This window comes from Cellvibrio japonicus Ueda107 (assembly GCF_000019225.1).
In the GTDB taxonomy this organism is placed as follows: domain Bacteria; phylum Pseudomonadota; class Gammaproteobacteria; order Pseudomonadales; family Cellvibrionaceae; genus Cellvibrio; species Cellvibrio japonicus.
In genome coordinates, this window is the sequence record NC_010995.1 from 2,504,287 (window position 1) to 2,561,957 (window position 57,671).

Sequence of the window (57,671 nt, forward strand, 5' to 3'; positions counted from 1 at the left end):
GGATGCAATTGTAGATAAAGACAGCAACACCCATGATGAATACACATCTGTTCCACTGAATACCGAATTGAACCTATCCGCTAACCATCAAACCAAAGCCTCTCTACCCATCTGGGTTTATGTGTTGCTTGCCGCAAGTCTGTTAGCCAATGTGTGCTTATTCTGGCTATATCGGCAAGCACGCCTCGGCAAAAACACCCGATCAACCGATCAGCAACAAGATGGAAAAGAACAACACAGCAATGAAAAAGCGGCATGGCAACAAGTTAGAGAAGCGATAGGCAACAAGGCTACGCCAGAAAAACTGCGTGAAGTGTTGTTGCACTGGGGAAGGATTTTCTGGCAAGACGCGCAATTAAATAGCCTTGATAGGCTTGGCCGTCAATTTGGCTCCGCCGAACTGATAGAACACCTCAAACAATTGGACCGTTGTATTTATAGCCAGAAACATAGCGAATTGGACCTGGACGCATTGAAACAACTCCTGGCCAGCCTGCGCCAGGCCACCCAGCGCAAGCAGGAGCAAACCCTCAAGGCACTTTATCCCCACTAAATCAACATCCTTGCAGACAAAAAATACCAGGCTTGGCCTGGTATTTTTTTATTGAAAAACTGCTTTTCAATAAACAGGATTTAATAAGCTGCACAGTTTTTTACCCGTTCAAACCATGGCTCACCTCAAATTGGCTGGCGCCCGTTAACCTTCATATCGGTAGAACTGTAGGTTCTCAATCTGTCGGTCAAACTGCTCAAGAATATGATCGATACAGCGCGTTGCCAATGCAAAATAATCACCTGGTGCAATGGTGGGTTTATCTACAACCAATTGGGTCTCTATACATTGCATCAAGCTTTTGATTTCCTGGCGCAATTTTTCCGACCAAGCCTCCTCTACCGACCCTGAGATTTTATTGCGCAAATGATTTAACTGGATACGCATCACACTGGAACATTCACCGCGTGCAGCTACACCTGTACCCAATGCACGCGCCTGGCCAATATACTCTGCAATGGATAACAAATAACGCCAATCTGTATCCAATGAACCACCGCCCATCTTGGCTAAATGATGGGAGTCAGCCACATCCTCTATCAGATACAGTAGATTGGCGATCAAAATATTATGTTGCTTGAAGTTGTTATCAGCATCGCCCTGCAAATAGGACTGGGCCAAACGCTGCCAGTGATCCAGCAAACTCTTCCATTTGATATTATCGCGAACCCATAATCCCGAATCCTGGATGTCTTGCGCAATACGTTTTACATGGAGATTAACCTTATCAATTTCCGCTTGGACACTGGTATTGCCATTGATATACCCTGTAGTCAAGCCACGGTGTTGCTGGATATAGGTCAATAGGTTGCGCATCAGTTTTATGTATTCAATCCCCCGCGCCAGCATACGTTCGGCGATCCTGCGTTTGCGCTTAAGCGATAGCGCGAGAAACAGCAGGAACAACAGCGAAAATAACACAAAGAAAATCAACAGAGAAAAAGGCGTTTCCATAGTTTTATCCCGCCCGATGGGTTAAACGATGCACGTGTTGCGCAATTTCAGCTGCCTGCCCTGCACGAAAACTGTTTTTATTAGCCAAATCTGCCGTGCTTCAATATCCCGGAAAAATGTCAACCACTGCCAGCGACAATCCTCCAGACATTACGGATGGCAGGACCCATAATTTCACCGCTGCTACAAACTGACCCAAAGTCCGCAAGACCAACTTCACTCGATACTCAACAAAGCTCCACCTCATGCACCAAACACAAGCAGGCAAATTCAATACCATTTTTTTTGCCCCAAAACACAGCAACGCTAACAGACCAACAACGTGTTTTTGTGTATCCATTACTGCTTTAAAGTGGGATGGCCGCTGACTCAATATTCATGCTTCAACATTCGTGCCAGCTAATTCGATAGTGGAGGGTCTGGAAACGTGATGATTGTTGCGAACCTATAAAAAACCCAGGCCGAACTAGGCTTCCAGCGAAATAGGTGATAAAAATAACCGCCTATTTATCGCAACATTCACTTGCTAATACGAATGGAAAAATACGTTCAGGCCGGGAAACTCCCGGCCATAAGAAGAGAGGAAAACCAGGTAAAAAGATCAGGCCAAACTTTTACTAACGACCTCAAATACATCCTTGGACAATTCAGGCTCTGCCCGGATACGTTCCAATTGGGCCTTCATCAATTGTTGACGTACATGGTCGTACTTTTTCCACTTGGTCAAAGGCGTTAACAAACGCGAGGCAATCTGTGGATTCTGGCGATTGAGCTGGATAATCTGGTCAGCCAGGAAAGCATACCCCTCGCCATTCCCACTATGGAAATTAATGGCGTTGCCGTTGCAAAACGCTCCGATTAATGAGCGGATCTTGTTAGGGTTTTTACCATCATATGCAGAATGTTGCAGCAGGGCCCTTACACGACTGAGGGTATCCGGCAGCTGACATCCAGCCTGAACACTCAGCCATTGGTTTACCACCAGCGATTCATGTTGCCAGCGCCCAAAGAAATCTGCCAATGCTGCCAGGGAATACTCTTGCGCTAGCGGCGCCTCACTGTTAACCAACTGGGTGAGCGCAGCCATAACATCTGTCATGTTATTCCCATGGCGATATTGCTGCTCACACGCGCGAATCGAGCCTTCATCATGAATCAACATCAGATAAGCCAATGCCACGTTTTTGAGGCTACGCGTCGCAATTGCATCGGCTGTTGCTGCATAGGGCTGCCGATGGTCATAAGACTGGTAAATACGCGTGAAATCATCTGCCAAGGCATTGGCCAATGCCTTGCGCACAGCCTGGCGACTGTAATGAATGGCTTCCACATCGATTACATCCGCCAACTCACTGATATAGGCTTCCGATGGCAATGTCAGCATGTATGCCACCATTGCCTGATCCAGGCTGGCATCTTGCAATACGCGGCGATAGGCATCGACCAATTGCGCACTGAGGCTAAACCCATCCAGGGACCGCTCTTGCTGATAAGCAGCCATAGCCGCAGAAATGGCCTGTAACCCCAACTGTTGGCTCGCTTCCCAGCGACTGAATCCATCGCTGTCACGGCTCATCAGCAGGATTAAATCCCGGGTCGAATAGGCGTAGTTCAATTTCACTGGTGCAGAGAAACCGCGCAATAAGCTGGGTACCGGTTTTTCCTGTACCCGCTCAAACACAAATGTCTGCTCTGCGTCCGTAAGTTCAAGAACCCGATGGGTGTTATCACTGGTTTCAAAATCCGGCTGGGAACCTTGCAGATACAAAGGTAAGTCCCCTGCACTGCCCAACAACCCCATGGCAATCGGGATATGGAACGGCAATTTATTCTGGCACTCTGGCGTTGGCGGACAAGATTGCTTGATAGTTAATGAATAGGTCTGCGCATCTTCATCATAATAGTCTGTGACGTCCAGGCGCGGCGTACCTGCCTGGGAATACCAGCGTTTAAACTGCGACAGGTCACGACCGGATGCATCAGCCAGGGCAGTGACGAAATCTTCTGTGGTTACTGCCTGGCCATCATGTCGATCAAAGTATAAATCCGTGCCTTTGCGGAAGTTTTCCTTACCCAGCAGGTTAGCCAGCATACGGATCACTTCCGCACCTTTTTCATACACCGTCATGGTGTAGAAGTTGGAGATTTCAATGTAGGATTCCGGACGGATAGGATGAGCCATGGGGCCTGCATCCTCTGCAAATTGCAGGGTGCGCAGCAGGGTGACATCTTCTACCCGCTTGACGGTGCGCGATCCCATGTCGGCGGAAAACTCAGAGTCGCGGTAAACGGTAAAACCTTCCTTCAAACTTAACTGGAACCAATCGCGACAGGTAACCCGGTTACCACTCCAATTGTGGAAATACTCATGGGCCACAACACCTTCAACACGCTGGAAGCCCACATCGGTGGTCGTTTCCGGTTTGGCCAGCACACAAGAGGTATTAAAAATATTTAACCCCTTGTTTTCCATCGCTCCCATATTGAAATCGTCTACCGCGACAATCATAAAAATATCCAGATCGTATTCGCGCCCATAGACTTCTTCGTCCCAGCGCATGGCATGTTTGAGTGAAGCCATGGCATGGTCGCACTTATCCAGATCCTTGGGCTCCACAAAGATGCGGAGTGTCACCGCTCGCCCCGAGCTGGTGGAAAAACTATCTTCGATATGGGCCAGGTCACCAGCAACCAGTGCAAACAAATACGCCGGTTTTTTAAAGGGGTCATGCCAAATGGCATAGTGACGCTCCTCACCGGCATCACCCTGTTCGATCAGGTTACCGTTAGATAACAATACCGGGTATTTTTTATCCGCAATAACCTTGGTGGTGAATTCACTCATCACATCCGGGCGATCCAGATAGTAGGTAATTTTGCGAAAGCCCTCAGCCTCGCACTGCGTGCAATACATAGTGCGCGAGCGATACAAACCTTCCAGTGATGTATTGGACTCCGGTTTTATTTTAGTGATAGTTATCAGGGTAAATGTTTCTGGTGTGTTAAAGATCGTCAGGCTTTCTTCACCAAATGTGTAATCGCCCTCTTCCAACAAGCGCCCATCCAGCGATAGAGAAACAAGCTCAAGGTCTGCACCCTGTAAGGTTAATTCGGTTGCTGCCTGTTTGGCAGCCGGATTGCGGCGCAAGGCCAACATGCAACTCACCAGGGTATAACCATCGTGAATATCGACATTAAGGTCTGTAGTATCGATCAAATAATCCGGAACCTGATAATCCTTCAGATAAATGGTTTTCGGTGCTGGCGCGTTCATAGACTGGTCCCCGGTCATTTATTCAACCCACTTGATAGGTTTGTCGTGGTCTTCATGTTCATGGTCACTGCCACAAAAGCTGTGAGGCTCGGGCGGTATGTAACCTGTATGTGTATCTTGCGGCAAGTTTTTGTGCTCATAGGCGATCACCGCTTGCATGCATAATTCACGCTGCGCTTGTGTCAGTCGATTGCCATCCGGCCATTTTCCCAATTCAACAGCACGCTTAAGGCTGTGATAGATATCCGGTGTCAAACTGGCCAACAATTGTTGCAAATTCATAATCGTGAGTTCAGGTAATGGATTAACGTCGGGATTTAACAATATAAAGCAGGAGTGCAAAAGCGGCGCCAGCAATCAATCCTGTCGCATGATTGGCATTGGCGATACCACCATCCATAAAAAGATCCACTACACCGGTCATTCCCACCACCAGCCAAACAAGCATAAACCAGAGCATACTGGCAGGCACATCAATTAATGGGTGAGGCATAAGGCGCCGCAACACCAGGATAACGCCAATAAAACTATAAATAACGCCGGATATTCCCCCAAAATTGGGCATACCCGTCCAATAGTATTGCCCGAGGTTGGCAAGCACACCCGCCACCGCGACCAACAATAAAAAACACCAATGCCCCAGCAGTAACTCCAAGCGCTGGCCAAACCACCACAACAGGATCATATTAAACGCAAGGTGAACCATGCCGAAGTGAAGAAAGATCGGCGTCAGCAGGCGCCAGATCTCACCGCACGCGAGTGATTCATCTAACGGGACAAAACGGTTGTGGGTGTAATCCTGAAAGGTAAACCAGTGCTCCCAATGACTGCCAATCACTGTACTGCTGATAAACCACCCCAGGATGGATAATCCAATCAGTACAAATACAATCGGTGTAGCCTGAAGCTGTCGGAGAAATTCCTGGCTATCGGCCTCCAGGCTGGATGCCTGGTGCCCGGATGTCGCTTGCAGCTGGATTCGCCCCTGGAGGTATTGCTCAAGAAATTCGTTAAGTGCCGGAATGATATCCGAATCTTGCACAGCCAGAAGTTGCTGGCCGCGATCCTCCGTAATCCGATGGATAACACCACGCTCCTGAAGAAATTGCACCAGGGCGGTCAAATCCTGGTCAAGGGGAAAATGTCTAACCGCAATCCAATCGTTCAAAGGAAAGTCTCAATCATCAAATCAATCTATTTCTATCAAGGGTCAACATAGACCCAGGAAAACTTATTGGCATCCAATTGTGCCTCACCGTCCATACGATATGCCACCAATCGGCCATATTTAACTGCGCTATAGTCGAGACAAGCAAGGTTTGGGGTCAAGGGTTCAGGACGCCCCTTAAGCCAATAATGGCCGACAAACAAAGGCGGCAAATCGCTGGCGTAGTACAGCATCTGGGCACGATGCTCCGGGCTAATCGGGGCATCGGCAACCGCATCAGGCAGCGGATCCGGCTGGAATAACAGCTCGCCATAGGTGTGTGCTGCCGTTGCCCAGAACTTGGTGCGGAATGCGCGCCGGGTATAACCATCCGGGGAGGTCATCACCATGCCTTCAGGCAAGGATAAATCAATCCCCCCCGTTAATCGCTGCTTGGTCAAGGCCGCCTCACTACCGGGAATCACCGAGGCGCGCAGGAATTCCATATCGATATGCGCGCTGCCATATGCCAGGCGATGCCGATCGATAAGCACCTGGTCCCAACAGGCGTGCACAGCCCGGAATACCTGACCGGTCAAGGGATGGCTGAGTTCCGCAAATAGCGGTAATTCAACAAACCAATTGAGGAAATCCGCCCACTCCTGAGGGTAGCGGGCAAATTGTTCCAGGGTTTCGGCAATCTGCCGGGTATTGGCAGGGATATGAGGGCGGAGATATTCGCATACCCCCGGAAGTACCGGTGTGCAATAGGTGATGGCATTGACCTCGTGGTTACCCAGGATCATCAGGGCATTCCCCCTCTCCACCATATCGCGCACCAGGTGCAAGGCTTCGCGAATCCTGGGTCCACGGTCAACCACATCCCCAAGGAAAATTGCCTGGCGCTTCGGATGAAAATAGGTACCGCGCTGTTTTTTGTAGCCCAGTTGCTGCAGCAGGCGCTCCAGCGTCTGCGCACAGCCGTGGACATCGCCAATCAGGTCGTAACCATAGGCTGCACCGGGCGTCACCCAACGGCTTGATTCCGTAGTAGATACCTGATTACCCATATTATTCAGGTTTTAGCAGATGACCACCCCAGCCCAGTTTGGAACGGCAACGCTCGTAAAAGTTGTAATCCAGCGGATGCAAAAGCTCAAGCAATTGCGGTTTTTTGCGAATGATAATTTCATCGCCGGTTTGCACTTCGGCATGGGAGTGACCATCGCAGGTTACCATTGGCAAGGCGCGATTATGCTCCCCCACCATCAGCAAGATTTCACTATCTCCCGACACCACAATGGGTCGGCTGCTGAGCGTATGCGGGTTCATAGGCACTATGACAATAGCATCCAGCTTGGGGTGTAAAATCGGACCGCCACCACTGAGTGAATAGGCGGTAGACCCTGTAGGCGTAGAAACAATCAAACCATCGGAACGCTGGCTGGTAACGAAGGAGCCATCGACATGGATTTCAAATTCCAGCATATGGATAAATTGCCCGGTGTGTAACACCACATCATTCAGTGCATCTGCCAAGGCTATAACCTGGCCGTCACGGCGCACTTCCATATCCAGCAAAAAACGCTTTTCAGATGCAAATTGCCCGGTCAGAACCTCTGCCATCTTTTGCTCAATTTGCTCGGGCGTAATATCTGTTAAAAACCCGAGTCGCCCCCGGTTAACCCCCAGCAAAGGTACTTGATATTTGGCCAGGGCCCGGGCACCGCTTAACAAACTGCCATCTCCCCCCACAACAATGACCAGATCGCAAATTTGCCCGAGGGCGTCCATATCCATAATCTGGCGCGCAGCCTGGGTCAGGGCTATATCGCTGATACGGGCCGCAGTTTCAACCTCAAGTACAAAGTCCTTGCCGCGTTGTTGCAAAAAGCGAATCAAGCGCTCGATTGAATAAACCGCACGCTCATTATTAAGGTGCCCAATCAGGCCGATGGTGGAAAAATGGGTCATACAGGCACGTCATCCTGGCAGGCGCCCTGCCCCTTGATGCCAAAAGCGAATCATGGGAATAAGGCAATCTTAAGTGTGGGGCACGACGATGAAAAAAGCCCCATGGATCAATACCTTGCTATTATAGCCCGGCAACCCTGGCTAGCCAGGGTCAATTTTTCACAGGGTACACCTATGGTATTGCCAGTTTATGATACCCCCTGGCTGAAGCAACAATTGCGCAGCCTGCGTCATCAGGCAGTGCGCGACCTCGCCTGGTGTTGCCTGGGCCAGCCTTTACTGCAAACACTGCCAGACAGCCCCCACACCCAACTACTATCAGGTCTGGCGCCAGTCTCCAGGCTACAAACCTGGCTGCAAGTACTGGACGCTGATCCAACGCCCCTCCTAAACCATTTAGCCTTATTTAAAAGCACTCGCCTGGGCGTTTATTACGAAGCCCTCTGGCATTTTTACTTCACGCAACAGGGCGATTGGGAATTGCTCGGCTACAACCAGCAGGTTAATTACCGGGGACAAACCCTGGGAGCCTTTGATTTCTTGTGTCGCCGACAAAACACCTATTGGCATATCGAGAGCGCCATAAAGTTTTATCTGGGTAATAGCAGTGGCGGGGATCTGTCCGAGTGGCAACACTGGATTGGTCCAAACAACAGTGATCGGTTGGACATCAAACTCAACCATCTACAGCAACACCAGCTTCGCTTGTCTGCTAACGATGAAAAAAACCCTGCCCGGCATTGGTTACAGCAACACTTTACCGAGGCGCCGTTTTGGCACAGCGGCTTGTTATTACAAGGCTATTTCTTTTATCCCTATCAAGAAGCGCATACCGGACAAGCAGCAGGAGCACACCCCGACCATCAGGGTGGCTATTGGATGCGCTGGCAAGACTGCGAAGGTTTTTTGTCACAGAGCCCTGCAAAACGCTGGGTCGTTATCGAGCGCACACATTGGGTATCTCCCGCACAAGGAGACGAACTGGATAGCCTCATGACAAGCGGGCAATTGGCGATCTGGTTAAGTGATTGGACACAAGCCTCCCACAAACCCATCATGATTGCTGAGGTGGAGTTATTCACACACCAGGCACCCTTACCTGTCTGGCAGGAACAAGAGCGTTATTTTGTCGTACCGGACAATTGGCCAGCAACCCACAATACATGATGGCCATCCCCGTTTAGTCACTGGGCACGGCAACACCATCTCGCAATAAATAGTTATTGGAGTCCAGCCAATAAGAAGCATATTTTGACTGTTCCAGCAAGTCTGCACAGTCTGCCAAAGCCCAGGCTTTGTATCCCTGTTGGGAGAGCAGATGGGCCGCTGCACGACTGCGACGACCGGTATCACAATAAAAAATAGTGGGCTGTGTCTTGGATAATAATCTCGATTTGATAGCGAGAATATTCAAAGGCACATTCACCGCCCTGGGCAAATGCGCCTGCGTATATTCTTCTTCACTGCGCACATCGACACATACATGTGTCGCCAATGCCGCCTCCAACTCTGCAAGTGCCAGGGTAGCAACCTGAGGCTCTTTCAGCAGCTTGTAAAAATCCTGCTTTTCCAGGCGCATTAACACGCCATCGGTACGCATCATTACCGTGGCATTGCGCACAGTTTCATTGACCAATGCATCTTCACCAAAACAACGCCCGACACTAATCGTCGCCAGGTGTTCCCTGTTGCCATCGACATGGCGTGTAACATCTGCCTCCCCTTCTTTGATGAAATAACACTGCTCACCCAACTCACCCTGACGAATGACAACATCGCCGGCATAGACCACCTGAGGGGTTAAACACGAAAAGATTTCTTCAACATTGAGCGGGGGAACTTTAAAAAATAAATTGGATTTAAGTACTGTCATCATCCAATCCACGTCTTCATCCAGATCGCGCTGGCGAGAGATAAGCAATTGCAGATAATCGGCCACCTGGCTCCAGGCCAACATTTTGTCGAGACGCTCGCTATTAATACGCAACAGGCTGCAATCAGAATCGGCGATAGCCGTAACACGACGCGGCTGATGATGGGCGATAGGAAACAGGCTTTCACGGCCTTTAATCGCCTGACGCTGTCCATCGGGAGCTACCAGGCTGACATTACCATGGAGGAGATATACATGCTGGTCGTCGTAACTGCCCTCACTAAACAAAGTCTGCCCGGCGCAAGCAACCTCAGGTACGACATCATCCAGAAGCGCGAGCAAATGCGCCTCACTCATATCTTTCAGCGGGACCAAAGAGCGTGTCAGGTTTATATCAAAATCGACCACCGCCGGTTGGTCCTGTATCTGCATCTGCGCTTGCATACACCATCCCCTCCATCAAAACAGCCAATTGATAGTCAAGGCTGAGGATATATTCATTATTATTCAATCGAGCCAAGGTAACTGTTTATCACTTGGCAACTTATCACTAACAATATGAAAAACAGTATGAATAAACCATCACGAATTCGTTAACGGACCTTCCGGACACACAAACCCTCGCCGCCCTTGCAAACCACCTGTGTGTATAGCCACCAGGCGTGTACCGCGGGGCCAATAACCCTGTTGAGCCAGGCAGTAAATCCCCCAAAACAGCTTGAGGGTGTAAACCGGGTCGAGGAGCATACCCGTTTCCTGTTCAAAATCTTGCCAAAACTGATAAAGCCCAACACCGGGAGCCCGACCATAGCCGCCGCCATGGAATCCTGAGATCAATGCCCAACCAGCCGCGGGAGCACCCTTGGTGGAGTCTGGCAAAATTCCTTCCAATGACATAACACTGTCATGTATCTGTACACCCAGGCTGCCTGCGCCCTTAAGGACAGAAAAGCCCAATACCCGTTGTCCGGCGCCAAGCCCAGTCGCAACCCCAGCCAGGCTTGTGCCGGTGCCACACGCGATACAGGTCTGGAAATCACCGTCTATTTGTTGTCGCAACGCCCATCCAACAGCCATCATCCCTGCAGCCCCCAAAAGGTTGGCACCGCCCTCGGGGATGCTGTAAATACTGTTATCCACCCCCTGCACGTTGGTGCCTCCATGGGTGTAGTGACGATAGTCACTGCGCGACACAAACTGCAACTGCATCCCCAGAGACTGGACATCATTCAGCATTAAGCTAAGACTCAAGGGCTGTTCGCCACGAACAATCCCTCTGGCTGGAATCCCACACTCCCTGGCCGCTGCTGCCAGTGCATATAAATGATTGGACCAGGGACCACCGTAACTCACCAACTCGGAAGCACCGGCAAGCCGGGCTGCTTTCAGGTTGTAAAATAATTTATAAAACTTGTTACCACTCTGGGCTGGATCAATCAGATCGTCCCGCCTGACCCACAGAGACAATCCCGCTTTTCTTACCCAGCCACAGACCACAGGCTCAAGCTTGACCCCCAGGGCCACGTCATGGAGTTCTGCCTGAAAACGGGTCACCAGGCTTTTATCGTCAATCAAACACCAGCCTCACAGAACCAAATTTATCACGCGGAGCGATGGAGATTACCACGGCAACCTGGCGTTCGATATAACCATGTGTTACACAACAAACCACCTAGCGACGTTCAGCCACCCGCTGCAATGCAAATGCCTGGTGCTGGGAACAGCGATCAGACTCTCCCGGTAAAAACTCCAGCGGTGACTCAATGCGCGTAACAGCCGTTCCACAAGCATGTCCGCGGGCATCCAGGGCATTGCAGCAAGGTTTTTGGTAATGCTCCCACCAGGCCAGATAAATCGGCTCGCTCACCCCGGATTTTTGCGCGAGGTAAGTCGCGGTATTTTCCAGATAGGCAGCCACATCATCCAGGGGAATACTGAGCTGTCCAATGCCAGGCTGGAAGGTCACAAAACTGATACCTGACTTGACCAAACGGCTCAATAATTGGTCGCCGCCATTTTTAACCATGGCCTGGGCCTCACGCTTCAGGCTGACAATCTCCTCCTTTAGCGCCGTTTCATTTTGATGGCGATAGAACAACTCAACCTCGCGCATTTCCAACATCTCGCGCAACTCTGCTGTAGCCGCTTGCACACGCACATCCAGCTCCATATCGAAATTGGCTTGCAACGCTTGTAACTGGCTAGCCTCATCGGCCTGGGCGGATTTAAGCTTGTGCGCAAAATATTCACGGACCCCATCAATCTTTTTAACCTGGGTATCAAGGCTCTCCTTCAAGACCCGATTGCGCTCTTCCAACTCCTGGTTAGCAGTTTCCAGCTCAGCCATTCGCTGCTGGTAGGATGTCAAACGCTGTTGGTGCTCGTGCTGTGCCGCCTGTAAGCGGGACTGGAGTTCGGAATTGAGCGTCGCCAGGCGCAAACGCTGCTCCTTGGCCAACTGGGCCACCTTGTCGCGCAGTTCCCCGGTGTAATACTCGTGAAGCTGTTGCTGCAACACCTGTTGCTCACGCTCAAAGTCTTCAACACTTAAAGGCTTGAGCACAGGAATATGCTCATCATCAACCACAGGTAAGGAGGGTTCAGGTGACTCCTTACTGCGTGGATTCACAATAAACCCAAGTCGGTTAGCCCTGATGGATTTGGCCAGGGCCACAAAGGTATTTTGGCCAGGCTCCATGCGTGGGTCCCACAAGTTCTTTTGATGCCAGGCCACAGGACATTGACTGTAACAAACCAGGCGAATAGCCCCGGCTCCCAAATCCGGCCCAGGGCCGGCAGAAGCCAATAATTGCTGCAAAGGCACATTCCAGCGATGGTCCACTATCCCTTTGGCATCAAAACCTATCAGGAAGAAAACCGCTCCGGTGATGCAGAGCTGGTGGTTGGCCTGCACGTAAATGGCCCTGGCTGATGTGGATGCATAATCAGGAAGGGGAATAAAACCATCGAGAATTGCCTCAAACTCCGGATAGAGGAGCTCGCGCAATATCTGATTGTCCTGCAGGAGGAACACGGCCTCCAGAGGTCCGGATGGAGAATGTGGCATAGTTACCTGACCCTATCTAGTCACCTGCCCTCAATAAAGGGACAAGTAGCCAACACCAGCCCAAACCGGTGCAAAGCTGGACTTAGTATAGGAGAGAGGTATCTATCAAAACGTGAAAGCCCGCCCAAGAGGCCAGGTTTTGTACAGAATTGCGAGCTACTCCATAGATTTGAGCAGCTATCGGTCGGTTAACACAGGCGCCAACAGGCAAAATCAGAGCTCTGAATAGTCCTCGGCAATCTCGTCATCAAACTCATCCCAGGTGATATCCAGTAAATCTTCAACATAGTCTTGCATAGTGGTAACTCCATTCATTGGCAGGAACATCCTGCAATCTCGGTTAAGGCAATCGACTCCCGAAACCGCTATTGGTTCTGAATCTATCCCATAAACAGCAAGTTACCAACCCAAGATGACATTATTGTGTATATGATTTTTTCATTAAGGGCGAGCTATGCCCTAACTTTAGGGCTCCCCGCCCAGGCAAGGCTGGATGCGAACAGAATCCGGAAGAAAGTAACCAGAACAAGGACGGAGATAAAAAGCGGGAAGTATGACGTACAGATAGCAAAAAGCCCGCAAGTAAGCGGGCTTTTATAAAGTGGCGGACCGGACGGGGCTCGAACCCGCGACCTCCGGCGTGACAGGCCGGCATTCTAACCGACTGAACTACCGGTCCGCATGCTGTCTCAACTTACCAGCTCGTTTTAACTTGCATTACAACCAGCAAGCTTGTCACTGAAACGATTGGTGGGCGGTACAAGACTCGAACTTGTGACCCATGCCTTGTAAGGGCATTGCTCTACCAACTGAGCTAACCGCCCCCGTCGAGAGCTGCGCATTCTACTGATTTTGCTTTTCGTGTCAAACACTTTTATATAATTCCTGTAAAAAGCCAAAAGCTTGGCTATTTTGGCAACAACAGGGAATAAGAAAAGAACAAATGCCCGGTCAAGCATGGGCAAGCAACCGGAAAGCGCGTAGATTGTCGCACTTTCCAAAGCCGAAGATACGCCAGTGCCCTCTCAAATACCGGAGGATTTATTGTCATGCCCTATGGCCAGTGCTTCTCCTACTCTCGTGCACAATGCATGACAGCCCTATGGCGGCGGCCCAGCGTGATGCTGGCCCAGGTTAGCTGGATGCTGGCTGCACCTGCCGCCATGGCTAATCAGAGCGGGAGAATTACCGACAATGGTATTGCTGTGGTGATCCTTATCCTGCTGGTACTGCAAACCCTGTTGATTATCGGGCTCCAGCGCAGCCGTTTACATAACAAACGCGCCCGAAAATCGCTCAAGGAATCCCAAAAAGCCTTAGAGCAGCGAATCCACGAGCGCACCGAAAGCCTTTATAAAATCAACAACCTGTTAATTGATGAAGTGGCTCGTCACGAAGCCACCGGCCATTTGCTGCGCGAAACCAAAGAATATTTACAGAGCATGATCAACTCTATGCCATCCATTATTATTGGTGTAGATGCTGAAGGTTATATCACGCATTGGAATGCTGCGGCCGAAAGTAACTTTGAAATTTTTTCCAGTGAGGCACTGGGTAAAAACATCACCCATGTGCTCCCCAAATTCCCGGTCAGCAGGGAGACCATTGCGCATATTATTCGCGCGGGGGAGCCTCGTTCATTGGAGCACACCCGCAATAATGAAGATGACTCCAATCAATATTACGAAATTACCATTTATCCCCTGATTGCTAATGTCAGACCCGGTGCAGTGATACGCGTTGATGATGTGACCCTGCGCGTAACCATTGAAAACCTGATGATACAGAATGAAAAAATGTATTCCCTGGGAGAGGTAGCTGCTGGCATAGCCCACGAGATTAACAACCCGCTCAGCGTGATTTTACAAAACGTACAAAACATTACGCGCCGCCTTGATCCACACTTTGCAGGCAACCAAAAAGAGGCTCAAACACTTGCATTGGATCTGCAGCAGGTGGATCAATATTTGCGCCAGCGCGACATTTATCAATTTCTACAGTACATTCGTGAAGCCGGTGAGCGATCCGCCAATATTGTAACCACCATGCTGGCATTCTCGCACCAGGGGCAGAAAGCCAACACCCTGATCGACATCTCACAGCTAATTCACCAGACATTGACCCTAAATCAAAATCTCTACGGCGGAAAACCGGATACGCAAACACCGCTTATCCATACTGATATCAGCAACAACTTGCCCCCCATCAAAGGCTCTGGCCCCGAACTGCAACAGGTCTTGTTAAACCTGCTGCGCAATGCGCGTCAGGCACTTGGCAACGCTGCCAGTGATACCCGGGCTGACCAGGCACCCTGCATATGGATCAGGGCCAGGGTCCAGGAAGGAGATCTTGTGATCGAGATTCAGGATAATGGCCCCGGAATGAGTGAAAATGTACGACGCCACATTTTTGAGCCCTTTTTCACAACCAAAGGGGTAGGCTCTGGTACAGGACTCGGATTATCGGTGTCCTACTTTATTATTAGCGAACGCCATAGGGGCAGTATTGAAGTGAAGTCGGTACCCGGTCGCGGCAGTACATTTATTATCAAACTGCCACTCAATGAGACCAGGGTACCGGCTAACGCACAATAGCATTCCGGAGATGAATCACTATGAATATATCGGTTAGCCATTCTGCACTCTTAGCTATGGTATTGATCCTGAGTGCATGTACTACACCAGTAGCTCCGCTCGACGAAACCAGGCTGCCGCAGGTTGCTGAAAAAATCTTGCAAGAAACCCTCTACTACAACAGTTTATTTACGCAATGTGCACGCCTGGGTGGCGACAATGAGCTGGAAGCCCTGGAAAAGCAACAGGACTGGCTCGCCAGTAACTGGCAATTAGCTGCCGCAGCCGACAATCTCTACAGCCAGCAACATGCCAATTATACGTTCAATTATAAGACCCAAAAGCTCGTGCCTGCCGCCCTGCTACTAAACCAAAAAACCAGGCAGCGCGCACAGGATGAATTGAGCCTGGAAAAACGTACATTAAGCAACCAGCAAAAAACCTGCAGTTTTCGCCTGAAACAAATGACGGCAGAAAACATGCGGCTCAACAGTGATCACGAAATTGCCCTCTACGAACAGGCATTGCTTAACCAAGCAACCGTTAACACCCATGAAGTCTATGATCTGCCAAGCCTGGCAGGTGGTATAGCAACAGATTTAGCGCCCGGAAGAAGTTATTTCCCTATTGCACACCAACATGAGGGTACTTGCGACCAGCCCTACACCCTCATCGTTGATAATGAATGGCCACAAGAGGCATATATCAATTTCTGCAGTGACCTTGCCGTTGAATTACTCACCTGCGAATGGGGAAATTGCCAGTCAACATCGCTATAATGGCCGCTTTTTGCCACCAGGCAGGTCACTTGGTGGCTCCCCTTGCGAGTTTCCCCATGCCACAACCTCAACAGCATACAGCAGACTACTCCAGCGCTGCCTATGAAGCCCAGCTGCAACAAAAACTGATTCGTCTGAACCAGGATTTTGCATCATTTAACCTGCCCGAGATTTCCGTATTCCGCTCACCGGAAAAACACTTTCGCATGCGCACTGAATTCCGCATTTGGCACGAGCGGGGCACGGCTATGTACGTGATGTTCTCGCAAACAGACAAACGTCCCTACCCCATCCGGGAATTTCCTATTGGCAGCGAGCGAATTAACCAATTAATGCCCGAGCTGATGGCGTTGGTAAATCGCCATGAATGCTTGCGCCATAAATTATTCCAGGTGGAGTTTCTGACCAGCCTCAGTAACCAGGCGTTAATTACGCTTGTCTATCACAAACCGCTTGATGAGGAGTGGATTAGCGCAGCAACCGATCTGCGCAAACAACTCAATGTGGAGATTATTGGCCGCAGTCGCAAACAAAAAATCCTGCTGGAGCGCGATCATATTATTGAATGCCTGAAGGTTAATGGCCGCGAATACCGCTACCAGCAGGTAGAAGGTAGCTTTACCCAGCCTAATGCCAGGGTGTGTGAACAAATGCTGTCCTGGGCTCAGGAGCAAACACGCCATACAGGAGGGGACTTACTGGAGTTGTATTGTGGCAATGGCAATTTTACCCTGCCACTGGCACAAAATTTCGACCGGGTTCTGGCCACAGAGATATCCAAGACATCCGTAGATTCTGCACTTTATAACAGCCGGTTGAATCAGGTTGAAAACCTTCAGATTGCACGCATGTCGAGTGAAGAGTTTACCCAAGCGATGGATGGGGTTCGCGAATTTAATCGTTTGAAACACATTTCGTTAAATGACTATCGTTTTTCAACTATTTTTGTTGATCCACCCCGCGCCGGGCTCGATCCCGCCACCTGCCACCTGGCACAACGCTTTGACAATATTGTCTATATTTCCTGCAACCCGGAAACGCTTAAAGACAACCTGCAAACCCTGACACAAACCCATCAAATTTGTACATTTGCGGCGTTTGACCAATTTCCCTATACCCATCACCTGGAATGTGGAGTGTTATTGCAACGCCGCTAATGTAGCGACTAGAGGTCACACTGCATATAAACCGCCGGGCCGGTATAGGTTTGCAAATGCCGCACCTGCTCAGGTGCTAATTGGTCGACAACCCTGAACCCCAGTTTTGACCAAAACCCCTGGGAATCCTGCACAGAAACCAGGGCCGCACGACGCAATCCACGCTCACGCATTTGATCAAATACCCCCGCAATCAACCAAGGCCCCATACGCAAACCCTTGGCGCGATGACTGACGGCCAAGTCATGTAAGTAAAATGTATCCGCATCAGGTTTATGGGCAAACTCGCTCCCCCACGGGGTCACGGAATTGGCCTGGGATAAATAAGCAACCAGGTAGGCGCATACCTGCCCTGCACATTCAACCACCCAGGAGGTATCCGCCACATTTGCAAGACGAGCGGCAATCACCTCTTGTGATTCCAGCATTTCATCGACATAGGCCTCTGCCTGGATCTGTATAACAGCAATCAGATCAGCCGGAGTCATTAAGCGCAGCTGTGCATGCTCCAGGCTAATCATCAGAACTGTCGCCCCAGGATTCGCTTTGCCGCATCCATTACAAAATCATAGAAGGCTGTCTCATGCTGAAAGCGCTCTTTATCAAATACACGCTGCTCTTTGGATGACAGCTTTTTCCACTCAGCCAAAATAGGAATATGCTCGGCTCGCTCACGCAATTGGTAAAATGCAGAAAACTCGTTTTTAACGCCGGCATCAACATCCAGTTGATCCAACAAATGTGAAATACGAATACTGGCTTCTGTGAGGGTCAGTTCTTCCTGATACAGGGCTTGCGCGAGAATCTGGATACTCTTGTTAATGCGCTGACGCTGCTCATACAGGGCCAACGCGTTTGCGTCCTGTTGTTCCTGCAGTTTGCGCTCACGCTCGCGCTTCAGCATATACACCCTATATACAAGCCTTGCAGCAATCGCGGACAACACCAAAACAATCAGCCCACCCACTACCACAAGTAGTGTTAACACACTCATACCTACCTCAATGACTCACGAGTTTATTCAGTATCCGACGTATCATCCAACAATAAGTCTACCGACTCCACACCGGCCTCTTCCAATACAGTACCGGAAATAACCTTTTTGGTTTTAGCACCCAAGCGACGGATATCATCAACCCGCTTAATCAGGTTGCCGCGCCCGGATGCCAAACGTTCACGCGCTTTGGCATAGGCTTCCTGGGTTTTATGCAGTTGATTACCCACACTATCCAATGCATCCAGCATCAATACAAACTGATCGTGCAAGGCACCAGCCTCCCTGGCAATTCGCTCGGCATTCTTATTTTGTTTCTCATAGCGCCATATATTCTCCACGGTGCGCAGAGTAGCCAGCAGGGTTGTAGGACTTACCAGGATAATATGGCGATCATAGGCCTCACGGTACAACCCTGGGTCTTCTTGCAAGGCGAGCATAAAAGCAGCTTCGATGGGAATAAAAATAAACACAAAGTCCAGCGACTTAATGCCATCGATCTTTTCATAATCTTTAATACTGAGCTGTTTGATATGGTTGCGTAGCGACTGTATATGTGCAGCCAGGTATTGCTTGCGCGAGGATTCATCCTCCGTCGAGCAGTACTTTTCATAATCCGACAACGAGCATTTGGCATCAATAACAATGTCCTTTTGTTCAGGCAAGTGAACAATCACATCGGGCATACGTCGACTGCCGTCTGTTGCCGTGAAGTTAACCTGGGCATCGTATTCCCGTCCTTTCTGTAATCCGGATTCCTCCAGCAACCGCTCAAGCACGACCTCGCCCCAGTTGCCCTGGGTTTTGCTGTTACCCTTAAGCGCCTGTGCCAGGCTGATGGCATCTTCACCAATTTTTTGCGCCTGTTTCTGCAACTCCAGCACTTGTCCAGCCAGGCGATTGCGCTCTGCACTTTCCTTTTCGTAGACATCTTCTACTTTTTTACGGAACTCGGTCAGTTGGCTGCGCAGGGGGTCCAGGGTCGTATCCAGCAGGCTTTTACTGTTATGTTGGAACTGTTGCTGCTTAGCCTCAAAGATTTTCCCGGCAAGGTTTTCAAATTCACGGGTTAGGTCAGTGCGTGCGCTTTGCAACAGGGCCAACTGTTCAGCGAAATTACGGCGCTCCTGCTCTGTGCGACTGACCAGTGCCGCATGGGTTTGCTCCAATTCGGATAACAGCTGCTGCTTACCTTGCAAATCGGCTTCCAGTGCTGGCAGGCGCGCGGCCTTTTCACGCTGGCCAGCCAACTCTTCGGTCAGCTGCATTAATTTGTTTTGCAACAACTGCTGCTCATGTTGGGCTTGCTGCCATTGTCCACGCAATTCAATCACCTGATTGCGCAGCTGGTTCGTTTCAGCCTCCAGTGCCGCCAGGCGCAAGCTGCCAGCCTGCTCCCGTTGGGCCGAGGACTGCAGACGCTGTTGCATCCAAAAATACACAACCAGGGCACCCAGCATGAAACCGCCAAGCGCCGCCAGTATGAACAACCAGGATTGGGTCACCAGATCATCTCCGGGAGTTTGAGCTAAAGGGTGTAGGTTTTGCCCTGATGGAAAGGTACAATCGCGCGCATTCTACCACCTCACTTGGCCGCCAGGGCATTTTGGCATTATGTCGCGCTACGCTGATCTCCCCTCCCATCTATTATGTCCGCGCATCCTGGTATTTGATTCCGGTGTTGGCGGGCTCAGTGTTGCGCAAGAAATCCAGGCATCACTGCCCGGGGTCGCACTGATTTATGCCTCTGACAATGCAGCGTTTCCCTATGGCACCAAGGAGGAGGGCGAGCTGATTGCTCGCGTTGAGCGTGTGATGGCGGCACTGTTAGCGAGTTATCCGGTCGATCTTGTGGTTGTTGCCTGCAACACCGCAAGCACGCTGACCCTACCCCATCTGCGCCAGCGATTTAACCTGCCGTTTGTGGGGGTTGTCCCGGCCATCAAGCCTGCTGCCGAAAGCTCACAAAGTGGAGTCATTGGCCTGTTGGCAACACCAGCTACCGTAGCGCGTCCCTATACCCACGACCTGATCACAACACACGCCAGTGATTGCACCGTTATTTCCTTGGGATCCAGTGAGTTGGTATTACTGGCAGAACAGAAACTGCGGGGCGAAACCATCACCGATAAGGCGATAGCGCCTATCACCCAGGCATTGTTGGATGCCGATGGCAGCCGGCAAATGGATCGCCTGGTATTGGCTTGCACCCATTTCCCCCTGTTACGCGAGGAGCTGGGTCGCAACCTGCCCCAGCGTATTCAGTTGATAGACTCCGGGGCTGCTATTGCCCGACGGGTCAAACATCTATTGGAAGCGCAACAGCGCCTTGCCCGTTTGCCGGATACCCCGGAACATATTGCTGTATTCACCCAGGAAACCCAGGAGGTACATCGACTCCAGTCCGCACTGGCGGCCTACGCCATCCACAAAACGGCTTTTATTACCCCCTGAAACCTTCCAAAAAAACGGGCCGCTAGCAGCGGCCCGTATCGATTAAATCCTTTTGATCCAACGCTCTTTAAGCAACCCACTTACTGGCAGGAGCGCACCAATTCCCAGGCATTAGCCCACGCCCAGCCGGTACCAGGAGCGTATGGACCGCCGACAGTACACCAGCCACCTACCAGGCAGCGGTATTCACTGCCGTTATTTTGCACCAGGGCATTATTGGCATAGGAAGAACCATCGACATAGACAGGCGATATGCAGTTACCGCTCACAACCGAAGAGGCAACACTGCTGGTAACTGAACTGGCAACACTGGAAGCGACGCTACTGCTAGCAACAGAGGAAGAGCCGCCGCTGGTTACACAGTTACCCAGATCCAACCAGGGACCATATTGGCCGGAGTTGGTTGAAGGATTCTGGTTTTGAGTCCAGTAATTCGCCTGGTAGCGCTTGCTATTGTGCTTAACCTGTTGTGGATTGGTGTAAACCGTTGATGCATCCCAGCTTGGCAAGGTAGCACAGGTATCGTTAGACAAGGAGCTGGCTACAGAGGAAGCCACAGATGATGAAGTGACAGAGGAAACCACAGAGCTGGCTACCGATGAGCTGCTGCCAGTGCCAGTGCCATTACCAAAGTCCACATCGATACATTGGTAAAAACCTTCTGCCGCATCCCTATCCCAATCGCGTTGCCAGATACTGTAAATAATATGGCGGCCGGTGCGATAAGGCAGGATCACATTGTGAGTAGATACCCATTCCTGGTCTGCCGGGCCTGAGTCGTGAATCAATTGCAGGTCACTCCAGCGCAGTGGTTGGCTGTGGTCATAGCCCTGGGGAGTGATGTAGTAACGGAAATATTTGGTTTTGTGTGCCGCTGTATTGGTCCACACAAACTCACGCGCCCCGGGGGTCACGCTAGTTGCCGGCCAATCGTTGCGGGCCAGGTCCATACCAAACAGGTTAGCGCGATTAGCACTACACAAACGTCCATCAGGAATGTAGTAATCATGGTTATCGCGCACACCACCGACAGCAACTTCCTGCGGAGTGTAAAGACCGCCATTGCCCGCCGCTTTAGCAGCGATACACGCTGGATGGGTGGGGTTTTCAATACCATTTTCCTTACACTGAATCACCCGGCTTTTGGGTGATGACACATATCCGTGTGCACTGGCTTCGTGGATCGCCAGGGTTGAAGCCATGGCCAGAATCATCATCGACGCCGGCTTGACCAATTGACTCACGCCTGCCAGCAAATGCCGTGTGTTGAACATTTTCACTTTTGATCTCCTGTTACTATTTTTGGTGGAGCAAGGATTTTTATTAGACAGCCACTGCAATTAAAGACTGTGGCTCCCCGAGATTTGGTTTTATCGAAAACTGCAGCGCCACCCGAATGACAACGTTGCCTTTCCAAACCCGGGATTGAGTCTAACCCGATGATTTTTGCGCTGGCGAGTTCGACTTTCGGTTTGTCGGTGCGAGTTCAGGGAATAAGGTTCGACTTTAGGGCGGCGGTGCAACAAATGAGAATTACGTCATATTTTTGATGAATATGACGACAAAACAATACCGGAGAAGCGTAGAAAAACGGCAAGCCAGTAAAGAACATGGGCAATAAAAAAGGCCGATAGCATGAAAGACTATCGGCCTTTTACGTTTACGTAACCCGGAGAAACGGGATTACAAATCAGTGATTGGCTTGTACTTGGGCACCAGCAATTTCATGACGAACCAGGCAATCAAATAAGCCACCGCACAGAAACCAAACAGGATGGCATATCCGGTTTCAATTCGCCCCACGGAATCAAAATAGTCAAACAACCAACCTGCTACCTTGGACACCACGACCCCCCCTATACCGCCAGCAAGGCCACCGATACCAACAACAGAGGCAACGCTCTTCTTGGGGAACATATCCGATACGGTGGTGAAAATGTTAGCAGACCATGCCTGGTGAGCCGAGGCACCAATGCCAATCAGAATAATCGGTACCCAGAAGCTGATATGTCCCAGAGGCTGGGCCAGCAGCACAACCAGAGGGAAGATAGCAATCAACAGCATAGCCCGCATACGGCCATCGTAGGCGTTATAACCGCGATTGATAAAGTACATGGGGAAGGCGCCGCCACCGATACTGCCTATCATGGTCAAACTGTAGAGTACAGTCAGAGGCAACATCAGGTCAGTACCCTTGATGCCGTATTGTTTGGCCAGGAAGATGGGTAACCAGAACAGGAAGAACCACCACACCCCGTCGGTCATAAATTTACCGAAAGTAAATGCCCAGGTTTGGCGGTAAGTCAGCAACTTGAACCAGGATACTTTTTGCTCGCCGGCATCGTCCAGTTGCAACTGTTCTTTTTCGCTATCACTCTCGATATAGGCTCTTTCACTTTCACTCAAACGCTTCTGTTCGGTGGGTTTTTCGTAGAAGATGTGCCAGAAAATCATCCACACAAAACCTATGGCACCAATAATAATAAAGGCAGTTTGCCAACCCCAGTGGGCTGCAATCCAGGGCACCGTCAAAGGCGCCAGGATCGCCCCTACGTTAGCACCTGAGTTAAAAATACCGGTGGCGAACGAGCGTTCTTTTTTGGGGAAATATTCAGCAGTTGCCTTAATGGCAGCGGGGAAGTTACCCGCTTCACCAATCGCCAGTACAGCACGCGACAACATAAAACCGACGATAGAAACCGGGACAGCAGCAATACCTGCCAACGCCAGCACGTTGTTGGTCAAGTCGCCCAGCGGCACGGCATAAGCATGCATAATCGCACCGATTGACCAGACAAAAATAGCGAGTTGGTAACCCCATTTGGTGCCTAATTTATCGACAATGCGACCGGCAAAAATCATGGAAATGGCATAAACAAACTGGAAAACCGCCGTGATATTGGCGTAATCAGAGTTAGTCCACCCAAATTCTTTGGACAATTCCGGAGACAAGAGGCTGAGAACTTGCCGATCCAGGTAGTTTACCGTGGTGGCGAAGAACAAGAGGGCACAGATGGTCCATCTGTAATTACCAATATTTTGCTGGTTCATAGGCTCACTTCTTTATAGTTTTCGATACAACATTTTTAGTAACCATAGCGTAGTCGATAAACAACGCTAGCTCATGTGTATTGACCTATTTTGCCAGGCACGTTCCGCTGATGCCGTAACATCAGAAGCAACTTCATGCAGGAACCTGAAGTTATCAAACCTATCAGGCTTTATTGTTTTGATTTATAGCGGCGGGAAGTTACCATGTTTCCCCCAGACAGACAACCGCAGGCTGCCCCGCTCACCAGTGGACGGACGCTCTATGACTGATACCTACTTTCCCCTGAAACCCTTACAGCCAGCGCTACTGGCACGGCAACTGATCCTCACCGCCAACAACCGTCTGCGCAACCATGTTTTACGCGCCTTTACACAGGATAAGCCTGAGTCTCCCCAATCGCGCCCCCGGGTAATGACACTCCAGCAATGGTTTGAACAACAATGGGATCGTTTGCAGTGGGCCGCCCAGCCCGAAACAGCCGTCGCTATCGCCAGTAACCTGCAACGCCAGGCAATATGGCAATCGATTATCCAAACCTCCTCCCTCGCCAACGACCTGTTACAACCGGGACCACTGGCGCAGTCTGCCGATGCAGCACTGCGCAGCCTGGAGTTATGGCAACTAACTGGGGAAGATGTACGCAAGGCTGAGCCCTGGATCAACAGCCAATCCAACAGCCAGAATTTTTTGGTATGGATGGGAGAGTTCCATGCACGCCTGGCAAGCCTGAATCTGGTTACCCAAGAGCAAGCCATGGCACGCCTGCTTAAAGCTTATCAACAGGGAGTGCTATCACCGGAACCGGCTATCTGGCTGCTGGGCTTTGATGATATTCCGCCCCTGCAACAACAACTGATTGCCACGGCCAGTCACACCTATCAGCTAATCCCCGGTGCCCGAGTGGACAAGGCCCGGCTAGCGCGCACCCAGTGCATAACCAGCGAGCAGGAAATGCTCGCCGCCGCACGCTGGAGCCAAGCCATATTGGCTGAAAATGCGCAGGCGATGATTGGCATCATTGTGCCCAACCTGGGCCAGTGTCGCGCCCAGTTGGAGCGGGCCTTTACCAGCGTGTTTGAACCCTTGAGTGTTCTCCCTGAGCACATGCGCTTTACCCTGCCCTTTAACTTTTCTGCCGGTATCCCGCTGGGCAGCACACCATTGGTTGCCGCCAGCCTGGAGCTATTGGGTCTCTACCAGAACCATTGGCCCATGGAAGATATATGCCAATTGCTGTTATCTCCCTTTTGGGGGCACGCCGATGCTGAACTGGTTCTGCGCAGCCAGTTGGTTAACCAGTTGCGCGAACTGGGCCGCTTCCATATCAGTGGCAGTGACCTGCGTTATTGGGCGCAAAAACTTGCTACCCCAAAGGCGGGTGGAAATACGGCGGAAACTGCCAACCGACTTGCAGAAGAGACCTTTTTGAATTACCTGCTCCACCTCGAAGCCCAGCGCCGGGACAGTTTTGGCAAACACCCGGCCAGCTACTGGAGTGAGCTATTCAACCGCCTGCTACAACACCTGGACTGGCCGGGGGAGCGGCGTCTCGACAGCCAGGAGCACCAGCAACTGGCGCAGTGGAATCAACTTTTGGAAGACTTTGCCCAATTGGATGCCTGCGGCTTGCAACTCAGCTATGGCGAGGCACTACAGCATCTGCGGCAGATAGCGGCAAAAACACCATTCCAGGCACAGACACCACTTTCACCGATTCAAATCCTCGGCGCCCTTGAGGGCTCCGGGTTGGTATTCAGCCACTGCTGGGTCATGGGCCTCCATCACCGCCAATGGCCGGCCGCGGCATCACCCAATCCGCTGCTTCCCATCAACCTGCAACGCCAGCAGCAGATGCCCCATGCCAGTGCCGAGCGTGAATTGGTATTTGCCCGCTCGCTCACGCAACACTACCGCCAGTGCGCAGGCCAGGTGGTATTCAGTTGCGCCAGCAGCCTGGACGATCAGGAATTAAGCCCCAGTGCGCTGATCCGCGATATTCCGCTCACCCCGCTTGAGCAGCTTGTGCCGGACGCCAATAGTTTATTGGCAGATTATTGGCAACAACTCCTGCAATCCCGCCAACTGGAAGCCATAGAAGATAATACCGGTCCCGCCGTGGGCAAGGATGAGAATATCCGTGGCGGTGCCAGTATCTTTAAAGAGCAGGCCGCCTGCCCCTTCAACGCTTTCGCACGTTTGCGCTTGGGAGCCCGTATACCCGAGGCTCCTGTTACCGGCTTTTCTGCTATAGAGCGCGGCAATATGCTACACAACGCCCTGGCCGACCTATGGCGCTGGCTCCGGGACCAAGCCAGCCTGCTGGCACTCGATGAGGAATCGCTGCAAAAACAACTGCACACCTTCGTTAACACAGCAGTCATGGACACTGCACGCTTGCGCGGTTCCTCTGTCAGTGCGTTTTATACGCAGCTGGAACAGGAGCGCTTGCAAGCCCTGCTGCGGGAATGGCTGCAACGGGAAAGGGAGCGACCCGCTTTTACCGTGGTAGCGATTGAACACCCCATAGAGGTGACCTATGCCGGCATTCCCTTGCGCCTGCGTATAGACCGTATTGATCAATTAATAGAGACAAACGAGTTGTTATTGATTGATTACAAAACCGGCCATCCAAGCATCAATAGCTGGTTCGGCGAACGCCCTGATGAACCCCAATTGCCACTCTACGCCCTGGTGTGTCCACCACAGCCTGGAGCCATCGCCTTTGCTCAAATCAATGCCCATGGCTGCGAATGGAAAGGCACAGGGCAACTCGACATTAACCATCCGGGCATAAAACCAGCTGGGGATTGGGCACAACAATTGAGCGATTGGCAACAGCACCTGTCCCGGCTTGCTGAAAGCTTCCTGGCCGGTACAGCCACCGTAGATTTTAAAGACAACAAAGCCCAAACCTACGCCGAAGCGCTATTGCCGCTCAATCGTTTACCGGAAACCGAGGCTCTGGCCCGCTATCTGGATAGCCAGCCATGACAGACACCATAACCAGTATGCCCACAGTCACTACACCGCCAGACCAGGATATTCGCCTCGCGGCCATAGACCCGGAGCGTTCGTTTGCCGTCAGCGCACCGGCGGGCTCAGGCAAAACAGGCTTACTCACCCAGCGGGTATTACAACTACTGGCACACTGCGAACAGCCGGAAGAAATCCTCGCGATCACCTTTACCCGCAAGGCGGCCGGAGAGATGCAGGACCGCATCCTGCATGCACTGTGGCAAGCCCAGGATGAGCCGGAACCCAATGATCCCCATGCGCGCCGCACCTGGCGCTTGGCACAGGCAGCCCTAAAACGCGATAGTGAATTTGGATGGCAACTCCTTCATAGCCCACAGCGCTTGCGTATCACCACGATCGACAGCCTGTGCCGCGCGATCACCCAACAGCTCCCCCTGGCCAGTGGCCTGGGAGCCCAACCGGATACCCTGGAGCAGCCCGAACAAGCCTATCGCCTAGCGGTACGGGAGCTTTTCAAACAACTGGATAAAGAATCGCCACTGCGTGAACACCTGGCTCGCCTGCTGCGCCACCTGGATAACAACCTGCAAACCGTAGAAGACCTATTGGCCAATTTGCTGGCAAAACGCGAGCAATGGTTGCATCCCCTGCTCATGGCACGCCACCAACAGGCACGCCCGTATTTTGAACAGGTCTTGCAAGACCTGATCAGCGAGCATTTACGCTTGTTACGCCGCGCACTCAGTTACCACGCATCGGATCTCTGTGCCCTTGCCGACCGCGCGGCCACCAACCTGCAAGACGAAGGCGAGCGCAAAAACCGTATCCACGAATTATTGGGCATAACCCACCTGCCCCCCACAGAACCAGAAGCCCTGCCCCACTGGCTGGCCCTGGTGGATCTGCTCCTGACCAATGGCGGAACCTACCGGGCGCGCCTGACCAAGAGCGAAGGTTTTCCCACTGGCAAAGCCGGCGCAGAACTTAAAGAGCAATTTGCAGGATTCATTGCCGTATTACGCGAACAGAACCCCGACCTGGAAACCTTGCTGGCCGACACGCGCTTATTGCCACCCGTGGCCTATGCTCCGGAGCAATGGGCATTGCTGGAAAGCCTCACCCAGCTGCTGCCGCAACTGGCAGCAGAGCTAATGCTGGTCTTTAAACAACTGGCTGCCACAGACTACAGCGCAATCAGCCAGGCGGCCTTACTTGCCCTGGGCGATGAGGACGAGCCGACAGACCTGGCCCTTAAACTGGATTACCGCATCCGCCATATCCTGGTCGATGAATTCCAGGATACCGCCAGTCCGCAGTTGGAATTGTTGCGTAAGCTCACCCAGGGTTGGCAGACAGGTGATGGGCGCACCCTGTTTATCGTGGGTGACGGTATGCAATCCTGCTACGGTTTCCGCAATGCCAATGTGGGATTATTCCTGGATGCGCGCCAACAGGGTATTGGCAATGTCGCCCTGGAAGCCGTGGATCTGTGTGTGAACTTCCGCTCACAGGCAGGGGTTGTCGACTGGGTAAACCAGGTCTTCGCAAAGGCCTTCCCGGCACAGGATGATATAGCGCGCGGCGCTGTGCATTATTCCCCCTCAACAGCGTTCAAACCGCTCCTGGCCAATCCAGCGGTGCAATTGCATATTGCCGCGTACACCAGCGGGGATGATGAAGATGACCTGCAAACCGGTAACACTGCAGGCAGCATCCAGCAGGCGCGCCAGCGTGAAGCCGCACAGGTGGTTGCCCTGGTGCGACAAGCCAAAGCAGAAAACCCGCAGGGAAGCATTGCCATTCTGGTGCGCACCCGCACTCACCTGCGGGAGATACTGCCCGCACTCACCACGGCAGGGTTAAATTACCAGGCGACCGAAATTGATCGCCTGGCCACTCGCATGGCAATCCTCGACTTGCGCACCCTCACCCGCGCCCTGCTGGATCCCAGCGACAGGATTTCCTGGCTGGCACTGCTGCGAGCCCCCTGGTGCGGATTAACCCTGAACGATATGCATGCGCTCGCGAATACTCGTTTGCCAGAGTCTCATACCGATAACGCGAATGATTGGCCTTTGCTGTGGCCACAAATCCTGCACCACCAACAGATCACCAGTATTTCCGCTGATGGCCACACACGCTTGGAAAAACTGCGCCAGGTACTCGCAAACGCGTGGGAAAACCGGTTGCGCAAGCCACTGAGGCAATGGATAGAAGGGGTCTGGTTGGCTTTGGGCGGCCCAGCGTGCCTGGTCGATGCCAATGAATGCGATAACGTCCAAAGCTACCTCACCCTGTTGGACAAGCACGAAAATGCCGGTCGCATCCTCGACTGGCAGGCCTTCAACCAGGCACTGCAACAACTGTTCGCAGCCCCCAAAGCCGATGCCGATCCCCTGTTGCAGGTAATGACTATCCACAAATCCAAAGGACTGGAGTTTGATACCGTGATCATCCCCGGCCTGGAACGGGCCAACCGCGGAGATGAAAAATCCCTGCTGCTGTGGCAGGAGCGCATTAACCGCCAGGGTGAACGTCAATTACTGCTCGGCTCCTTTGCACCGATCGGCAAAGACAAGGATCCACTCTACAGCTTTATGCGTAGCGAGGCCGACAAACAGCAGCAATTTGAAGCCACACGCCTGCTGTATGTGGGCTGTACCCGCGCGATTAAGCGGCTGTATCTGCTCGGCTGTGCCAAACAAACCGAAGATGGTTTGCAACTTAGCGGTAAACGCAGTTTACTCGCCTGTATCTGGCCACAAGTCCAGGACCAATGCCACCTGATTGAACAGGAGCATCAGCAGCAAAACCTCCGCACGCATCCCCTGCCCCTGTTGCGACTCCCCAGCCAGTGGCAAGCCCCACCGATGGATTACACCAGCCCCTTGGCCAGCTATCGAGGGCGCGACTTCCGCAGCGATCCCATCGCTAACCCGCGCAACCTGCCAGAGCTGGAGAATCGCCGCAACCGACTTGCCCGCCATACCGGAATCCTCATCCATCGCGCCTTGCAGGACTGGGTGGAGCGACGCCTGCTGCCAGGAGGTGAAGATATCCACGCTTACTGTGCCTGCTTATATCCGCTCTGGAACAGCAGTTTGCACCAGCGCGGCTGGGCTCGCGATGAGATTGACCAAAGCCTTGAGAAAATCACTCGCGCCCTTTCCACAACACTGAATGATCCCCATGGCCAGTGGTTGCTCAACCCGGACCACCTCGATAGCCAGTGTGAGCTGGCCCTAGTAGAACATGATACCCAGGGGGTGCGGGAGCACATTATCGATCGAACGTTTATCGATGGGGGAGAGCGCTGGATCCTAGACTACAAAAGCAGTGAACCGGAAGGCGGTGAGTCAGTGGCAGCCTTTGTCGCACGCGAACGCGAGCTCTATCAAGGCCAATTGGCGCGCTATCGCGAATTGATGGCAAACCTGGAATCCATCCCTACCCGCACTGCGCTGTACTTTGCCTGCCTTGGGCGATTAGAAGAGCTTTCCTAAATACCGCTGGAATAAAAAAACCGCCCCAAAAGGCGGTTTTTTCATAAGCTGCTTTATAAAAAAGATTAGGAAGCAGTTACGTTCTCAGCCTGAGGACCTTTTTGGCCTGGCTTCACATCAAATTCCACTCTCTGACCTTCAGCCAGGGTTTTGAAACCCGAACCGCTGATGGCGCTGTAATGAACAAATACGTCTTGACCTGATTCAGCCGCAATGAAACCAAAACCTTTGGATTCGTTGAACCACTTAACGGTACCAGTACTTCTGGACATAAAAACCTCGATTTGCATAGTGTTAAACATTATTTGCTGACTTGTGCTGTGTTACTTAGGCAAGCAAACGAGGTCCTAATAAAACAACTGCCAGTAGGATGTGGCGGGTTAATAGTACAACGATGCGACTTTACTTAAATAATGCTGCGGTTTGGCCAGCCCCCGCACTATAGGCCTCCCTATTGCGCAAGTAAAGCACTCTGTAACAACAGAAAATCCCTTACTGCGACAATCTGTCACTTACCTGGCTCAGCGTCCATCGCTAAGATCATCGATGATCATTCCCCAATCCCTGGTCGAATGAGCATTTTCACTCAACCGGAAGCTTCCGGTTATCTCCTGCGGGGCTGATCTTCAGCCCCTTTTTTTACCTACGCCTATGCTCTTGTCGCCCATCGGCGAACAACTGGAAGGATTATCCGACGCAAAAGGTATAGCGCCATCTTGTGTACGCCCTATAAAGCCACACAAAAAGTCTGGTATTTGACCTGTATCAACTATTTACCCATTCAGGCAAAGCTGTAACAATCACTCACCCTATGTGAGCTATCCCTCCTGCCGGACAGCTCCTTTCGTTGAGGTTGCAGCAGATGAACATGAATCAAACCATTATTAAAACCCAGGATGCCAACTGCCCTCATGACCACAAGACCAGCTGCAACAATTGTCGCCTGAGCACCATTTGCCTGCCCATCAGCCTGCACCTGGAAGATATCGACAAACTAAACAGTATCATCCAGCGTGGAAAGCCCTTACAAAGAGGTGAATACCTCTATCGAGCCAATCAACCGTTTGATGCAGTATTCGCAATACGCTCCGGAGCAGTTAAGGCTACGACGCTCAGTGATAATGGCGAGGAGCAAGTGACGGGGTTTTATCTGCCAGGGGAAGTTGTTGGTTTGGATGGTCTCGCAGACAACCGCTATACCAACTCGGTAACAGCATTGGAAACGGCATCCATTTGCGAAATCCCATTCCATCGACTGGAAGAACTTAGCTTGCAAATACCCAACCTGCAACGCCACTTCTTCCAGTTGATGAGCCGTGAAATCACCCAGGACCAACAAATCATCTCCCTGTTAAGTAAAAGCAGCGCTGAGGAGCGTATTGCTGCGTTGCTACTCAGCATCTCCAGCCGTAACAGCCGCCGCCAGCTGTCTGCACAAGCATTTCGCCTCCCCATGTCACGCACCGATATAGGTAACTACCTTGGGCTGACCATTGAAACAGTCAGCCGTATTTTTACCCGCCTGCAGAAGCAGGGAATTATCGCAGTAGATAAAAAAGAAGTCCGTATCCTGGATATGGACAAATTGCGCGAGATTGCCAACGGCGAAAACAACGCCTGACTCCTCTTTCAGCAAATCCAACCTAAAACACTATGACAAATACTGAACGACTCATTCGGACACTGTCCGCGTTTGACTCTGCCAATGCCCAGGATCCACACCATGAACCAGTGGATGGTAAATTGGTACCCAAAGAATGGATTTATGGTCAGCGCATGAGCGAACACTTATACCAACTTTGTGCTACCCCTTCCGAAGCCTTGCAGTTGGCCGTGCGCAGCCAACACATTTGCCGCTGGAAAATTCCACGCAGCGACTATCCGATGGATAAGGCAGGTTACAAAAAATGGCGTACCGATCTGGCTAAATTGCACGGTGAAATTGCCGGTGACATTATGGCCAATGAAGGCTATGACACAATCACCATTGAACGGGTTAAGGACTTGCTGCTAAAACGCGGACTCAAACGCGATGAAGAAGTACAAACCCTGGAAGATGTTGCTTGCCTGGTATTTATCCAGTATTACCTGGAGGATTTTGCCAGCAAGCATAGCGAAGAGAAGCTTATCGATATTATCCGTAAAACCTGGAATAAAATGTCAGCCCGGGGCCATGAGGCCGCCCTCAAGCTTCCCTTGCCGGAAGCCTTGCAAACATTAGTCGGTAAAGCCCTCGCCGCCTGATACCTTCACTACTCATAACATAAGGAAACCAACCGTGTACCTGCTACTAAAACATCTGCATATGACGTTCGTGGTGCTTTCATTCATCACTTTTTTACTGCGCGGCATATGGATGCTGCGCGGGTCGCGCTTGCTGGAACGCAAACTGGTTAAAATCCTTCCACATATTATTAATACCATCCTGATTCTTAGCGGTATCGTACTGGCTGTTTACCTGAATATGTCACCAGGAAGCCAACCCTGGCTACTGGCCAAAATTATCGGGCTGGTTGTTTATATCACTCTGGGTGTTTTTGCCTTCAAGGTTGCCAGTCCCACACTGCGCCTGGGGCTATGGCTGGCAGCACTGGTAGTATTTGTTCAAATCACCAGCATGGCGGTCCATAAAAACCCCCTTGGACTACTGGCAGCTTTCTGATCCATCCCCATAACCATCCACACCAGGGAAGGTGTAGCAAACCCCATAAACAACCCCTGAGCGTAAGATAGAAGTATCGCTCTTTAGTTTATTTTCATCCTTAAGCAGTAATTCTAATAGCAAACCTTGACGCCGGACGAAAAGTGATCTATATCACAGCTTGCAAGTTCTTCTTTGACATAAATCTAATAAATCGGCGAGCAATTATGACTAGATTACTAGCAGCGATACTATTGGTATTCCTCTCCCAAGCGACTCTTGCTTGCGATGAAACCTGTAAGCGCACCAAAGTCGAAACAACCAAAAACATCAAATACCCCAGTTACCTGAACCTTAAATATTGCCAAACCACTGCTACGGATTTTTTGCTGAACTCACGCAAAAGCTTACAAAACTATCGAGACAAGCAGTTAGGGACAGCACATCGGGGTGGAGCCAGGAACATTCGCAACTTTGTTTTGCAGCGCCGGGACTGGCTGCAAGAATGCGATAAGTATATGACCGATCTGGACATGGGCAGCCTATTTCGCCAAAAGGACACGGCCGACAAAATTTTCGCCGCTATGAATGAGGTGGCAGACGAACTCCATAAAATTATGATGCGCAAGAAAAACAACGCAGAAGTGCTGGAACTAGTGGTAGCCCCTGCTGCACAAAAGTTTGATCAGTTATTTAAGCTGGTTGACGACCACGTGATAGAGTTGCAAAAACGCGGATTACTCTAGTGTAGTGACCCACCCCAGGGGCGGCCTACCAATGTAAAACGGCGCCTTAAGGCGCCGTTTTACATGGTTAGCTGGAAGATTTCTTGAGCGAAAGCACTGAGCGCTGGGGTTTGTCCGGACGCTCGGCGAACTGCTTAGCCAGCGCCTCACGCTCGCGCGCTGCGGCAGATTTCAACTCTGGCTTGGGAATAATATAGCTATTGTTATCGCGCGATGTTTTTGCGAGAAACTCCAAGCCGGCACGCAGTAACCTAGCCTGATTCACAAAGCTCATTCCCTCAGGGAACTTGCCCGGATATACCTCTGAAGGATCGCGTGGATTTCCTTCGATACGCAAGCTGAAACCACTGGTGTGAGTTGCCGTTCCCGTTGCCGCATCGGCAGTCCAATCATCAAAATTCATGTCACCGGATACCTGTGAACAAAACTAGCTGCATTAAAACATAAAGCGCTTGTATGACAAAACAGTGATTGTGCAGATTTACGAAAAATTGGCGGCAAATACTGCGACAACCACGCCAATCTACCTCCTAACCAACACCTAGCCTTTCGCCTCCATAGGCTGCAATGACATGCGTCGCTGCTCCTCTCGCAGGTCTTTTTTACGCAACGAGCGAAGTTGCCGCTCAGGGGGCAGCGCTCCTATATGGACTTCGTTACGGGCTTTGGCCAGCTCAATTTGTTTTTGCCTTTCGCCAAAACGGGTCTTTTGCTCTTCGCTAAGCAGGTTATAACAGCGGGGACAACTTACCCCCAGCATGTACATTGGCGACTTTTTATCATCTTCAGTAATCGGATGACGGCAACCATGGCACTGGTCATAGATACCCTTTTCCAGCTGATGGTTAACGGCAACACGGTTATCAAAGACAAAACACTCACCCCGCCACAGGCTATCCTGCTCGGGAACCTCCTCCAAATATTTGAGGATTCCCCCCTCCAGGTGATAAACCTCATCAAATCCCTGCTCTTTCAAATAGGCTGTGGACTTTTCACAGCGAATACCCCCGGTACAGAACATCGCCACTTTTTTATGCTTGGCAGGATCCAAATGATTGGCTACATAAGCCGGAAATTCCCGGAAACTGGTTGTGCGAGGATCTATAGCACCTTCGAATGTACCTATGTCGTACTCGTAGGAGTTGCGTGTATCAATTACCATCACTTCCGGATCACTGATCAACGCATTCCAATCCTGGGGCTTAACATAGGTGCCTACAATTTTCTGCGGATCTATGCCGTTCACACCCATGGTGACAATTTCTTTCTTGAGCTTTACCTTCATCCGATAGAAGGGTTTATCTTCATGAAACGACTCTTTGTAGCTCATGCCCTTAAAACGACCGTCGGCGTCAAGAAAACGAACAAGGCCATTTATCCCTTCTCGCGAGCCAGAAACTGTGCCATTAATACCCTCTTCTGCCAGAAGCAGCGTTCCCTTGATACCCAGTTGGTCGCAACAATCCCTGAGACGAGGAGCGATTTCCTGATAATCCGGTAACTTAACGAACTTATAGAGGGCGGCAACAACAATTTGGCTCATAAACAGGATCAACTTTAAATAGGTGAAATCAGGACTAACATTAAGGCCGCAAGAGCAGCCTTTAACTGGGCGCGCATTATAGGCGTTTGTTTTTTGAACAAACAACTGGCCAGCTAACTAACCGTGCTTGCTGCCCCCCAGGCATTGGGGAGAATCCGGCACCTGGGCCTGGACCCACTCGCCGGGACTATAGGTATGGAGTGCCAATGCATGTACGCCTTGTTTCAACTCATCAGCCAGACAGGCGTAAATCGCCTGGTGGCGCTGTACCTGGCGCTTACCCTCAAACTGGTTACTGCTAATAACTACCTTAAAGTGACTTTCTGAGCCCGGTGGCACCGAATGCATATGGCTCTCGTTGAGCACCTGTAAATACAGGGGCTCAAAGGTTGCCTGGAGTTTACTGACGATAGAGGTTTCTACAGGTTTCATAACTAACGACTTATTAAGATCACAAATCCACCGGAACACAATGGGCCACAGGGCCAGGTATTAAACAGCCAATTGGCGAATCCGGCCAGAGGTGGTTCATTTCCGGGGCGATACAAGATGATATAACACGACAAGTTTTCCGAATGCGTAAAAAACGAAGGCATTTTAGCGAGAAAGCTCTAGACTTTGTTGAGCTGGAACAAGAAGTTGTCAATTATCCGGGCAACCGGCACGTCAAACCCTGTTGTTGATCCTTGAATCATGAACGAAAAACGATTTTTTATTGACCGACGCAAAGGATTTGACCGGCGTCTAGATCATGACCCATGCCGTAACCTGCCACTGGATCTCTACCATCGCAAGCGCCGCAAATCTACTGAAAGGCGAACCGCCAATCGAAGCCTTGAGCAAGACTACCTGGCATTTGTGGAGGGAGTGTCGGCTGCCACCACAGACCATACCCCCTTTCAGTAAAAACCCGGGATTACCCCGGGTTTTTATTCTCCAGATTACCTATCAGGCAAAAGCCCCTTCACTAGCCCTGGCGGGAATTAGCGTAGGTTCGCAGCCTGTCGCAGCCTGGTATTCACGCTCAACCGCTGCCATCAGGCGTGGAATCACCTGTTTGGGTGCTATGGCTACAACACAGCCACCAAAACCACCTCCCGTCATGCGCGCCCCGCCCTCACCAGCCGCTGCATTAGTAAGAATCGCAACCAGTTTGTCGATTGCCGGGGTAGTGATATTGAAATCATCACGCATGGAGGCATGGGATTCAGCCATTGCCTTAGCCAGGGAGAGCATATCAGCGCGCTTCAATGCATCGGCGGCCAGCAGGGTACGCTGGTTTTCAGTTAACACATGGCGAGCCCGGCGGAAACTTAAATCATCCAGCTGCCCTTCGGCTGCCAACAACTCTTCCAGATTAAGGTCACGCAGGCTGGTTTTACCAAAAAAGGCTGCCGCTGCCTCACATTGGTGGCGCCGCTGGTTGTATTCACTATCCACAAGGCCACGCTTGACACCACTGTGCACGATTAATAACTCCCAATCTGCAGGTATAGGTACTGCACGGGTACTCAGATCGCGGCAATCAATCAGCAATGCGCTGCTCGCCTGGCCACAAGCGGAAATTAATTGATCCATAATCCCGCAATTACAACCGACAAAGTGGTTCTCTGCTGCCTGCCCAAGCAATGCAGCCTGGGTTGGCTCAATGGATTCACCACTTAACCTCAGTAATGCACGAACCAATGCCATTTCCAGGGAAGCCGAGCTGGAAAGGCCAGCTCCCGCAGGCACATCACCAGCGATATAAAGTTTCCCACCCGCAAGCTGGAACCCCTGTTGCTGTAGCTGCTGAATGACACCGCGCACATAGTTCGGCCAACTGGTTGATGGATCTTTCACCATGGGCTGATCCAGGTCGATTTGTACACGCTCACCCTCAAAATTGTGTGCAACGATTGTGATCTGGCGATGGTCCTCCGGACTTAGGGCAATAGCGGTGTAATAGTTAATAGCCGCGGGTAATACAAAGCCCTGGTTGTAATCTGTGTGCTCGCCAATCAGGTTAACCCTGCCCGGCGCTTTCACTACTGCGAGCGGCGCATTGCCAAAAGCCTGGGTAAACCATTGGTTGATCTGGGTATCGGTTATTGCAGTCATGGTTTTACCTCAAACGAAAATGAACAGGAGATTGTGAGCGAAGGCGCTCGGCGGCCTGCTCGGGTGACAGGTCTCGCTGGGGCTCGGCCATCATTTCGTAGCCAACCATGAACTTACGGACACTGGCACTGCGCAACAGGGGGGGATAGAAATGGGCATGCAGCTGCCAATGATTTACATCATCTGTGCCAAATGGCGCACCGTGCCATCCCATGGAATAGGGAAAGGAACATTGGAACAGGTTGTCATAACGCGCTGTCAGGTCGCGCAATATCTGCCCCAGGCTGACCTGCTCAGCATCATTAAGGTCGGTGATACGGGCGCGTTGTGCCTTGGGTAGCAACAGGGTTTCAAACGGCCAGGCCGCCCAAAAAGGGACAACTACCAGCCAATGCTCATTGTCCACGACCACCCGCTCACCCGCCGCCAGTTCCTTTTGAACATAATTCACCAGCAAATTACGCTCCTGGCTTGCCAGGAATTGGCGCTGTTGATCATCTTCTTTCTTCACCAGGCTAGGCATCTGGCTCTGCGCCCAAATTTGCCCGTGAGGATGGGGATTGGAGCAGCCCATCACGGCGCCTTTGTTCTCGAAAATCTGGACAGATGGATAGCCTTGGCCCAAATCTTCGGCCTCCCGTATCCAGGTATGAATCACAGCCAGGATTTCCTCATCGCTCAACAAAGGCAGAGTTTTGCTGTGGTCCGGGGAAAAGCAAATTACCCGACTAGTCCCCTGCTCCGCCTGGATTTGAAACAGGGGGTCAGATGAAGTTGGCGCTGCTGGTACTTCCGGCATCAAAGCGGCAAAATCATTGGTAAATACATAAGTCGTCTGGTAGACAGGGTTTAGCTCACCACCAACACGGACATTACCAGGGCACAAATAGCAAGAGGGATCATGGCACGGGCTCTCCGGCCACTGATTAGCCTCCTGTTGCCCCTGCCAGGGACGCTTGTTGCGATGGGGGGATACCAGCAACCACTCCCCTGTCAGGGGGTTAAAGCGCCGGTGTGGATGATCATTGACCGAAAAAGAATTACTCATAGATACGTCTTCGTATAGCAGCAAGGCGATGGACAAACTCAGAATTTATACATATATATATGATAATTATCTTGGGTGCCAATGTATCCCAAAAATAAACCTTATTCAATCACCCGATGCAAATTCACAACATAAAAAAAGCAGGGTTCCCGGAAGGAACCCTGCTTTTAAATATAGTTGTTGACAGCTGGATCAATAACCGAGAAAACGATCGTAGGCGATGATGCCCCAAATAAGGGTCAACAATACCAGGCTGACAAACACCAGTGCCGACCCTATATCTTTAGCCCGACCAGACAACTCGTGCTTTTCGGAGCCAGTACGATCCACGACAGCTTCTACCGATGAATTGGCAAGCTCCGCCATCCAAACCCAGAAAATGCTGGCAATCAGCAAGATTAACTCTACCGGGGTTCGCGCTAACCAGAATGCGCAAGGCAACAGGATTAACCCCAAAACCACCTCCTGACGAAAAGCAGCCTCATGCCGCCAGGCAGCAGCAAACCCTTTCATTGAATACCCAAAAGCATCGATCACACGAGCGATACCTGTTTTACCCGGTTTTCCCATCGATTCTCTCCAGAACAGCGGGGCGTCACCCCATTTTCACCAAGTGTTCACAAAACAGTCATATGGCAATGATTAACTGGATATGCGAGCCCTGTGCATCTCTTTACCCGCTCGCCTGTTCCATCCACCTGTTTTGATAGAAGGCGGTGAATCATGAACACTTTTCTACGGCGAGTCCACCACTGGGACACCCTGGCATTCTTATGGGTGCATGTGACAAAAGGTTTTCAATACCGAAAATCCGTTCGCTTTATTTCACGTACTGGCGACGGCCATTTATACCTGGTTGTTGCACTGTTGTTGTTATGGCTCGACCAGGGAAATGGCAGCCACTTTTTTTGGGCGGGTATCCTTGCTTATAGCCTGGATGTAAGCTTGTACTTGTTACTCAAAAATTTGATCAAACGCGACAGACCTGCAGCCAAACTGGATTTTTATGAAGCCTGGATTACCCCATCTGACCAGTTTAGCTTTCCATCGGGCCATACCGCAGCCGCTTTCCTGTTCGCGTGCCTGGTCGCTAATTTTTATCCCGTATTTGCTGTACTCGCTTTTCTATGGGCAGCGTGCATAGGTGCGAGTCGTGTCTTATTGGGTGTCCACTACCCAACCGACATTGTAGCCGGAGCTATTTTGGGCAGCAGTTGCGCTGCACTCGGGCTTTATATGCAGGGGCAATTTTTTGTTTTTGCCTAGTCAACACAACCTATCACACTCTTGTCTTCGTTCACTTGCCTCGCATTGATTCACTCCAGTGCAGGGCAATTTTTTATTGGGGCTTTGCATGAAAATACTTTACGGCGTCCAGGGTACAGGTAATGGCCATATCACCCGTGCACGAATTATGGCTAAGGCGTTGGCGGAAGCGGGGGCACAGGTAGACTGGGTATTTTCCGGGCGCGAGCGCAGTGGCTTTTTTGATATGGATGCATTCGGCAACTACCAAAGTTATCAAGGCCTGACGTTTGTAACTCGCAGCGGTCGCGTACTTTTTTTTAAAACAGCACTGGCTGCAAACCTTGGCCAGCTGTATCAGGATATTCGCCACCTCAACGTGGACGGTTACGACCTTATCATTAATGATTTTGAGCCTGTTTCAGCCTGGGCTGCTCGACGAGCGGGAAAAAAAGTTATCGGGATTTCCCACCAAAACGCCTTTCTTTACGATATCCCCAAATATGGCAGTAATCTTGCCGTCAATTGGTTTATGCGTAACTTTGCGCCTGTCGACTTGCCAATTGGCCTGCACTGGCATCATTTCAACCAACCTATACTTCCTCCGTTGGTAGAGCATTCCCACTACACCAACATCTCCACGCCCCGCCATTATCTGGTGTATTTACCCTTTGCAGGCCTGGATGACATAGTTCCCCAGCTGCGTGCGTTTCCCGATTATCATTTTTATATATACCAACCCGTTCCAGCTGCCTATGACGAAGGTCATATCCATATTCGCCCCTTTTCACGAGAAGGTTTCCAACAGGATTTACATCGTTGCGAGGGTGTTATTTGCAGTGCCGGATTTGAATTACCCAGTGAGGCCATTCATTTGGGTAAAAAATTGTTGGTGCAACCGGTAGCCGGGCAAATGGAACAAAAATCCAATGCCATAGCACTGGATCAATTAGGCTATGGGTCAGTCGCCAACCAGTTAAATGCATCTGCAATTGGACGCTGGCTCCCCCTCAAGCCGCCCTCAACCCCACGCCATTATCCGGATGTAGCAAAAGCCTTGGTCAATTGGCTGATTAACACAGGGGGAGAAAATTTCGAACACTTGCAGAAGCAGCTATGGTCGGATTGGCAGTCATCCAACAGTGAAAACACATCGCCGCATTTTGCCAAATGATGCTTAGTCGGGCATGATCGGGCGGCGCGAAGCCTTGATCGCGCCGCGCAGATTTTTACTATCCAACCGACGTTGACGCGAAGCAAAGGTCGGCTTGGTGGCATAACGGGGCTTTAGCGGTTTTATGGCACCGGCAACCAGCTCCTGCAAGCGTTGGAGTGCATCCTCACGGTTTTGATCCTGGGTGCGATAACGCTGGGCTTTGATAATTAATACACCCTCACGGGTAATACGTTTGTCATCCAGTGCCATTAATCTAGCTTTGTGGATATCGCTAAGCGATGAACGGAGGATATCGAAACGCAAATGTATCGCACTCGACACCTTATTGACGTTTTGCCCACCCGCCCCTTGGGCGCGCATAGCCGTGAGCTCTATTTCACTGAGGGGAATGGCCACATGGGCATTGATAACCAACAACATACGCGCCCATCGTTATTGGTGCGGAGATGCCGGCTGGTAAAAATGGAGAGGCTTTCGCTCATCCACCAACACGGGCTGCAAACGGCTATCGTAACGACTACGAACAGCATGCCAACGAAGAAATAATCCCCCTAATACCAACCCACCCAGCGCACCCAAGCCACTGGCAAGATCCGACGCAAACAACACTTGCCCACCAACAGCACCCAATACAATGAGCAGCAGTGGCATCACATACGCCAACAGGGAAGCTTTAACGACAACATCTTCGGGAATACCTATCTGGATATCATCACCAATCCGATAATGGGCAGGGTCTCTCCCTTCCAGCAACACCCAAAGGTAAGAGGGGTTGGCACCCCACTTAGCCATCAAACTCTGGCCACACCCTTTTTCAGCCTTGCAAGTACCGCACACAGAGCGCTGAATAGTCTCAACCCAAACACCTTCAGGTTCAATAGACACTATTTTACCGGTTTCCAGAATCATATCCCGCCTCACAATGCTGTACCTGGAGCACTAAACCCCAATTAACGCCTGGAGATATTTTGCGCAATTTTTTGCGCTGTGACGACCGGAATCTCACCAACAACCGTGACGCGATAACGCTCACTGCCAATTTCCAACTGATCCATCGCGGCCAGAGTAGCGCCACGCTGGGCCACACCCTCAGGAGAGGCCTGGGAAGATGGCTCGATAAAGATAGAAAAGCTGGTTAACCCATCGGTGTACATCAGCATATCTATGTGATCCCTTACCTGCTTCTGGCCTACAAATACAAAACCTGGCGGTGCCCAATTCAAATGCCACCCGGAAGGCTCTTTAACATCGGACGGATTACATTCAGGTACGGCAATATCAGCATCGCGATGCAAACGTGGCTTGGGTAACTGTTTGATTTGGGTGAGATCCGGGTTTAACTCCAGTTCCACAAATTGGTAGCGTTCCAATGGGCGAGCGGATTCATCCACCAGCCAGGACTTCAGCACCAAGCCTGTCTCATTATCGATACTCAGGAAATAACTGTAGCGATAATTATCCAGGGGAATCGCCAAAAGCACCGTGGCATTGCGTCCGGCAACACGCTCTATGCCCCGAATTTCAAAACGATAGAGTTCCGTTAGCTGGGCCAATCGAGCCCCCATATTCAATATCTTGCCTTGCAACAGCTGGTCGCCAAGGGATTTACAATCCAACGCACGTCCTGAACGTGAAATTTCACGTTCAGGGCCATTCAAATGCTGCAGCCGCTCATACTGGATACCATCCTCGACCCAATGGAAAATACGAAACCCCTGCAAAGCGGGGTTATCCTTGTGCTGGTAGGTAAAGGTTCCCTGATAGTTGACTTGGTGCGATCGTGTAGCCATCTTCGCCAATAGTGATGCTACTTCTTCATTATTTGAAGACACCTGGGAGGTCTCGGCGACGGCCTTTACCGATGGCAATAACACCATCAACAGGCATAGGCAAAGCCCTATAGCATGACCATATCGGTAACCAGAGAGGATAACGTGAGGGATTAACATCTTATAGCTCTATGCCATGGACTGGATGAGCAGCATAACTGCTCACCCTGAGAGAAAAAAGCGGAAGGGAAACTGACCGAAAGGACGATACTAAAAAACTACTCCTCTTCCGTCAGAATCACCCGGGTAAACGGCAACATCCCCTGACCGGAATTAAGCGCTGCGTTTCCAGAATGCTCCTCAATCAACTGATTAACATAGACACTGACGTCTTCGTTATAAATCGGAGCAGCTTCCTGGCGCGGTACAAACATTACACGGCGACTTTCCTGTGGGCGATTTTCATAACCACTTTGAACAGCTACGGTACGCGCTGAGAGTGCCGGTGCGTTAATTCCTGAGGGAAGATCCGGAGGATTTACAGCAGGTGTATTGACCACCGGAGTCGCAGGGGTATTAGTCCCCGCAATACCTGCCTCTGGCAATTGGGTTTGCTGGTATTGCTGTACCCCAAGGATAACAGCACCAGCCACCGAAGCAGCCACAGCGACGCGCCCAAGCTGCTGCCACCAGGGCAAAGATTGGGCTGCAGCTGCTTGATTAACAGCCGAACTATGGGCTGGTTCATCGACCAATGCAGCACTGACGCGGGATGCAAAATCCATATCTGCCAAGGTTGGCAGATCCTGGCGCAAACTCGCACTGGCGAGTTGATAGCGAGCCCAGGTCGACTTAAGCTCGGCATCAGACCCTGCCGCTTTCAGCAGGCGCATCAGCTCCAGCTCAGAGGCCTGATTATCCATCAGCGCAGATAAGGATTCTGCCAGCGCTTGCGATGAGGTTTGCTCTGTCATGCTCTTGCCAATGCCTCTATAAAAATGAACCCATAAAAACAGTGCTGTGCACCACCTTCAATTTTACTGCTACCGGAATATAGCAACTTGGGGAAGCGGCTACTTACCAGATTTCGTACCGGTTATGACTCAGCCTGTTGTGATTGGTTCATGAATTTTGAAAAAAATGTGCAAATTTGTTTAGATCCGCTTTACACATCTAAACGCATGTTACCCAAAACTACAACGCCCCGAGTAACACAGGATTACAAGTCCTCTACCAGTGGCTTAATCCGCCTATCAATAGCCTCCCTGGCCCGGAAAATCCGCGAGCGAACCGTACCTACCGGGCACTCCATCACTTCGGCAATTTCCTCATAACTCAATCCCTCTAACTCCCGCAGGCTAACTGCTGTGCGCAAATCCGGCGGTAAATCCTGAAAAGCTTGTTCAATCGTTGCCTGTAACTCATCGCGCAACAAACTGCGCTCCGGTGTATTCATCTCATGGATTGCATCATTACCCGGGTAAAACTCTGCCTCATCCACCTCAAGATCACTGGAGGGAGGACGACGGTTTCGGGCAACCAGATGATTTTTAGCGGTATTAATCGCAATCCGGTATATCCAGGTATAAAAAGCACTATCACCACGAAAATTGGGTAATGCTCTATAGGCCTTGATAAAAGCCTCCTGAGCCACGTCCTGGGCTTCTGCATGGTCCCGAACCAGGCGACTAATCACCGCCAGCACCTTGTGCTGGTATTTGATTACCAATAAATCAAATGCACGCTTATCGCCTTTTTGTACACGTTCGACGAGCTGTTGATCCATATCAGGCGCTAATGGCGCTGTCATTCTTTAACCCCCAAGTACTCCGACAACCTGATCAGAGCCATTATTCGCTGGATGACGGGGAGAGGAACAAAGAGCAATATATGTTCAACACCATCTCACCCAAACGTTCAAAATGCTATTAAAAAGAACTCTTTCATAGACAGAATTTGTAAGTAAAAGTTCGCGGCGCATTATACGCAGCTAAGCGCATTTCGCCTAAGCCCCAAAGGGGGAAAGCTATGTATATGTGAAAAAGCCCTGTTGCCGACTTAGCCCTGTCGCCGGGGATTGCTATACTGCGCAGGTTTTTTTGCCTTTCTGGTTTGTGGAATACCGAGATGAACAAACACTATCTGCACGATGTACTGGTCGTAGGCTCAGGTGCTGCCGGTTTAACACTGGCTTTGAGTCTAGCCCAACATGCCAAAGTTGCGGTCCTGTGCAAAACCCTGGTTAACCATGGCTCCACCTGGTTTGCCCAGGGCGGCATAGCAGCCGTGCTGGACAACCAGGACTCCATTGATGCCCATGTGTCGGACACCCTGATCGCCGGGGCCGGCCTTTGCCATGAAGATGCAGTGCGCTTTACCGTTGAGAATAGCAAGGCTGCCATTGAATGGTTAATTCAACAGGGGGTTATGTTCACCCGGGAAAGCGGCAGTGCCGACTACCACCTCACACAGGAAGGTGGACATAGCCATCGTCGTATCATCCACAGTGCGGACGCCACTGGCCAGGCAGTTCACTCCACCCTTATTGAGCAGGTACAACAGCAGCCCAATATTGAGGTTTTCGAACATCACGTAGCCGTTAACCTGATAACCCAGGCCGATACAAACTCCCGCAAATTACGTTGTACTGGTGCCTACGTCCTGGATAGCCAGGCTGACCGGGTCGATGTTTTCCAGGCCAAGGTTGTCGTACTGGCGACTGGAGGTGCCAGCAAGGTATATCTCTATACCAGTAATCCGGACAGCGCCAGTGGCGATGGTATTGCTATGGCCTGGCGTGCAGGTTGTCGCGTAGCCAATATGGAATTTAACCAATTCCATCCAACTTGCCTGTATCACCCCAAAGCCAAAAACTTTTTGATTACCGAAGCCCTGCGCGGCGAGGGCGCCTATCTTCGACTACCCAATGGTGAGCGCTTTATGCCGCGCCTTGATGAGCGCGCTGAACTCGCTCCCCGCGATATAGTAGCCCGCGCAATAGACCACGAAATTAAGCGGCTGGGTTGCGATTGTGTATATCTCGATATCAGCCACAAATCACCAGACTTTATCAGCGAGCACTTCCCCACCGTAAAAGCCCGCTGCCTTGAGTTTGGTATCGACATTACTAAAGAGCCTATTCCTGTTGTCCCTGCTGCCCACTACACCTGTGGCGGAGTGGTTGTCGATAATGCGGGAAGAACCGACCTAAAACATCTGTATGCAATCGGCGAAACATCCTTTACCGGTTTACACGGTGCCAACCGTATGGCCAGCAACTCACTGCTGGAATGTATTGTCTATGCCCAATCTGCAGCCAGGGATATCCTCCATAAACTTGAGCAAATAGACGTGCCTGAAACATCTCCCCAATGGGACGATTCCCGGGTACGCAACTCTGATGAAGATGTTGTCATCTCTCACAACTGGGATGAGCTACGCCGTTTTATGTGGGACTATGTGGGTATAGTTCGCACCCATAAACGCCTTGAGCGCGCGACTCACCGTATTAAATTGCTGCAAAAAGAAATTGCCGAGTACTACAGTAATTACAAGGTAAGCAGCGACTTGATTGAATTGCGCAATCTGGCAACAGTAGCAGAATTGATTATTCGCTCAGCACATGAGCGCAAGGAAAGCCGTGGCCTGCATTATTCCCTGGATTACCCGGATAAATCCCCTATTGCACGCGATACCATCCTGGTTCCTACCAACTTTGCCAGCCAGGATATTATCGTATCCAAAAGCTGAGGGACTTAACCTTTTGGCCTGAGGCAAATTCGCAGCCAGCATTTCAACTGGCGAAAATCTGCCTCACTTAATGAATCACGCATCAACACCAGGGTAAATCTTCTTCCCACAGGGCCAGCAGGCCGGGTTCGCCAATACAAAATAATTACCCAAGGCCATATCACAGCTTCAACATCGCCCTGAAGCATCATGTGTACTGGTCGGGTATTTTTAGTGCCCGGAACATTTTCGAAATACTCCAGATGCCAACAGGATGATTTGAACTCCAACCACCCCATGAATCGATGGCGGCGCAACAGCGCTCTTAAAGACAGGCCCAACAGCAAAGAAACACCCAATAACAGGCTCCACCACAAGGGATGAACCAGGGCATAAGGGGTAATCGCAACCAGCAGCAACAGAACCAATCCTCCGTAAATCCCCACAAAAAACCAGGGCAATCTGTGGGAAGGTTTGATCAGTACCGCAGGTAAGGACGGTAGCGGTTTGGTGCTATCACCATACAGGTGAGCAACACTATTATCAGTTTTGTAATCCGGTATTGGCACGAATGATATCCACAATCCTTTGCAATTCTGCGGTGGGCGGGTTTTCACGACGCAAAAACCAGGCAAATAAATCCTGGTCCTGCTCCTCTAGAAGTGCCCAATAGCGCTCTTTATCAGCCTGCTCCAAACCAGGGTATACCCTCTCCAGGAAAGGCAGCAGAATTAGATCCAATTCCAACATGCCACGACGGCTACCCCAAAACAAACGATTTATATCCACCAGAAACACCTTCAAAAGAGCTATAGGCAGGTATTATATCGCCCTACGCCAGCGCTATAAACTGGCCAGGAACATTCGCGCCGGTGTTCCAAGCGCGTAAAGTTTTTACCAGGAAGACTTGCGATTATGCTGGCCAACCACATAATGGGCGCTATCTATCCCGTCAATCACCAGAGATTCCCGTCGTGACCACTGTCGCCACTCACGCCATATCAGAACCTTTTTTCTGTCACCTGCCCAATACCGGTTTACTACTGGTTGAAGGGCCGGATGCGGCCAAATTTCTGCAAGGGCAAATCACCTGCGATATTCGTGAGCTCGCTGATCAAAAAGTACTCTTGGGTGCACAATGTTCTCCCAAAGGACGAGTGCTGCTGAACTTTTATGCGGTGCAATTACAACCCGACACTATTGCCCTGCGCCTGCCTAGAAATATCCTTGAGCAGGCCCAAATATCCCTGGGAAAATATATCGTATTCTCCAAGGCTAAACTGCGTAAAGCAGATGATGCCTATGCCATCATAGGATTACACAGCTCGCGACTTGACGATTTCTCAAACATTTTGGGGACAATTCCCCATGAGCCACTCACCTGGATTGACACACCTCAGGGCATCATCTGGCGCCTGGATGAAACCCATATGGAACTATGGCTGAAAAGCCTTACAGCGCTTGCCCCTCTCGGCCAATCCCTTGCTGAAGTTGCATCATTGCGAACAGAAAACGATTGGAACCTCGCTCAAATCCAGCGAGGTATTACCTGCATAACCCCGGAAACCTATGAACAGTTCACTCCACAGGAGTTAAACCTCACCCTTGTAAACGGAGTCAACTTTCGCAAAGGCTGCTACACAGGGCAAGAGATTGTTGCGCGCTTACACTATCGCGGCCACGCCAAACGACATACCTATCGCTATCACCTGACAAGCCCTCAAGCTCCCGCACCAGGATCATTAATTGTTAATTCGGCAGGCGTAAACATAGGCCATATAATTAATATAGCCTCCAGTGGAAATAATCAGTTTGAGTTACTTGCCTGTGTCACAGATGAACATATAAATGAAGCACAACTCCGCGAAACAGGGGAAAAACTACAGCAGCTCCCCCTACCCTATGCTATACCTAGTGCTGATGACAAGACGAATGCGGAATAATCACCTTAACGAGAAAATCAATGAGTCAATTAGTTGAAAAAATTCGCCAGGAAATAATTACTGCGATTAAAAATGACCAACTGGTTTTACCCACTTTACCAGAAGTAGCCTTACGCGTACGTGAAGCTGCCGACGACCCCAATTCGGATATAGATACCCTGTGCAGCGTTATCGGCAACGACGCAGCCCTGAGTGCGCGCATTATTCGTGTTGCCAATAGTCCGCTATTACGTGCAAGCCGCGCCATTGAAGACCTGCGCGCAGCCCTGATGCGCCTTGGTATCCAATACACATGCAATATCGCAACAGGACTGGCGATGGAGCAAATGTTTCAAGCTACTTCCGACCTGGTGGACATGCGTATGCGTGAAGTCTGGAGTCGATCCAGCGAAGTAGCCGGAATAAGCCATGTACTTTGCAAACACTACACACGCCTGCGCCCAGACCAAGCCACACTCGCGGGCCTGGTACACAAAATTGGTGTGCTCCCCATACTCACTTATGCAGAAGAACATCCTGCACTGCTAAAAGATAGCCTAACCCTGGACGCTGTTATTGACCAATTACACGCCCCAATTGGCGATTTAATCCTCAAAACCTGGAATTTTCCGGAAGAGCTGGCACACATCCCCAGTCAACATATCGACTTTGGCCGAAATGCTCCCAAGGCCGACTATGCGGATATCGTGACAGTAGCCATGTTACAAAGCTATCTGGGTAGCAATTCCCCCATGGCTAAAATTGATTTTACAAAGGTGAAAGCATTCGAGCGACTGGGACTGGACCCCAATATGGATGTCAGCAACGCCAACGACTTAAGCGAGGATATGGAAGCAGCTATGTCTTTGCTGCTATAAGAGGTATAAAAAATACACCCAATCAACACATGAAACACCATAAAAAAGCGGTCAACAGACCGCTTTTTTATATTATCAACCAAGGATTGTTGATTTAGGCACTGAACAAGGCTTCACTATCCAGCCCTTGTTTTTCCATAATATCGCGCAGCCGTTTTAGGGCTTCCACCTGGATTTGACGTACACGCTCACGGGTCAAACCAATCTCATGTCCCACTTCTTCCAAGGTGCTCACTTCGTAGCCACGCAATCCGAAACGACGCGCCAGGACTTCACGCTGCTTTTCTGTCAGCTCTTCCAGCCAATGATCCAAACTGGCCGTCAAGTCACTATCCTGCAATAAAGCAGCAGGATCTGAAACATGGGTATCTGCAATCGTATCCGCAACAGTGCGATCAGAGGAGGCACCTATAGGTGCATCAATTGAAGTCACACGCTCATTAAGGCTCAGCATGTGCTCTACATCAGCAACAGGCTTCTCCAGCAAGTTGGCTATTTCCTCTGGTGTAGGCTCATGATCCAGCTTTTGAGATAACTCGCGCGCAGCGCGAAGATAGACATTCAATTCCTTAACAACATGTATCGGCAAACGAATAGTGCGCGTCTGGTTCATTATAGCGCGCTCAATCGTCTGACGAATCCACCAGGTAGCATAAGTGGAGAAGCGGAAACCACGCTCAGGATCAAACTTCTCTACGGCACGAATTAACCCCAGATTGCCCTCTTCAATCAGATCAAGTAATGCAAGACCACGATTCACATAGCGACGGGAAATTTTGACAACCAGGCGGAGGTTACTTTCGATCATGCGCTTACGCGCTGCCTCATCACCTTTTAAGGCTTTACGTGCAAAAAATACTTCTTCTGCACTCAACAACAGGGGAGAAAATCCAATTTCGTTAAGATAAATCTGTGTGGCGTCCAGATTTTTGGCAAACTTGTCGTCCAGGAATCGTTCGGTGGGTGTGATTGCAACAGGCTTGGATAATTCTGCATCCTCTTCGGCAAGCAAACTCTCTGCTTCATCCGCCTCCAAATCCTGCATCAGGAAAACATCATCGTTATCGTATGTGGTAGTTGAATCCCTATTTTGCAAAGTCATTTTCAGCCCCTTATATCAATATTGTTTTAATAACCGGCTGGCTTTGTAATTCTAAGTCACCCAGCTCACTCAAGCTGTACCAGTCTTACCCAGTTCACGACTGAAGGCCCTTCGAAGCTGTTTGCTGCGAATCGGCACTTTACCGACGAGGAAGATAGGTTAACGGATTAACCGGTGTACCCTCTCGACGTATTTCAAAGTGAAGCTTTACCCTATCGGTACCGCTCGAACCCATATCGGCAATTCGCTGCCCTACTTTAACCCAATCACCTTCCTGAACCAGAAGCTTATCGTTGTGAGCATAAGCACTGAGGAATGTTTCATTGTGTTTAATGATCAGCAATTTGCCGTATCCCCGCAGGCCACTACCGGCATACACCACCTGTCCGGAAGCCGCTGCCAGCACAGGCTCTCCCAATTTACCGCCAAGATCAATACCCTTATTCAAGCCATTATTGCCCTGAAATGATGACAAAATAGGGCCGTTGGCGGGCCAGTTCCATTGTGGTGCGCCCCCCGACGACAGGGATAATTTTGTTTCTGATGACAGTTTTGTTTTATTTTCTTTACGATCATTTACTACGGTCTTCTTATTGGAAGAGGGGGGTACAACTGAAGAAGTACGGGCGGTTGAGGCAACAACCTTATTCACTTGTTGTGTAGAACGAGCAAGATCAAGTTTGATTATTTGCGACGGCTTAATCATATAGGGTGGAGAAATACCATTATGCGCCGCCAAATCCTCGTATTTCAGCCCATACCGCCAGGCAATTGAAAATAATGTATCACCTGGTGCAACACGATGGGTCGATGGTTTCTGTTGCGGGTTAAACGATTTGTCAACAACGGGGGCAATTTGGTGCCTGGAACAAGAGAAACAGCTTATAGCGATCAAAATAACGAACATACAGATAGGAAGCTTTCTCACCCTGCATAGGGTGTCACTTCTATGATTTATCAGGCTTACTGATTCATTTTTAATCACTTTTATTCCATTATGTGCTTAATAAGCAAGTTTTATTGGAAAATTATCTAATCTATTTATATGAAAACGCACAAAAACATGACCAGATACATCCCTGAATACTGTTACATGAATGTAACAAGCACTTATTTGCAGCAACCAGGAAAACAACGATTTCAAGCACGCTTTGTTATCTGGCTGTACCTGATAAAAAAGGAACAAACTTCACGGGCTCCAGGATCTGGGTTACAAATTTTTCGGTATCTTCAGTATCGCGAATAATCAAATGAAGCTGCTGCTCACGTCCACCTACAGGAATTACCAAAACACCCCCCGGTGCCAACTGCTTTAACAATTCATCAGGGACAACCTGGGGGGCTGCAGTACTCAGGATGCCATCATAGGCTCCCATGTCCGGCCATCCAAATCCACCATCAGCATGGCGATAACGGATATTGCGCAATCCCAATTGGTGCAAACGCTCACGCGCCTTATCTTGCAAAGGCTTGATACGCTCAACGGTATAGACCTCTGGAACCAATTGTGCCAACAGGCTGGTTTGGTAACCAGAGCCCGTTCCAACCTCAAGTACTTTGTTTAATTTACCTGCTGCACCCAGCAAAAGTTCCGTCATACGTGCAACTATGTACGGCTGAGACAAGGTTTGGCCATGACCTATGGGCAATGCGGTATCCTCATAGGCGCGATGTGCGAGCGCTTCATCAAGAAACAAGTGCCGGGGAGTGTTGAGCATAATATCGAGGACACGCAGATTGGTGACGCCCTGATCGCGCAATCGCTGGATCAGGCGCTCACGAGTGCGCAAGGAGGTCATACCAACCCCCTGCAACAGTAAATTTGTCATTAAGCCCTCCTAACCACCCACCGACTCATTAAAAGCCACCAGATTTTAAACGATAAACTATACCATAACCGCTAATATCCGCCGGCGCAGATAGGTTATCAATCACTCGATTCCGTACCGGATAATCTCAGCTGTTGATTATTTAAACTTACCAATTCCCGTAGTACTGAAGTTGCAAATGCACCGGCTTCCAGCGTAAAAGCCAATTCAAGATGGTCACCGACCAACCAACGATAACTGGGAGTTTTAATAGCAAGCAGTAAGGCTCGACGCTCTTGTGACGTTCCAACATGTTCGAGTTCATTGCACCAATCACGCCAACTGGAAAGCAGCTCTGTTTCCCGCGCTAATAATTCCACCAAGGCCAGGGGACGCCCCCTCCCCCACAAAGGTCCGCTGGGATAAGCACAGGGTTCCCCTGCAACGGAAATCTGCCAATCGCCTTTTCTTACTCGATCAGCCAGTACCTGGTTAAACAGGTAAGATCTCGCTGCCGATAATATTAACCCTCGCTTTTGCCTGTCGCGATATGGTTTTTTACCGACCAGCAAAGATTCAGCTTCAATCAGGTTGCGACCAGCATTACCAAATCGCTGCTCGCCAAAATAGTTAGGTACCCCCGAACGCAATACACAATCCAACCTTTCATGAAAGGCTGTTTTATCAGCGCACTGTAACTGTCTCAGGCCAATCACAAAATGATTGGATTCATGTTCCCCTCGACGCAGCTTACGCACATGACGTGCAACCCGCAGCACCTGAATCCTGTCCGAAGAAAAACCCTGCCATTCTGGCTCCGGATGATTGCTCTTTAGTGGTAAATACACACTAAACCATTGGCGTGTTATTGCATGGCGATCCTTGCGTCCGGCATAACCAATATCGGTTGGTTTTACTCCGGCATACACGGCAAGCTGCTCGGCAACCCACGCGGTATTCTCGCCCCGTTTTTCAATCCACAAATACACATGTTCGCCTTCCCCAGCAGGTTCAAATCCAAGATTTTCAGTTACCTGAAAATCTTCAGGAACGGTACGAAAATCAGCAGAAGCCTCAAGGGTGCCATATGCTCGGGGAAAATCCAGAGAGAAATCAGCTTGTATACGCATCGACAAATTCCACCAGCCTTCACCAAAAAGTATCCGCTATTTAGATTTAGGCACTGATAAAAAAACCGCCCTCGGGCGGCTTTTTTATCACACCTAGAGTTCAACGGGATTCCAATAATACCACTGCATAACAAGCAATCCCCTCTTCCCGCCCTGTAAACCCAAGACGCTCTGACGTAGTTGCCTTTACATTAATTTGGCTGGCGGAGCTTTGGAGATCACTCGCAATCACCTCAACCATGTGAGGAATATAAGAAGCCATACGTGGCGCCTGCGCCACAATGGTCATATCTGCGTTAGCCAGTTTCCAGCCATGCTGGCTGACCTTGGCATATACCATCCTCAGCAGGGAGCGACTATCGGCATTTCTATATTGCATATCTGTGTCAGGAAAATGTTTGCCTATATCTCCCAACGCAACAGCACCTAAAAGTGCGTCACAAAGAGCATGTAAAAGAACATCGCCGTCGGAATGCGCAACCAAGCCATGATGATGGGGAATAACAACGCCACCAATGACAATTTTTTCACCCTCGCCAAAAGCATGGACATCATAACCCTGACCAATTCGCATCGACATAAACTAACCTCGTTCCAACGCCTGTTGTTGCAAAATAAAAGTGGCCAGAGGTAAATCCTCCGGGCGGGTCACCTTGATATTATCCGCACGACCTTCCACCATAAGCGGTTGATGACCTGCAAACTCCATTGCGGATGCCTCATCCGTGACCATAAGCCCCACGTCCAGCGCCTGTTGCAGAGCCCTCTTTAATAATCCCACAGAAAAAAATTGTGGTGTTTGAGCTTGCCACAGTTTGCTGCGATCCTGAGTGCCCGTAATCCTGTTGTCATTTACTACTTGCTTCAAGGTATCCGATACAGGTACCCCCAGAATCCCGCCTACCGCATCCGACCTTCTCACGCTCTCAATCAGATTTGCCACAGTATCGGAGGTAACACAAGGGCGAGCAGCATCATGAACTAGCACCCAGGCATCACTATGACCATTGTCCTCCAACCAGGTCAGCGAATTTAATACAGAGCCTGCACGCTCAACAGCGCCATCTACACAGGAAATCCGCTGATCCCTGGAAATCGGTAGCGTCGTCCAATAATCATCATCCGGGTGTAAAGCCAATACAACACCTGCCACATATGGCAATGCCAATAAGCGCTCCAGGGTATGTTCAAGAATCGTCTTGTGTTGCAGTTTCAGATACTGCTTTGGAAAACCCGCCTTCATACGAGCCCCCACACCAGCAGCGGGAACCACACACCAAACAGGCGCCAAGATAGAGGAAGATGAACTCATGGGATTTGGGCCAACTACCAAGACAGTAAACCAGCAAAACAACTTATTGGATATTAAGTATCACTGTTTTCCATCATCCATAATCATAAAAAAAGTCTCATCTTTTTTGATCAGACCTATATCGTTACGCGCACGCTCTTCAATAGTATCCAGACCCGTTTTTAATTCCTCGACTTCAACATCCAAAATTCTATTGCGTTCTCGCATGCGGTCATTTTCCGCTTTCTGCTGGGCGATTTCTGTTTCCAGACGATGTGCATGGGCGAGACTGCCCTCACCTATCCACAGGCGATATTGCAGTACTGCCAATAGCAGCAACAAAATAGCTGCAAGCCATTTCATGGTAATCACCCATAAATACATAAAGGCCGATCATTCGGCCTTTATGTACAGTTGCTACAATTAAGACTTAAACTCAGCGCGACCTTTATAGGGTGCAGCAGCGCCAAGCTCAGCTTCAATACGTAACAAACGGTTGTACTTGGACACACGGTCAGAGCGACACAGAGAGCCGGTTTTAATTTGGCCAGCCGCCGTAGCAACTGCCAAATCGGCGATAGTGGTGTCTTCTGTTTCGCCTGAGCGGTGAGAAATAACAGCGGTATAACCAGCATCTTGTGCCATCTTGATGGCATCCAGCGTTTCAGATAATGAACCGATCTGGTTAAATTTAATCAAAATAGAATTGGCGATCTTTTTCTCAATACCTTCTTTCAGAATACGGGTATTAGTTACGAATAAGTCATCACCAACCAGTTGTACTTTATTGCCAATCTTATTGGTCAAGTCAGCCCAGCCATCCCAGTCACTCTCATCCTTACCATCTTCGATAGAAATGATGGGATATTTATTCGCCAGATCTGCCAGGTAATCAGAAAACTCCGCGGAACTAAATACTTTGCCTTCGCCCGCCAAATCGTATTGGCCATCTTTATAGAACTCGGAAGATGCACAATCCAGAGCCAGGGTGACATCTTCACCTAATTTGTAACCCGCTTTTTCCACCGCCACAATAATAACTTTAAGCGCTTCTTCATTGGATGGCAGGTTAGGTGCAAAACCACCCTCATCACCTACGGCGGTATTCAAACCTTTATCATGGAGAATTTTCTTAAGGTTATGGAAAATCTCAGCGCCAATACGCAAAGCCTCTGCAAATGTTTTGGCACCTACAGGCTGAACCATGAACTCTTGAATATCAACGTTATTATCCGCATGCTCACCACCATTAATAATATTCATCATGGGAACCGGCATGGAGTATTTACCCGGGGTGCCATTCAAATCAGCAATATGAGCATAGAGCGGAACTTTTTTGGCAACAGCCGCCGCCTTGGCAGCGGCAAGAGACACGGCAAGAATAGCGTTGGCGCCCAGCACAGATTTGTTATCCGTGCCATCTGCATCAATCATTGCCTTATCCAAGGCGCGCTGATCCAGAGCATCCTTACCGACCAGCAAGTTCTTAATAGTCGTGTTGATATTATTAACAGCCGTTAAAACACCTTTACCCAAGTAGCGAGACTTATCGCCATCACGCAACTCCAAAGCCTCACGAGAGCCCGTAGATGCACCTGATGGAGCACAGGCAGAACCCACAGCACCAGATTCAAGAATCACTTCAGCCATAACAGTTGGGTTACCGCGACTGTCCAATACCTCAAAAGCTTTAATATCAACTATCTTGGTCATTCGTTTTCTCCAGAGTAGGGTTCTAAAAAATTACAGGATATCGAGCGGTGGAAATTGTTTCACCAACTCATCAATTGCTTTCATTTGATGTAAGAAAGGTTCAAGTTTATCGAGCGGCAAAGCACTCGGCCCGTCACATTTTGCATTGTTGGGATCAGGATGTGCTTCCAGAAACAAACCTGCCAAACCAACTGCCATACCTGCACGAGCCAACTCGGTAACCTGATGGCGCCTACCGCTGGACGCAGCACCCATGGGATCACGGCATTGTAGTGAATGAGTAACATCAAAGATAACCGGGGCATTACCGCTGACATCACGCATAGTGCGAAAACCAAGCATATCGACTACCAGATTGTCATAACCGAAGTTAGTACCTCGATCACACAAAATAATCTTATCGTTGCCACACTCTTCGAACTTCTCAACAATATTTTTCATTTGCCCCGGACTGAGGAATTGAGGTTTCTTGATATTTATCACTGCACCGGTTTTTGCCATAGCAATCACCAAGTCTGTTTGGCGCGCCAGAAATGCAGGCAACTGAATTACGTCGCATACTTCAGCAACAGGAGTGCACTGATATATCTCATGAATATCGGTAATGACGGGAATGGCAAAGGTTTGTTTGATTTCCTGGAAAATCTTCAGACCTTCATCCATGCCCGGCCCACGGTAAGAGTGGATCGATGAGCGATTGGCCTTATCGAATGAAGCCTTGAACACATAAGGAATATTCAGCTTTTGTGTCGCTTTCACATAGGCTTCAGCCACCTGCATAGCCATGTCGCGCGATTCAAGCACATTCATACCACCGAAAAGCACAAACGGTAAATTATTAGCAACCTGCAAACTACCAATTGAAACGATTTGCTGAGACACAGTAATTCCTTAAAAAAATTGCCACTGATAAGTGGCATAAATCATTTACTTTTTGTTCACCAATGCAGCCGTTACAAATGCCGTAAACAGCGGGTGACCATCTCGTGGGGTAGAAGTAAACTCAGGGTGGAATTGACAGGCAACAAACCAGGGATGATCAGGGATTTCCACCATCTCCACCAAAGTATCATCGGCAGACCAACCACCAATTTTCAGACCAGCCTTCTGCAATTGGTCAACATAGTTATTGTTGACTTCATAGCGATGGCGATGGCGCTCAACAATGACATCAGCACCGTAGATAGTGCGTACATTTGAGCCTGTCACAAGACGACACTCCTGCGCCCCCAAACGCATAGTACCGCCCAAATCTGATGTTTCATCACGCTTTTCAACTGCACCTTCGGCATTAATCCACTCAGTGATCAGACCAATAACGGGATGTGGAGTACTTTTATCAAATTCGGTAGAGTTGGCCCCTTTCAAACCCAGCACATTACGCGCAAACTCAATCACAACGGATTGCATGCCCAAACAAATACCCAAATAAGGCACTTTGTTTTCACGTGCATATTGCACTGCCATCAATTTGCCTTCTACACCACGCTCACCAAAAC

At 50.2% G+C, this 57,671-nt stretch carries 55 protein-coding genes and 2 tRNA genes (2 of these 57 only partly in view); 17 read left to right on the top strand and 40 right to left on the bottom strand.

Translation table 11 applies throughout. The annotated features are described in order from the left end of the window. Nucleotides 1-553, top strand: the end of a protein-coding gene (locus CJA_RS10525) for a BatD family protein (RefSeq protein WP_222862900.1). It extends 1,154 nt beyond the left edge of the window; 553 of the gene's 1,707 nt are visible here — the last part of the coding sequence; its start codon lies off the left edge, out of view; the stop codon is at nucleotides 551-553. A gap of 144 nt (nucleotides 554-697) precedes the next feature. Here CJA_RS10525 and CJA_RS10530 read toward each other — a convergent pair whose 3' ends face one another. From CJA_RS10530 to CJA_RS10555, 6 genes are all read right to left on the bottom strand, one after another. Further along, nucleotides 698-1,507: a nitrate- and nitrite sensing domain-containing protein gene (locus CJA_RS10530; RefSeq protein ID WP_012487771.1), complete on the bottom strand. Its 810-nt coding sequence runs from the start codon at nucleotides 1,505-1,507 to the stop codon at nucleotides 698-700. A 601-nt stretch (nucleotides 1,508-2,108) separates the two neighbouring features. Then, entirely contained in the window at nucleotides 2,109-4,781 is a 2,673-nt protein-coding gene (gene pepN, locus CJA_RS10535; RefSeq protein WP_012487772.1) for an aminopeptidase N, read from the bottom strand. Between the two features lie 18 nt (nucleotides 4,782-4,799). Further along, a complete protein-coding gene (locus CJA_RS10540; protein ID WP_012487773.1) occupies nucleotides 4,800-5,063 on the bottom strand; it encodes a YeaC family protein in 264 nt (87 codons plus the stop codon). A gap of 22 nt (nucleotides 5,064-5,085) precedes the next feature. Further along, on the bottom strand, nucleotides 5,086-5,949 hold the full coding sequence (locus CJA_RS10545) for a rhomboid family intramembrane serine protease (RefSeq protein ID WP_012487774.1): 864 nt from the start codon (nucleotides 5,947-5,949) through the stop codon (nucleotides 5,086-5,088). 35 nt (nucleotides 5,950-5,984) lie between these two features. Beyond that, on the bottom strand, nucleotides 5,985-6,998 hold the full coding sequence (locus tag CJA_RS10550; RefSeq protein ID WP_012487775.1) for a metallophosphoesterase: 1,014 nt from the start codon (nucleotides 6,996-6,998) through the stop codon (nucleotides 5,985-5,987). Nucleotide 6,999: 1 nt separating this feature from the next. Next, nucleotides 7,000-7,902, bottom strand: a complete 903-nt coding sequence (locus CJA_RS10555; RefSeq protein WP_012487776.1) for an NAD(+) kinase — start codon at nucleotides 7,900-7,902, stop codon at nucleotides 7,000-7,002. 174 nt (nucleotides 7,903-8,076) lie between these two features. On the opposite strand from CJA_RS10555, the gene CJA_RS10560 reads away from it, so the two are divergent. After that, nucleotides 8,077-9,069 (top strand): DUF1853 family protein, encoded by a 993-nt coding sequence (locus CJA_RS10560; protein WP_158304062.1) that lies wholly within the window; start codon nucleotides 8,077-8,079, stop codon nucleotides 9,067-9,069. Between the two features lie 13 nt (nucleotides 9,070-9,082). Here CJA_RS10560 and CJA_RS10565 read toward each other — a convergent pair whose 3' ends face one another. The 5 genes from CJA_RS10565 to CJA_RS10585 form a co-directional block, all read right to left on the bottom strand. Next, complete coding sequence (locus CJA_RS10565) at nucleotides 9,083-10,219, bottom strand: cyclic nucleotide-binding domain-containing protein (RefSeq protein ID WP_049765440.1); 1,137 nt, start codon at nucleotides 10,217-10,219, stop codon at nucleotides 9,083-9,085. Nucleotides 10,220-10,357: 138 nt separating this feature from the next. Further along, on the bottom strand, nucleotides 10,358-11,350 hold the full coding sequence (locus tag CJA_RS10570) for a 1-aminocyclopropane-1-carboxylate deaminase/D-cysteine desulfhydrase (RefSeq protein ID WP_012487780.1): 993 nt from the start codon (nucleotides 11,348-11,350) through the stop codon (nucleotides 10,358-10,360). A gap of 97 nt (nucleotides 11,351-11,447) precedes the next feature. Beyond that, nucleotides 11,448-12,842, bottom strand: a complete 1,395-nt coding sequence (locus CJA_RS10575; protein ID WP_012487782.1) for a hypothetical protein — start codon at nucleotides 12,840-12,842, stop codon at nucleotides 11,448-11,450. Between the two features lie 602 nt (nucleotides 12,843-13,444). After that, nucleotides 13,445-13,521: transfer RNA gene (locus tag CJA_RS10580), tRNA-Asp, on the bottom strand. A gap of 69 nt (nucleotides 13,522-13,590) precedes the next feature. Continuing rightward, a tRNA-Val gene (locus tag CJA_RS10585) sits at nucleotides 13,591-13,666 on the bottom strand. A 267-nt stretch (nucleotides 13,667-13,933) separates the two neighbouring features. On the opposite strand from CJA_RS10585, the gene CJA_RS10590 reads away from it, so the two are divergent. Genes CJA_RS10590 through trmA form a run of 3 tightly spaced genes read left to right on the top strand, consistent with a single transcriptional unit; the run spans nucleotide 13,934 to nucleotide 17,351 of the window. Continuing rightward, nucleotides 13,934-15,436 carry a two-component system sensor histidine kinase NtrB gene (locus CJA_RS10590; protein WP_238526753.1) on the top strand — a complete coding sequence of 501 codons (1,503 nt, stop codon included), beginning with the start codon at nucleotides 13,934-13,936 and terminating at the stop codon, nucleotides 15,434-15,436. Nucleotides 15,437-15,456: 20 nt separating this feature from the next. Beyond that, the gene (locus CJA_RS10595) at nucleotides 15,457-16,194 is read left to right on the top strand and encodes a hypothetical protein (RefSeq protein ID WP_012487785.1); all 738 of its coding nucleotides are present in this window, start codon (nucleotides 15,457-15,459) and stop codon (nucleotides 16,192-16,194) included. A 56-nt stretch (nucleotides 16,195-16,250) separates the two neighbouring features. Continuing rightward, nucleotides 16,251-17,351 (top strand): tRNA (uridine(54)-C5)-methyltransferase TrmA, encoded by a 1,101-nt coding sequence (gene trmA / locus CJA_RS10600; RefSeq protein ID WP_041551444.1) that lies wholly within the window; start codon nucleotides 16,251-16,253, stop codon nucleotides 17,349-17,351. 8 nt (nucleotides 17,352-17,359) lie between these two features. Here the strand turns inward: trmA and CJA_RS10605 are convergent, their stop codons facing one another. The 3 genes from CJA_RS10605 to CJA_RS10615 are packed head-to-tail and all read right to left on the bottom strand — an operon-like array spanning nucleotide 17,360 to nucleotide 19,850. Continuing rightward, nucleotides 17,360-17,872, bottom strand: a complete 513-nt coding sequence (locus tag CJA_RS10605; RefSeq protein ID WP_012487787.1) for a GNAT family N-acetyltransferase — start codon at nucleotides 17,870-17,872, stop codon at nucleotides 17,360-17,362. Continuing rightward, complete coding sequence (locus CJA_RS10610; RefSeq protein WP_012487788.1) at nucleotides 17,872-18,339, bottom strand: DUF2489 domain-containing protein; 468 nt, start codon at nucleotides 18,337-18,339, stop codon at nucleotides 17,872-17,874. Before CJA_RS10610 ends, CJA_RS10605 begins: the two co-directional genes overlap by 1 nt. A gap of 29 nt (nucleotides 18,340-18,368) precedes the next feature. Further along, nucleotides 18,369-19,850: a DNA recombination protein RmuC gene (locus tag CJA_RS10615; protein ID WP_012487789.1), complete on the bottom strand. Its 1,482-nt coding sequence runs from the start codon at nucleotides 19,848-19,850 to the stop codon at nucleotides 18,369-18,371. 109 nt (nucleotides 19,851-19,959) lie between these two features. Between CJA_RS10615 and murI the strand changes: the two genes are divergently transcribed. Then, on the top strand, nucleotides 19,960-20,799 hold the full coding sequence (gene murI / locus CJA_RS10620) for a glutamate racemase (protein WP_012487790.1): 840 nt from the start codon (nucleotides 19,960-19,962) through the stop codon (nucleotides 20,797-20,799). 80 nt (nucleotides 20,800-20,879) lie between these two features. Here the strand turns inward: murI and CJA_RS10625 are convergent, their stop codons facing one another. Next, entirely contained in the window at nucleotides 20,880-22,073 is a 1,194-nt protein-coding gene (locus tag CJA_RS10625; RefSeq protein ID WP_012487791.1) for a lytic polysaccharide monooxygenase, read from the bottom strand. A gap of 409 nt (nucleotides 22,074-22,482) precedes the next feature. Beyond that, nucleotides 22,483-23,850 carry an MFS transporter gene (locus CJA_RS10630; RefSeq protein ID WP_012487792.1) on the bottom strand — a complete coding sequence of 456 codons (1,368 nt, stop codon included), beginning with the start codon at nucleotides 23,848-23,850 and terminating at the stop codon, nucleotides 22,483-22,485. A gap of 262 nt (nucleotides 23,851-24,112) precedes the next feature. Here CJA_RS10630 and CJA_RS10635 point away from each other — a divergent pair, with 262 nt between their 5' ends. Both CJA_RS10635 and CJA_RS10640 read left to right on the top strand, forming a co-directional pair. Beyond that, on the top strand, nucleotides 24,113-26,842 hold the full coding sequence (locus CJA_RS10635; RefSeq protein WP_041551446.1) for a PD-(D/E)XK nuclease family protein: 2,730 nt from the start codon (nucleotides 24,113-24,115) through the stop codon (nucleotides 26,840-26,842). Beyond that, nucleotides 26,839-30,330, top strand: coding sequence for a UvrD-helicase domain-containing protein (locus tag CJA_RS10640; protein ID WP_012487794.1), 3,492 nt, complete (start codon nucleotides 26,839-26,841; stop codon nucleotides 30,328-30,330). Before CJA_RS10635 ends, CJA_RS10640 begins: the two co-directional genes overlap by 4 nt. 65 nt (nucleotides 30,331-30,395) lie before the next feature. Here CJA_RS10640 and CJA_RS10645 read toward each other — a convergent pair whose 3' ends face one another. Continuing rightward, a complete protein-coding gene (locus CJA_RS10645; RefSeq protein WP_041552257.1) occupies nucleotides 30,396-30,602 on the bottom strand; it encodes a cold-shock protein in 207 nt (68 codons plus the stop codon). A 596-nt stretch (nucleotides 30,603-31,198) separates the two neighbouring features. On the opposite strand from CJA_RS10645, the gene fnr reads away from it, so the two are divergent. The 4 genes from fnr (at nucleotide 31,199) to CJA_RS10665 (ending at nucleotide 33,717) form a co-directional block, all read left to right on the top strand. Continuing rightward, nucleotides 31,199-31,951: a fumarate/nitrate reduction transcriptional regulator Fnr gene (gene fnr / locus CJA_RS10650; protein WP_012487796.1), complete on the top strand. Its 753-nt coding sequence runs from the start codon at nucleotides 31,199-31,201 to the stop codon at nucleotides 31,949-31,951. A gap of 32 nt (nucleotides 31,952-31,983) precedes the next feature. Beyond that, nucleotides 31,984-32,574 (top strand): DUF4202 domain-containing protein, encoded by a 591-nt coding sequence (locus CJA_RS10655; RefSeq protein ID WP_012487797.1) that lies wholly within the window; start codon nucleotides 31,984-31,986, stop codon nucleotides 32,572-32,574. A gap of 34 nt (nucleotides 32,575-32,608) precedes the next feature. After that, entirely contained in the window at nucleotides 32,609-32,992 is a 384-nt protein-coding gene (locus tag CJA_RS10660) for a SirB2 family protein (protein WP_012487798.1), read from the top strand. A 206-nt stretch (nucleotides 32,993-33,198) separates the two neighbouring features. Next, nucleotides 33,199-33,717: a hypothetical protein gene (locus tag CJA_RS10665; protein ID WP_148208854.1), complete on the top strand. Its 519-nt coding sequence runs from the start codon at nucleotides 33,199-33,201 to the stop codon at nucleotides 33,715-33,717. Between the two features lie 67 nt (nucleotides 33,718-33,784). Here the strand turns inward: CJA_RS10665 and CJA_RS10670 are convergent, their stop codons facing one another. The 6 genes from CJA_RS10670 to CJA_RS10695 form a co-directional block, all read right to left on the bottom strand. Next, nucleotides 33,785-34,120 (bottom strand): hypothetical protein, encoded by a 336-nt coding sequence (locus CJA_RS10670; protein ID WP_012487800.1) that lies wholly within the window; start codon nucleotides 34,118-34,120, stop codon nucleotides 33,785-33,787. Between the two features lie 138 nt (nucleotides 34,121-34,258). After that, nucleotides 34,259-35,260, bottom strand: coding sequence for an oxygen-dependent tRNA uridine(34) hydroxylase TrhO (gene trhO, locus CJA_RS10675; RefSeq protein WP_041552258.1), 1,002 nt, complete (start codon nucleotides 35,258-35,260; stop codon nucleotides 34,259-34,261). A 117-nt stretch (nucleotides 35,261-35,377) separates the two neighbouring features. Further along, a complete protein-coding gene (locus CJA_RS10680; protein WP_041551447.1) occupies nucleotides 35,378-35,692 on the bottom strand; it encodes a BolA family protein in 315 nt (104 codons plus the stop codon). 516 nt (nucleotides 35,693-36,208) lie between these two features. Beyond that, complete coding sequence (gene galK / locus CJA_RS10685; RefSeq protein WP_012487804.1) at nucleotides 36,209-37,360, bottom strand: galactokinase; 1,152 nt, start codon at nucleotides 37,358-37,360, stop codon at nucleotides 36,209-36,211. A gap of 4 nt (nucleotides 37,361-37,364) precedes the next feature. Next, nucleotides 37,365-38,408 carry a UDP-glucose--hexose-1-phosphate uridylyltransferase gene (locus tag CJA_RS10690; RefSeq protein WP_041551448.1) on the bottom strand — a complete coding sequence of 348 codons (1,044 nt, stop codon included), beginning with the start codon at nucleotides 38,406-38,408 and terminating at the stop codon, nucleotides 37,365-37,367. A gap of 192 nt (nucleotides 38,409-38,600) precedes the next feature. Next, the gene (locus tag CJA_RS10695) at nucleotides 38,601-38,978 is read right to left on the bottom strand and encodes a diacylglycerol kinase (protein WP_012487806.1); all 378 of its coding nucleotides are present in this window, start codon (nucleotides 38,976-38,978) and stop codon (nucleotides 38,601-38,603) included. A 153-nt stretch (nucleotides 38,979-39,131) separates the two neighbouring features. Here CJA_RS10695 and CJA_RS10700 point away from each other — a divergent pair, with 153 nt between their 5' ends. Continuing rightward, a complete protein-coding gene (locus CJA_RS10700; RefSeq protein WP_012487807.1) occupies nucleotides 39,132-39,674 on the top strand; it encodes a phosphatase PAP2 family protein in 543 nt (180 codons plus the stop codon). An 88-nt stretch (nucleotides 39,675-39,762) separates the two neighbouring features. Continuing rightward, on the top strand, nucleotides 39,763-40,827 hold the full coding sequence (locus CJA_RS10705) for an MJ1255/VC2487 family glycosyltransferase (protein WP_012487808.1): 1,065 nt from the start codon (nucleotides 39,763-39,765) through the stop codon (nucleotides 40,825-40,827). A 3-nt stretch (nucleotides 40,828-40,830) separates the two neighbouring features. Here the strand turns inward: CJA_RS10705 and arfB are convergent, their stop codons facing one another. The 5 genes from arfB to rpoE all read right to left on the bottom strand — a co-directional run bounded on the left by arfB (nucleotide 40,831) and on the right by rpoE (nucleotide 44,409). Then, nucleotides 40,831-41,250, bottom strand: a complete 420-nt coding sequence (gene arfB / locus CJA_RS10710; protein ID WP_012487809.1) for an alternative ribosome rescue aminoacyl-tRNA hydrolase ArfB — start codon at nucleotides 41,248-41,250, stop codon at nucleotides 40,831-40,833. 12 nt (nucleotides 41,251-41,262) lie between these two features. Continuing rightward, nucleotides 41,263-41,739, bottom strand: a complete 477-nt coding sequence (locus CJA_RS10715) for a SoxR reducing system RseC family protein (protein WP_012487810.1) — start codon at nucleotides 41,737-41,739, stop codon at nucleotides 41,263-41,265. 41 nt (nucleotides 41,740-41,780) lie between these two features. Then, nucleotides 41,781-42,779, bottom strand: a complete 999-nt coding sequence (locus CJA_RS10720) for a MucB/RseB C-terminal domain-containing protein (protein WP_012487811.1) — start codon at nucleotides 42,777-42,779, stop codon at nucleotides 41,781-41,783. 98 nt (nucleotides 42,780-42,877) lie between these two features. After that, nucleotides 42,878-43,573 carry a sigma-E factor negative regulatory protein gene (locus CJA_RS10725; RefSeq protein ID WP_012487812.1) on the bottom strand — a complete coding sequence of 232 codons (696 nt, stop codon included), beginning with the start codon at nucleotides 43,571-43,573 and terminating at the stop codon, nucleotides 42,878-42,880. 245 nt (nucleotides 43,574-43,818) lie between these two features. Next, on the bottom strand, nucleotides 43,819-44,409 hold the full coding sequence (rpoE, locus tag CJA_RS10730; RefSeq protein WP_012487813.1) for an RNA polymerase sigma factor RpoE: 591 nt from the start codon (nucleotides 44,407-44,409) through the stop codon (nucleotides 43,819-43,821). Nucleotides 44,410-44,726: 317 nt separating this feature from the next. Here rpoE and nadB point away from each other — a divergent pair, with 317 nt between their 5' ends. Next, nucleotides 44,727-46,349 carry an L-aspartate oxidase gene (nadB, locus tag CJA_RS10735; protein WP_049765442.1) on the top strand — a complete coding sequence of 541 codons (1,623 nt, stop codon included), beginning with the start codon at nucleotides 44,727-44,729 and terminating at the stop codon, nucleotides 46,347-46,349. A gap of 5 nt (nucleotides 46,350-46,354) precedes the next feature. Here the strand turns inward: nadB and CJA_RS10740 are convergent, their stop codons facing one another. Further along, nucleotides 46,355-46,897: a protein YgfX gene (locus tag CJA_RS10740; RefSeq protein ID WP_041551449.1), complete on the bottom strand. Its 543-nt coding sequence runs from the start codon at nucleotides 46,895-46,897 to the stop codon at nucleotides 46,355-46,357. Continuing rightward, complete coding sequence (locus CJA_RS10745) at nucleotides 46,872-47,117, bottom strand: FAD assembly factor SdhE (RefSeq protein ID WP_012487815.1); 246 nt, start codon at nucleotides 47,115-47,117, stop codon at nucleotides 46,872-46,874. Before CJA_RS10745 ends, CJA_RS10740 begins: the two co-directional genes overlap by 26 nt. A 185-nt stretch (nucleotides 47,118-47,302) precedes the next feature. On the opposite strand from CJA_RS10745, the gene ygfZ reads away from it, so the two are divergent. Then, on the top strand, nucleotides 47,303-48,271 hold the full coding sequence (ygfZ, locus tag CJA_RS10750; protein WP_012487816.1) for a CAF17-like 4Fe-4S cluster assembly/insertion protein YgfZ: 969 nt from the start codon (nucleotides 47,303-47,305) through the stop codon (nucleotides 48,269-48,271). A gap of 20 nt (nucleotides 48,272-48,291) precedes the next feature. Beyond that, nucleotides 48,292-49,128, top strand: a complete 837-nt coding sequence (locus tag CJA_RS10755; protein WP_012487817.1) for an HDOD domain-containing protein — start codon at nucleotides 48,292-48,294, stop codon at nucleotides 49,126-49,128. 94 nt (nucleotides 49,129-49,222) lie between these two features. Here the strand turns inward: CJA_RS10755 and rpoS are convergent, their stop codons facing one another. The 10 genes from rpoS to CJA_RS10805 form a co-directional block, all read right to left on the bottom strand. After that, nucleotides 49,223-50,230 carry an RNA polymerase sigma factor RpoS gene (gene rpoS / locus CJA_RS10760; protein WP_012487818.1) on the bottom strand — a complete coding sequence of 336 codons (1,008 nt, stop codon included), beginning with the start codon at nucleotides 50,228-50,230 and terminating at the stop codon, nucleotides 49,223-49,225. Nucleotides 50,231-50,369: 139 nt separating this feature from the next. Continuing rightward, on the bottom strand, nucleotides 50,370-51,137 hold the full coding sequence (locus tag CJA_RS10765; RefSeq protein ID WP_041551450.1) for a peptidoglycan DD-metalloendopeptidase family protein: 768 nt from the start codon (nucleotides 51,135-51,137) through the stop codon (nucleotides 50,370-50,372). A gap of 247 nt (nucleotides 51,138-51,384) precedes the next feature. After that, nucleotides 51,385-52,059: a protein-L-isoaspartate(D-aspartate) O-methyltransferase gene (locus CJA_RS10770; RefSeq protein WP_012487820.1), complete on the bottom strand. Its 675-nt coding sequence runs from the start codon at nucleotides 52,057-52,059 to the stop codon at nucleotides 51,385-51,387. Between the two features lie 98 nt (nucleotides 52,060-52,157). Then, nucleotides 52,158-53,168, bottom strand: coding sequence for a tRNA pseudouridine(13) synthase TruD (gene truD / locus CJA_RS10775; protein WP_012487821.1), 1,011 nt, complete (start codon nucleotides 53,166-53,168; stop codon nucleotides 52,158-52,160). Nucleotides 53,169-53,268: 100 nt separating this feature from the next. Beyond that, entirely contained in the window at nucleotides 53,269-53,742 is a 474-nt protein-coding gene (ispF, locus tag CJA_RS10780) for a 2-C-methyl-D-erythritol 2,4-cyclodiphosphate synthase (protein ID WP_041551451.1), read from the bottom strand. A 9-nt stretch (nucleotides 53,743-53,751) separates the two neighbouring features. Continuing rightward, a complete protein-coding gene (gene ispD / locus CJA_RS10785; protein WP_041551452.1) occupies nucleotides 53,752-54,480 on the bottom strand; it encodes a 2-C-methyl-D-erythritol 4-phosphate cytidylyltransferase in 729 nt (242 codons plus the stop codon). A 60-nt stretch (nucleotides 54,481-54,540) separates the two neighbouring features. Next, nucleotides 54,541-54,822, bottom strand: a complete 282-nt coding sequence (gene ftsB, locus CJA_RS10790) for a cell division protein FtsB (protein ID WP_012487824.1) — start codon at nucleotides 54,820-54,822, stop codon at nucleotides 54,541-54,543. A 60-nt stretch (nucleotides 54,823-54,882) separates the two neighbouring features. Beyond that, nucleotides 54,883-56,172 carry a phosphopyruvate hydratase gene (gene eno / locus CJA_RS10795; RefSeq protein ID WP_012487825.1) on the bottom strand — a complete coding sequence of 430 codons (1,290 nt, stop codon included), beginning with the start codon at nucleotides 56,170-56,172 and terminating at the stop codon, nucleotides 54,883-54,885. Nucleotides 56,173-56,202: 30 nt separating this feature from the next. After that, nucleotides 56,203-57,054 carry a 3-deoxy-8-phosphooctulonate synthase gene (kdsA, locus tag CJA_RS10800; protein WP_012487826.1) on the bottom strand — a complete coding sequence of 284 codons (852 nt, stop codon included), beginning with the start codon at nucleotides 57,052-57,054 and terminating at the stop codon, nucleotides 56,203-56,205. Between the two features lie 45 nt (nucleotides 57,055-57,099). After that, a protein-coding gene (locus CJA_RS10805) for a CTP synthase (protein WP_012487827.1) crosses the window boundary here: on the bottom strand, nucleotides 57,100-57,671 show its 3' end. The gene runs 1,051 nt beyond the window's last position; the window shows 572 of its 1,623 coding nt (coding positions 1,052-1,623); its start codon lies beyond the right edge, outside the window; its stop codon occupies nucleotides 57,100-57,102.

Coding starts and splice junctions, on each gene's coding strand:
- CJA_RS10695 (WP_012487806.1), bottom strand. CDS start 38,978: ATGGGAAAACCGGGTAAAACAGGTATCGCTCGTGTGATCGATGCTTTT.
- ftsB (WP_012487824.1), bottom strand. CDS start 54,822: ATGAAATGGCTTGCAGCTATTTTGTTGCTGCTATTGGCAGTACTGCAA.
- ispD (WP_041551452.1), bottom strand. CDS start 54,480: ATGAGTTCATCTTCCTCTATCTTGGCGCCTGTTTGGTGTGTGGTTCCC.
- CJA_RS10565 (WP_049765440.1), bottom strand. CDS start 10,219: ATGCAAGCGCAGATGCAGATACAGGACCAACCGGCGGTGGTCGATTTT.
- CJA_RS10590 (WP_238526753.1), top strand. CDS start 13,934: ATGACAGCCCTATGGCGGCGGCCCAGCGTGATGCTGGCCCAGGTTAGC.
- CJA_RS10690 (WP_041551448.1), bottom strand. CDS start 38,408: ATGAGTAATTCTTTTTCGGTCAATGATCATCCACACCGGCGCTTTAAC.
- CJA_RS10655 (WP_012487797.1), top strand. CDS start 31,984: ATGACAAATACTGAACGACTCATTCGGACACTGTCCGCGTTTGACTCT.
- nadB (WP_049765442.1), top strand. CDS start 44,727: ATGAACAAACACTATCTGCACGATGTACTGGTCGTAGGCTCAGGTGCT.
- CJA_RS10645 (WP_041552257.1), bottom strand. CDS start 30,602: ATGTCCAGAAGTACTGGTACCGTTAAGTGGTTCAACGAATCCAAAGGT.
- trhO (WP_041552258.1), bottom strand. CDS start 35,260: ATGAGCCAAATTGTTGTTGCCGCCCTCTATAAGTTCGTTAAGTTACCG.
- arfB (WP_012487809.1), bottom strand. CDS start 41,250: ATGTTGTTGGTTATCAATGCCCATGTGGCCATTCCCCTCAGTGAAATA.
- CJA_RS10550 (WP_012487775.1), bottom strand. CDS start 6,998: ATGGGTAATCAGGTATCTACTACGGAATCAAGCCGTTGGGTGACGCCC.
- CJA_RS10765 (WP_041551450.1), bottom strand. CDS start 51,137: ATGTTCGTTATTTTGATCGCTATAAGCTGTTTCTCTTGTTCCAGGCAC.
- CJA_RS10625 (WP_012487791.1), bottom strand. CDS start 22,073: ATGTTCAACACACGGCATTTGCTGGCAGGCGTGAGTCAATTGGTCAAG.
- pepN (WP_012487772.1), bottom strand. CDS start 4,781: ATGAACGCGCCAGCACCGAAAACCATTTATCTGAAGGATTATCAGGTT.
- CJA_RS10640 (WP_012487794.1), top strand. CDS start 26,839: ATGACAGACACCATAACCAGTATGCCCACAGTCACTACACCGCCAGAC.
- CJA_RS10530 (WP_012487771.1), bottom strand. CDS start 1,507: ATGGAAACGCCTTTTTCTCTGTTGATTTTCTTTGTGTTATTTTCGCTG.
- CJA_RS10715 (WP_012487810.1), bottom strand. CDS start 41,739: ATGATTCTGGAAACCGGTAAAATAGTGTCTATTGAACCTGAAGGTGTT.
- CJA_RS10575 (WP_012487782.1), bottom strand. CDS start 12,842: ATGCCACATTCTCCATCCGGACCTCTGGAGGCCGTGTTCCTCCTGCAG.
- truD (WP_012487821.1), bottom strand. CDS start 53,168: ATGCGTATACAAGCTGATTTCTCTCTGGATTTTCCCCGAGCATATGGC.
- CJA_RS10725 (WP_012487812.1), bottom strand. CDS start 43,573: ATGACAGAGCAAACCTCATCGCAAGCGCTGGCAGAATCCTTATCTGCG.
- CJA_RS10670 (WP_012487800.1), bottom strand. CDS start 34,120: ATGAATTTTGATGATTGGACTGCCGATGCGGCAACGGGAACGGCAACT.
- CJA_RS10605 (WP_012487787.1), bottom strand. CDS start 17,872: ATGATTAGCCTGGAGCATGCACAGCTGCGCTTAATGACTCCGGCTGAT.
- CJA_RS10555 (WP_012487776.1), bottom strand. CDS start 7,902: ATGACCCATTTTTCCACCATCGGCCTGATTGGGCACCTTAATAATGAG.
- CJA_RS10630 (WP_012487792.1), bottom strand. CDS start 23,850: ATGAACCAGCAAAATATTGGTAATTACAGATGGACCATCTGTGCCCTC.
- fnr (WP_012487796.1), top strand. CDS start 31,199: ATGAATCAAACCATTATTAAAACCCAGGATGCCAACTGCCCTCATGAC.
- CJA_RS10705 (WP_012487808.1), top strand. CDS start 39,763: ATGAAAATACTTTACGGCGTCCAGGGTACAGGTAATGGCCATATCACC.
- CJA_RS10700 (WP_012487807.1), top strand. CDS start 39,132: ATGAACACTTTTCTACGGCGAGTCCACCACTGGGACACCCTGGCATTC.
- trmA (WP_041551444.1), top strand. CDS start 16,251: ATGCCACAACCTCAACAGCATACAGCAGACTACTCCAGCGCTGCCTAT.
- CJA_RS10595 (WP_012487785.1), top strand. CDS start 15,457: ATGAATATATCGGTTAGCCATTCTGCACTCTTAGCTATGGTATTGATC.
- eno (WP_012487825.1), bottom strand. CDS start 56,172: ATGACCAAGATAGTTGATATTAAAGCTTTTGAGGTATTGGACAGTCGC.
- CJA_RS10560 (WP_158304062.1), top strand. CDS start 8,077: ATGGTATTGCCAGTTTATGATACCCCCTGGCTGAAGCAACAATTGCGC.
- CJA_RS10755 (WP_012487817.1), top strand. CDS start 48,292: ATGAGTCAATTAGTTGAAAAAATTCGCCAGGAAATAATTACTGCGATT.
- CJA_RS10680 (WP_041551447.1), bottom strand. CDS start 35,692: ATGAAACCTGTAGAAACCTCTATCGTCAGTAAACTCCAGGCAACCTTT.
- rpoS (WP_012487818.1), bottom strand. CDS start 50,230: ATGACTTTGCAAAATAGGGATTCAACTACCACATACGATAACGATGAT.
- CJA_RS10540 (WP_012487773.1), bottom strand. CDS start 5,063: ATGAATTTGCAACAATTGTTGGCCAGTTTGACACCGGATATCTATCAC.
- CJA_RS10635 (WP_041551446.1), top strand. CDS start 24,113: ATGACTGATACCTACTTTCCCCTGAAACCCTTACAGCCAGCGCTACTG.
- murI (WP_012487790.1), top strand. CDS start 19,960: ATGTCGCGCTACGCTGATCTCCCCTCCCATCTATTATGTCCGCGCATC.
- ispF (WP_041551451.1), bottom strand. CDS start 53,742: ATGCGAATTGGTCAGGGTTATGATGTCCATGCTTTTGGCGAGGGTGAA.
- CJA_RS10720 (WP_012487811.1), bottom strand. CDS start 42,779: ATGTTAATCCCTCACGTTATCCTCTCTGGTTACCGATATGGTCATGCT.
- CJA_RS10770 (WP_012487820.1), bottom strand. CDS start 52,059: ATGACAAATTTACTGTTGCAGGGGGTTGGTATGACCTCCTTGCGCACT.
- galK (WP_012487804.1), bottom strand. CDS start 37,360: ATGACTGCAATAACCGATACCCAGATCAACCAATGGTTTACCCAGGCT.
- rpoE (WP_012487813.1), bottom strand. CDS start 44,409: ATGACAGCGCCATTAGCGCCTGATATGGATCAACAGCTCGTCGAACGT.
- CJA_RS10665 (WP_148208854.1), top strand. CDS start 33,199: ATGACTAGATTACTAGCAGCGATACTATTGGTATTCCTCTCCCAAGCG.